The organism is Lactobacillus sp. XV13L (assembly GCF_059900875.1).
In genome coordinates this window covers 1-56,830 of sequence record NZ_JBWXGD010000003.1, presented here as the reverse complement: position 1 = coordinate 56,830, position 56,830 = coordinate 1, and the positions used below count along the sequence as shown (strand labels likewise).

At 46.7% G+C, this 56,830-nt stretch carries 57 protein-coding genes and 1 tRNA gene (1 of these 58 cut by a window edge); 18 read left to right on the top strand and 40 right to left on the bottom strand.

From position 1 onward, the window contains the following. The 3 genes in view from AC2JF6_RS03055 to yjbM are tightly spaced (each overlapping or abutting the next) and all read right to left on the bottom strand, a layout consistent with a single transcriptional unit that may run on beyond the window. On the bottom strand, positions 1 to 284 hold the 5' portion of the coding sequence (locus tag AC2JF6_RS03055; protein ID WP_500729293.1) for an RluA family pseudouridine synthase. It extends 607 nt beyond the left edge of the window; the window shows 284 of its 891 coding nt (coding positions 1-284); its start codon is at positions 282 to 284; the stop codon falls past the left edge of the window. Further along, on the bottom strand, positions 271 to 1,077 hold the full coding sequence (locus AC2JF6_RS03050) for an NAD kinase (RefSeq protein ID WP_500729292.1): 807 nt from the start codon (positions 1,075 to 1,077) through the stop codon (positions 271 to 273). Before AC2JF6_RS03050 ends, AC2JF6_RS03055 begins: the two co-directional genes overlap by 14 nt. After that, entirely contained in the window at positions 1,077 to 1,706 is a 630-nt protein-coding gene (yjbM, locus tag AC2JF6_RS03045; RefSeq protein WP_500729291.1) for a GTP diphosphokinase, read from the bottom strand. Before yjbM ends, AC2JF6_RS03050 begins: the two co-directional genes overlap by 1 nt. 476 nt (positions 1,707 to 2,182) lie before the next feature. Between yjbM and AC2JF6_RS03040 the strand changes: the two genes are divergently transcribed. Together AC2JF6_RS03040 and AC2JF6_RS03035 are read left to right on the top strand one after the other, a co-directional pair. After that, on the top strand, positions 2,183 to 2,806 hold the full coding sequence (locus tag AC2JF6_RS03040; protein WP_500729290.1) for a CYTH domain-containing protein: 624 nt from the start codon (positions 2,183 to 2,185) through the stop codon (positions 2,804 to 2,806). Positions 2,807 to 2,887: 81 nt separating this feature from the next. Continuing rightward, positions 2,888 to 3,505 (top strand): DsbA family protein, encoded by a 618-nt coding sequence (locus AC2JF6_RS03035; protein WP_500729289.1) that lies wholly within the window; start codon positions 2,888 to 2,890, stop codon positions 3,503 to 3,505. Here AC2JF6_RS03035 and AC2JF6_RS03030 read toward each other — a convergent pair. The 6 genes from AC2JF6_RS03030 to ykzS form a co-directional block, all read right to left on the bottom strand. Then, the gene (locus AC2JF6_RS03030; protein WP_500729288.1) at positions 3,480 to 4,340 is read right to left on the bottom strand and encodes a competence protein CoiA family protein; all 861 of its coding nucleotides are present in this window, start codon (positions 4,338 to 4,340) and stop codon (positions 3,480 to 3,482) included. The genes AC2JF6_RS03035 and AC2JF6_RS03030 overlap by 26 nt on opposite strands. Positions 4,341 to 4,403: 63 nt before the next feature. Beyond that, positions 4,404 to 5,138: an adaptor protein MecA gene (locus tag AC2JF6_RS03025; RefSeq protein WP_500729287.1), complete on the bottom strand. Its 735-nt coding sequence runs from the start codon at positions 5,136 to 5,138 to the stop codon at positions 4,404 to 4,406. Positions 5,139 to 5,241: 103 nt separating this feature from the next. Next, positions 5,242 to 5,640: a transcriptional regulator Spx gene (gene spx, locus AC2JF6_RS03020; RefSeq protein ID WP_500729286.1), complete on the bottom strand. Its 399-nt coding sequence runs from the start codon at positions 5,638 to 5,640 to the stop codon at positions 5,242 to 5,244. Between the two features lie 134 nt (positions 5,641 to 5,774). Next, positions 5,775 to 7,508: a phosphoenolpyruvate--protein phosphotransferase gene (gene ptsP / locus AC2JF6_RS03015; RefSeq protein WP_500729285.1), complete on the bottom strand. Its 1,734-nt coding sequence runs from the start codon at positions 7,506 to 7,508 to the stop codon at positions 5,775 to 5,777. Further along, the gene (locus tag AC2JF6_RS03010) at positions 7,508 to 7,774 is read right to left on the bottom strand and encodes a phosphocarrier protein HPr (protein ID WP_500729284.1); all 267 of its coding nucleotides are present in this window, start codon (positions 7,772 to 7,774) and stop codon (positions 7,508 to 7,510) included. Before AC2JF6_RS03010 ends, ptsP begins: the two co-directional genes overlap by 1 nt. A 111-nt stretch (positions 7,775 to 7,885) precedes the next feature. After that, positions 7,886 to 8,068: a protein YkzS gene (gene ykzS / locus AC2JF6_RS03005; RefSeq protein ID WP_500729361.1), complete on the bottom strand. Its 183-nt coding sequence runs from the start codon at positions 8,066 to 8,068 to the stop codon at positions 7,886 to 7,888. Positions 8,069 to 8,258: 190 nt separating this feature from the next. Here ykzS and AC2JF6_RS03000 point away from each other — a divergent pair, with 190 nt between their 5' ends. Continuing rightward, the gene (locus tag AC2JF6_RS03000) at positions 8,259 to 10,463 is read left to right on the top strand and encodes an ATP-dependent Clp protease ATP-binding subunit (RefSeq protein WP_500729283.1); all 2,205 of its coding nucleotides are present in this window, start codon (positions 8,259 to 8,261) and stop codon (positions 10,461 to 10,463) included. A 127-nt stretch (positions 10,464 to 10,590) separates the two neighbouring features. After that, on the top strand, positions 10,591 to 10,872 hold the full coding sequence (locus tag AC2JF6_RS02995; protein ID WP_500729282.1) for a DUF1827 family protein: 282 nt from the start codon (positions 10,591 to 10,593) through the stop codon (positions 10,870 to 10,872). Between the two features lie 38 nt (positions 10,873 to 10,910). Here AC2JF6_RS02995 and AC2JF6_RS02990 read toward each other — a convergent pair whose 3' ends face one another. Continuing rightward, positions 10,911 to 12,482: a peptide chain release factor 3 gene (locus AC2JF6_RS02990; RefSeq protein WP_500729281.1), complete on the bottom strand. Its 1,572-nt coding sequence runs from the start codon at positions 12,480 to 12,482 to the stop codon at positions 10,911 to 10,913. Beyond that, positions 12,482 to 13,357 carry a hemolysin family protein gene (locus tag AC2JF6_RS02985; RefSeq protein WP_500729280.1) on the bottom strand — a complete coding sequence of 292 codons (876 nt, stop codon included), beginning with the start codon at positions 13,355 to 13,357 and terminating at the stop codon, positions 12,482 to 12,484. Before AC2JF6_RS02985 ends, AC2JF6_RS02990 begins: the two co-directional genes overlap by 1 nt. A gap of 100 nt (positions 13,358 to 13,457) precedes the next feature. On the opposite strand from AC2JF6_RS02985, the gene AC2JF6_RS02980 reads away from it, so the two are divergent. Then, positions 13,458 to 13,919 (top strand): hypothetical protein, encoded by a 462-nt coding sequence (locus tag AC2JF6_RS02980; protein WP_500729279.1) that lies wholly within the window; start codon positions 13,458 to 13,460, stop codon positions 13,917 to 13,919. A gap of 12 nt (positions 13,920 to 13,931) precedes the next feature. Here the strand turns inward: AC2JF6_RS02980 and AC2JF6_RS02975 are convergent, their stop codons facing one another. Beyond that, positions 13,932 to 14,411, bottom strand: coding sequence for a hypothetical protein (locus tag AC2JF6_RS02975; protein WP_500729278.1), 480 nt, complete (start codon positions 14,409 to 14,411; stop codon positions 13,932 to 13,934). A 10-nt stretch (positions 14,412 to 14,421) separates the two neighbouring features. Next, positions 14,422 to 15,237, bottom strand: a complete 816-nt coding sequence (gene recX, locus AC2JF6_RS02970; protein WP_500729277.1) for a recombination regulator RecX — start codon at positions 15,235 to 15,237, stop codon at positions 14,422 to 14,424. 141 nt (positions 15,238 to 15,378) lie between these two features. On the opposite strand from recX, the gene rlmD reads away from it, so the two are divergent. Next, positions 15,379 to 16,755: a 23S rRNA (uracil(1939)-C(5))-methyltransferase RlmD gene (gene rlmD, locus AC2JF6_RS02965; protein ID WP_500729276.1), complete on the top strand. Its 1,377-nt coding sequence runs from the start codon at positions 15,379 to 15,381 to the stop codon at positions 16,753 to 16,755. Between the two features lie 94 nt (positions 16,756 to 16,849). Here the strand turns inward: rlmD and AC2JF6_RS02960 are convergent, their stop codons facing one another. After that, positions 16,850 to 17,794 carry an alpha/beta hydrolase gene (locus tag AC2JF6_RS02960; RefSeq protein WP_500729275.1) on the bottom strand — a complete coding sequence of 315 codons (945 nt, stop codon included), beginning with the start codon at positions 17,792 to 17,794 and terminating at the stop codon, positions 16,850 to 16,852. 68 nt (positions 17,795 to 17,862) lie between these two features. On the opposite strand from AC2JF6_RS02960, the gene AC2JF6_RS02955 reads away from it, so the two are divergent. The 3 genes from AC2JF6_RS02955 to AC2JF6_RS02945 all read left to right on the top strand — a co-directional run bounded on the left by AC2JF6_RS02955 (position 17,863) and on the right by AC2JF6_RS02945 (position 19,047). Continuing rightward, positions 17,863 to 18,147, top strand: coding sequence for a hypothetical protein (locus AC2JF6_RS02955; RefSeq protein ID WP_500729274.1), 285 nt, complete (start codon positions 17,863 to 17,865; stop codon positions 18,145 to 18,147). 148 nt (positions 18,148 to 18,295) lie between these two features. Next, positions 18,296 to 18,772 (top strand): MerR family transcriptional regulator, encoded by a 477-nt coding sequence (locus AC2JF6_RS02950; RefSeq protein ID WP_500729273.1) that lies wholly within the window; start codon positions 18,296 to 18,298, stop codon positions 18,770 to 18,772. After that, on the top strand, positions 18,697 to 19,047 hold the full coding sequence (locus AC2JF6_RS02945; RefSeq protein WP_500729360.1) for a TipAS antibiotic-recognition domain-containing protein: 351 nt from the start codon (positions 18,697 to 18,699) through the stop codon (positions 19,045 to 19,047). Before AC2JF6_RS02950 ends, AC2JF6_RS02945 begins: the two co-directional genes overlap by 76 nt. Positions 19,048 to 19,187: 140 nt before the next feature. On the opposite strand, the gene AC2JF6_RS02940 is transcribed toward AC2JF6_RS02945, so the two are convergent. The 6 genes from AC2JF6_RS02940 to map all read right to left on the bottom strand — a co-directional run bounded on the left by AC2JF6_RS02940 (position 19,188) and on the right by map (position 25,583). Beyond that, positions 19,188 to 20,351: a hydroxymethylglutaryl-CoA synthase gene (locus tag AC2JF6_RS02940; protein WP_500729272.1), complete on the bottom strand. Its 1,164-nt coding sequence runs from the start codon at positions 20,349 to 20,351 to the stop codon at positions 19,188 to 19,190. Beyond that, a complete protein-coding gene (locus AC2JF6_RS02935; RefSeq protein WP_500729271.1) occupies positions 20,351 to 21,559 on the bottom strand; it encodes a hydroxymethylglutaryl-coenzyme A reductase family protein in 1,209 nt (402 codons plus the stop codon). Before AC2JF6_RS02935 ends, AC2JF6_RS02940 begins: the two co-directional genes overlap by 1 nt. Beyond that, a complete protein-coding gene (locus tag AC2JF6_RS02930; protein ID WP_500729270.1) occupies positions 21,560 to 22,711 on the bottom strand; it encodes a thiolase family protein in 1,152 nt (383 codons plus the stop codon). A 146-nt stretch (positions 22,712 to 22,857) separates the two neighbouring features. After that, positions 22,858 to 23,766 carry a UTP--glucose-1-phosphate uridylyltransferase GalU gene (galU, locus tag AC2JF6_RS02925; RefSeq protein WP_500729269.1) on the bottom strand — a complete coding sequence of 303 codons (909 nt, stop codon included), beginning with the start codon at positions 23,764 to 23,766 and terminating at the stop codon, positions 22,858 to 22,860. A gap of 66 nt (positions 23,767 to 23,832) precedes the next feature. Continuing rightward, a complete protein-coding gene (locus AC2JF6_RS02920) occupies positions 23,833 to 24,750 on the bottom strand; it encodes a YihY/virulence factor BrkB family protein (RefSeq protein WP_500729268.1) in 918 nt (305 codons plus the stop codon). 5 nt (positions 24,751 to 24,755) lie between these two features. Beyond that, positions 24,756 to 25,583 (bottom strand): type I methionyl aminopeptidase, encoded by an 828-nt coding sequence (gene map, locus AC2JF6_RS02915; RefSeq protein WP_500729267.1) that lies wholly within the window; start codon positions 25,581 to 25,583, stop codon positions 24,756 to 24,758. Between the two features lie 134 nt (positions 25,584 to 25,717). Here map and AC2JF6_RS02910 point away from each other — a divergent pair, with 134 nt between their 5' ends. Both AC2JF6_RS02910 and AC2JF6_RS02905 read left to right on the top strand, forming a co-directional pair. Further along, on the top strand, positions 25,718 to 26,164 hold the full coding sequence (locus tag AC2JF6_RS02910) for a flavodoxin (RefSeq protein WP_500729266.1): 447 nt from the start codon (positions 25,718 to 25,720) through the stop codon (positions 26,162 to 26,164). Then, positions 26,157 to 26,690: a GtrA family protein gene (locus AC2JF6_RS02905; RefSeq protein WP_500729265.1), complete on the top strand. Its 534-nt coding sequence runs from the start codon at positions 26,157 to 26,159 to the stop codon at positions 26,688 to 26,690. The genes AC2JF6_RS02910 and AC2JF6_RS02905 overlap by 8 nt, the downstream gene beginning before the upstream one ends. A 63-nt stretch (positions 26,691 to 26,753) precedes the next feature. On the opposite strand, the gene wecB is transcribed toward AC2JF6_RS02905, so the two are convergent. Beyond that, positions 26,754 to 27,896, bottom strand: a complete 1,143-nt coding sequence (wecB, locus tag AC2JF6_RS02900; protein ID WP_500729264.1) for a non-hydrolyzing UDP-N-acetylglucosamine 2-epimerase — start codon at positions 27,894 to 27,896, stop codon at positions 26,754 to 26,756. Between the two features lie 87 nt (positions 27,897 to 27,983). Between wecB and AC2JF6_RS02895 the strand changes: the two genes are divergently transcribed. The 6 genes from AC2JF6_RS02895 (at position 27,984) to AC2JF6_RS02870 (ending at position 33,142) form a co-directional block, all read left to right on the top strand. Then, positions 27,984 to 28,172 (top strand): hypothetical protein, encoded by a 189-nt coding sequence (locus tag AC2JF6_RS02895; protein ID WP_500729263.1) that lies wholly within the window; start codon positions 27,984 to 27,986, stop codon positions 28,170 to 28,172. Positions 28,173 to 28,368: 196 nt separating this feature from the next. Next, entirely contained in the window at positions 28,369 to 28,623 is a 255-nt protein-coding gene (locus AC2JF6_RS02890; protein ID WP_500729261.1) for a hypothetical protein, read from the top strand. A 302-nt stretch (positions 28,624 to 28,925) separates the two neighbouring features. Then, on the top strand, positions 28,926 to 29,774 hold the full coding sequence (locus AC2JF6_RS02885; RefSeq protein WP_500729260.1) for a PRD domain-containing protein: 849 nt from the start codon (positions 28,926 to 28,928) through the stop codon (positions 29,772 to 29,774). 102 nt (positions 29,775 to 29,876) lie between these two features. Then, complete coding sequence (malX, locus tag AC2JF6_RS02880) at positions 29,877 to 31,445, top strand: maltose/glucose-specific PTS transporter subunit IIBC (protein WP_500729259.1); 1,569 nt, start codon at positions 29,877 to 29,879, stop codon at positions 31,443 to 31,445. A gap of 12 nt (positions 31,446 to 31,457) precedes the next feature. After that, complete coding sequence (locus AC2JF6_RS02875; protein WP_500729257.1) at positions 31,458 to 32,660, top strand: MalY/PatB family protein; 1,203 nt, start codon at positions 31,458 to 31,460, stop codon at positions 32,658 to 32,660. After that, positions 32,657 to 33,142 (top strand): PTS sugar transporter subunit IIA, encoded by a 486-nt coding sequence (locus tag AC2JF6_RS02870; protein WP_500729256.1) that lies wholly within the window; start codon positions 32,657 to 32,659, stop codon positions 33,140 to 33,142. Before AC2JF6_RS02875 ends, AC2JF6_RS02870 begins: the two co-directional genes overlap by 4 nt. 199 nt (positions 33,143 to 33,341) lie before the next feature. Here the strand turns inward: AC2JF6_RS02870 and AC2JF6_RS02865 are convergent. From AC2JF6_RS02865 to AC2JF6_RS02825, 9 genes are all read right to left on the bottom strand, one after another. Further along, a tRNA-Arg gene (locus tag AC2JF6_RS02865) sits at positions 33,342 to 33,414 on the bottom strand. A gap of 53 nt (positions 33,415 to 33,467) precedes the next feature. Further along, entirely contained in the window at positions 33,468 to 34,796 is a 1,329-nt protein-coding gene (locus AC2JF6_RS02860; RefSeq protein WP_500729255.1) for a PTS sugar transporter subunit IIC, read from the bottom strand. A gap of 2 nt (positions 34,797 to 34,798) precedes the next feature. Continuing rightward, positions 34,799 to 36,031, bottom strand: a complete 1,233-nt coding sequence (locus AC2JF6_RS02855) for a DEAD/DEAH box helicase (protein ID WP_500729359.1) — start codon at positions 36,029 to 36,031, stop codon at positions 34,799 to 34,801. Then, on the bottom strand, positions 36,028 to 36,735 hold the full coding sequence (locus AC2JF6_RS02850) for a GH25 family lysozyme (RefSeq protein WP_500729254.1): 708 nt from the start codon (positions 36,733 to 36,735) through the stop codon (positions 36,028 to 36,030). Before AC2JF6_RS02850 ends, AC2JF6_RS02855 begins: the two co-directional genes overlap by 4 nt. Before the next feature lie 132 nt (positions 36,736 to 36,867). Next, complete coding sequence (locus AC2JF6_RS02845) at positions 36,868 to 37,869, bottom strand: D-2-hydroxyacid dehydrogenase (protein ID WP_500729253.1); 1,002 nt, start codon at positions 37,867 to 37,869, stop codon at positions 36,868 to 36,870. Positions 37,870 to 38,064: 195 nt separating this feature from the next. Next, entirely contained in the window at positions 38,065 to 38,436 is a 372-nt protein-coding gene (locus tag AC2JF6_RS02840) for a pyridoxamine 5'-phosphate oxidase family protein (RefSeq protein ID WP_500729252.1), read from the bottom strand. 133 nt (positions 38,437 to 38,569) lie between these two features. Then, entirely contained in the window at positions 38,570 to 39,754 is a 1,185-nt protein-coding gene (locus tag AC2JF6_RS02835; RefSeq protein WP_500729251.1) for a metal-dependent hydrolase family protein, read from the bottom strand. 346 nt (positions 39,755 to 40,100) lie between these two features. Then, positions 40,101 to 42,176: a glucose PTS transporter subunit IIA gene (locus tag AC2JF6_RS02830; RefSeq protein WP_500729250.1), complete on the bottom strand. Its 2,076-nt coding sequence runs from the start codon at positions 42,174 to 42,176 to the stop codon at positions 40,101 to 40,103. 12 nt (positions 42,177 to 42,188) lie between these two features. Then, complete coding sequence (locus tag AC2JF6_RS02825) at positions 42,189 to 42,884, bottom strand: N-acetylmannosamine-6-phosphate 2-epimerase (RefSeq protein ID WP_500729249.1); 696 nt, start codon at positions 42,882 to 42,884, stop codon at positions 42,189 to 42,191. Between the two features lie 141 nt (positions 42,885 to 43,025). Between AC2JF6_RS02825 and AC2JF6_RS02820 the strand changes: the two genes are divergently transcribed. After that, complete coding sequence (locus tag AC2JF6_RS02820; RefSeq protein ID WP_500729248.1) at positions 43,026 to 43,847, top strand: MurR/RpiR family transcriptional regulator; 822 nt, start codon at positions 43,026 to 43,028, stop codon at positions 43,845 to 43,847. A 74-nt stretch (positions 43,848 to 43,921) separates the two neighbouring features. Here the strand turns inward: AC2JF6_RS02820 and AC2JF6_RS02815 are convergent, their stop codons facing one another. From AC2JF6_RS02815 to AC2JF6_RS02770, 10 genes are all read right to left on the bottom strand, one after another. After that, complete coding sequence (locus AC2JF6_RS02815; RefSeq protein WP_500729247.1) at positions 43,922 to 45,337, bottom strand: glycoside hydrolase family 1 protein; 1,416 nt, start codon at positions 45,335 to 45,337, stop codon at positions 43,922 to 43,924. Positions 45,338 to 45,342: 5 nt separating this feature from the next. Continuing rightward, a complete protein-coding gene (locus AC2JF6_RS02810; protein WP_500729246.1) occupies positions 45,343 to 45,852 on the bottom strand; it encodes a PTS sugar transporter subunit IIA in 510 nt (169 codons plus the stop codon). Further along, positions 45,849 to 47,240 (bottom strand): PTS transporter subunit EIIC, encoded by a 1,392-nt coding sequence (locus tag AC2JF6_RS02805; protein WP_500729245.1) that lies wholly within the window; start codon positions 47,238 to 47,240, stop codon positions 45,849 to 45,851. The genes AC2JF6_RS02810 and AC2JF6_RS02805 overlap by 4 nt, the downstream gene beginning before the upstream one ends. Continuing rightward, entirely contained in the window at positions 47,224 to 48,117 is an 894-nt protein-coding gene (locus tag AC2JF6_RS02800) for a PRD domain-containing protein (protein WP_500729244.1), read from the bottom strand. Before AC2JF6_RS02800 ends, AC2JF6_RS02805 begins: the two co-directional genes overlap by 17 nt. Positions 48,118 to 48,260: 143 nt before the next feature. Further along, positions 48,261 to 49,154 (bottom strand): restriction endonuclease, encoded by an 894-nt coding sequence (locus AC2JF6_RS02795; RefSeq protein WP_500729243.1) that lies wholly within the window; start codon positions 49,152 to 49,154, stop codon positions 48,261 to 48,263. 155 nt (positions 49,155 to 49,309) lie between these two features. Beyond that, a complete protein-coding gene (locus AC2JF6_RS02790) occupies positions 49,310 to 49,645 on the bottom strand; it encodes a type II toxin-antitoxin system mRNA interferase toxin, RelE/StbE family (RefSeq protein WP_500729242.1) in 336 nt (111 codons plus the stop codon). Beyond that, complete coding sequence (locus AC2JF6_RS02785) at positions 49,645 to 49,947, bottom strand: hypothetical protein (RefSeq protein WP_500729241.1); 303 nt, start codon at positions 49,945 to 49,947, stop codon at positions 49,645 to 49,647. Before AC2JF6_RS02785 ends, AC2JF6_RS02790 begins: the two co-directional genes overlap by 1 nt. A 146-nt stretch (positions 49,948 to 50,093) precedes the next feature. Then, positions 50,094 to 50,804, bottom strand: coding sequence for an N-6 DNA methylase (locus AC2JF6_RS02780; protein WP_500729240.1), 711 nt, complete (start codon positions 50,802 to 50,804; stop codon positions 50,094 to 50,096). Continuing rightward, entirely contained in the window at positions 50,804 to 55,195 is a 4,392-nt protein-coding gene (locus AC2JF6_RS02775) for an Eco57I restriction-modification methylase domain-containing protein (RefSeq protein WP_500729239.1), read from the bottom strand. Before AC2JF6_RS02775 ends, AC2JF6_RS02780 begins: the two co-directional genes overlap by 1 nt. A 172-nt stretch (positions 55,196 to 55,367) precedes the next feature. Next, the coding region (locus tag AC2JF6_RS02770) for an ATP-binding protein (RefSeq protein ID WP_500729238.1) at positions 55,368 to 56,830 on the bottom strand (1,463 nt) is incomplete at its 5' end.

Genomic DNA, 56,830 nt, shown 5'->3' with positions numbered 1-56,830 from the left:
GCCTCTTTATTGACCAACAGGTAGTTGGGCGTCTCCTTGACAATAGCAAGCGGCTTCGTCGACGGTCGCAGCCACGGGTTGTCTTTTTCCTTGCCGGCCACGAAGATTACCTCGTCGCCCGCATGCAGAAGATAGTTGGTGTAGCGGCGGTGGTGGTTGACCAGCAGCAGGCCGCCACGGTTCTTGGCGTCGTTAATCGCCTGCTTGGAGAAACCGTTTTTCATTAAAAAAGCCCCCAGGCGCAGCGAACCCTGCCCGCGGACGGTAAGTTTAAACCACGTCATTGTCGTCTCCGATGAAGGCACTGTGAACGCGAGTCCAGAAGTGCGTGTGCCCGAAGCGGTCAAAGCGGATTGCCTTGCTGGAAATGCGGTAGTTGATTTTCCGCGCGTTGCGCACGTTGATGCGGCTGCCATCAACGGTCATCACGAAGTGGTCGGCGTTGGGCACAATTGTGATCTGCTGCTGGGGGGCAATTACGATGGGCGACGACAGCGTCCTGAAGACCCGGTTGTTGATGGACGCAATCTCGGCCATCTGCAGGGCCTTGAGCTGGGGGTGAATCACGGCGCCTCCGAGCGACTTGTTGTAGCCCGTCGACCCGGTTGGCGTTGACACGCAGAGTCCGTCGCCGCGGAAGTTTTCAAAGAATTGGTCGTCAATGAAGACGTTGGCCTCCAGGGTGTGCGAAACCCGCTTGACCGCCGACTCATTCAGCGCAAGGTAGTGCCGCTTTTCGCCTGCCTCCGTCACCAGCTCGGCTTCCAGCAGCGGGTAGCGCGCCGTTTCTGGCTCCCGCAAAAAGAGTGCGTCAACCATTTTGTCCACCCCCGTGCTGCGCCAGTCAGTGTAAAATCCGAGGTGCCCCGTATGAATGCCGATGAACCGAATGGAACTAATCTGGCTTTCATAGCGGTGGAAGGCGTTGATCAGCGTCCCATCTCCACCGACCGTGATGACCACGTCGGGGTACTTGGCGTCAAAGACCACGCCGTTTTTTGCTTCAAGCACTTTGCGCAGGTGCGCCACCACCTTCAGCGTCTCTTGATTCGTATTATGGGCGATTGCTATCCTCATTATTTTTCCTTACCCTTGTTTTTGGTGAAGACTCTCTGTGCTTCCTGCACCTCGTCCTTGATCAGCGACATCTCCTCGTCAAGCTTGTACGCGGATTCCGCAGTCGACTTCAGCCGCTTTGAAATGTCATCGGGATACGAGCCCTGGTACTTATAGTTCAGCGTATGCTCGACCGTCGCCCAGAAGTTCATCGCCAAGGTGCGGATTTGAATTTCAGCCAGTAATTTCTTGGGACCGGCGGGCAGATAGACGGTGTAGGAAATCACCATGTGGTATGAGCGGTAGCCGGACGGCTTAGCGTTCTGCACATAGTCACGCTCTTCAACCACCTCCATGTCCGCACGCGCGTGAATCAGGTCGACAACCTTATAGATGTCATCGACGAACTGACTAACAATTCTGATGCCCGCAATATCCTGCATATCGGTTTCAATCACGTCCGGGCTGATTACCCGGCGCTCCATTTTTTCTTTAATTGAATCGATCGACTTTACCCGGCCGACCACAAATTCGATCGGTGAAAGCTCCCCTTTAGTCAAAAAGCTCTGCCTAAGGGAGCGGAACTTAACCTTTAATTCTCGAACGGCCTCATCGTAAGGCCATAAAAAATTATCCCAATCCATTTTCATAGAAATAGTTCCTTTCTCAAACAGCATACACATTTTAACACAAAAAACGTGCGAGCAATTTTGCGGAGCAACCGTTTGCAAGAAGCGGAACGCTTTTTTGCCAATGCTGGCTAATTGACTGGCGCCAAGGGCCTTTTAGCACCGCAAGCAATTTTGCGCACCCATCCTTAATCACTACCTTAAGATTATGATAAACTAGTTGACACGCTCGGCGCATGCCGTGGCGTGAATGCGCCATCTTGCTTTCAATAAGCCCCTGTATAGGACTTCTTTTGCGCGTTATTTTTATGCTTTCATAAGCTAAAATTTTGACTATTTTACTAATCTTGACCGAAAATGATAGATACTATGCTTGAAGGCTAAATTGCTAGCGCTAGCGCACAAGGGCGGACCGCTAAAATCTTTCATGTAGTACTTAAATGAAACTGGGTCTGTTTTTTGAATTTTTGCGCAAGTTGGAAAGGAATGATTGCTTTATGTCTGAAAACACCGAAATTGAGGCCAAGGTTGTCTTGCCTCAGGATATCTACCGCAAAGTGCTTGCGGGCTTTGCGTCCAAGAGCAGCTTTGACCAGGTCAACTACTACTTTGATACGGACAGCGGCCTCCTTAAAGAGGCCAACGTGAGCTGCCGCATTCGGCTCTTCGCCGACCACGGCGAACAGACGCTGAAGGTGCCAAATACCAGTCCCGTCCAGGCCAACTACCACGAGGCGATCGAGATCAATGACGCCCTGACGCTTGCCGCGGCCCGGCACTTGGTCGACCAAGCCCAAACGCACCCTGATTTTAATTTTCACGGCACCGTCGGCAGCTACCTCAACGCGCATTTTGGTCCTGCTATAAGTCTGCGCTTGCAAACCTATTCCAAGACCCACCGCAGCCTTCTCAGGGGGCCGCACGGCTGCGAGCTGACGCTTGATGATACCGTTTACCCCGATGGCTACGAAGACTTTGAACTCGAGATTGAGAATTCGCAACTAGCCTTAATCAAGGGTGTTTTAAGCCAGTTAAAGCAGGACTACGGTTTTACCCAAAACGCCGCCAACACCAACCAGGCAAAAATTGCGCGCGCTTTCAATCACCGTGCTAAAATGTGAATACGTTAAGTGTATTTCCCCTAGTTCAACCGGCCATTCAAAAAATACACAGCCACTTAATCAGTACGGAGGAGTCTGACTATGTTTGAGATTTTTCTCTTTGTTAATCCCATTGGCACATATTGCTACGATGCAGAAGTTTTAGTTAAAGAAGCAATCGATGAACTCAATATCAATACCTGTTTCCACTTCGTTCCCATTACCAATGCGAAGGTTATCAAGGATGACATCATGCGGCGCAAGCGGGCCAGACAGCACATCAGCAGCGTCTCGGAATACACGTTGGCATCTTACCAGGCCCTGCGCAATTACCACGCCATCAAGTTCGAATACGGCAACAAAAAAGCCCGCGCATTCCTAGTGAACATGCAGCGGGCACTCAACCAGAATTTCAACCGGTATTCCGCAGACCTGCCGAAGAAAATCGCAAACAAGCTCAACCTCGACTACGACCGGATCACCAGCCCCGCCATTAGCGGCTACATCGAGGATTCGATCCAGCTGGACAAGAACCTGGCACAAAAATTCAGCGTCCACAACTTCCCCACCACCATCATCTTCAACGAAAGCGGCAACTACAACGGCATCCTTCTGGAGGGCATCGTGGCACACGACAAATTGATCACGCTGCTACAAAACGGGAGTTGCCTGGAGGAGCAAGAGGAGTACTACCCTAGCACCCACCTGCGCCTGATTTAAGGTAAAAAGAAGCATTGTCGCATGAATGAACCCGGCGCAGCCGGCTAAACACCCACGCGGGCAGGTCGGCGATTGTCATCTGGTTCTCGTATAATTTAGCCGCGATGCACATTCCCTTAATACTCTTTTGCACCACTTGCTGCTGCAGGTAACGCCTCTGCACGCCGGGATCCACGCGGTAGTCTTTAAGCACCGGGCGAAAGTGCCACAGACGCGCTAATCCAGCCGCGTTCAACGCAAAAATCGCCGCTTGGCAATGGACGGTCTCCGACAGCGGTGCAAGCTTGACGTTATACTTGAGGGTCAGCACTTCTCTATAGGGATTGATTTCTAAATAATAATCACGCCACAACCTGTTTTCGCGAAAGAAAATGAGTTGTGTTTTTTTGATGCTGCGCTGCAGGTAGTGCCGGCGCCCTACTACCCAGATGTCCCTGACGCCAATCTTATGATACAGGGCATGACGGTGGCTGAACTCAGCGCTGCCAAGCGGCGCACACTGCACCTCAAAGGCCAGCTGCGGGCTTGCCAGGACATCGGCACGCAGTCGCCCGCCTGCTAGTGAAACCTCAAGACAGGCATCAAAATGTGCCCCACGCAGCGCAGACTGCAGGAATTTTTTGCTGCGGGCATGTTCTTCTTTTTCGCTAACCGAGTTATTAACCCGTGCTGCGTGTTTAAAGTAGGCCGTAGCGGCCTTAATCACGAGTTGCACCTTTTGCCCGCAGCGGGGACAATAGAACAGCTGCTCCTGCACCCGGATGGTCCCTTTTTCCAGCAATTTGGCCGCTACTTTCGCCGCTACCAGCTTATTGTTCAACAGTGCCGCGTACATAATCGCCACCCCTTAATTAAGTACGCAAAAAGGACAAGTTTTACCTTGTCCTTTATTAGAGCATCAGTGCTTCGTTTTAGTAAAATAGTTGCGCAACTGTTCCAAGGCGTCATGCGCAATCAGGCACTTGCCGGTCGTTTTGACCCGCGCCATCTCGCTTCTTTTAACCTTAAGGCCATATTCGGTGGCAATTGCCCATGCGTCATCGGGCTTGAGTTCCACGTAGTTTTCATCCTGAAAGTCCAAATCCAGGTAGAATTTTCCCCGCTCGAAGTAAAGGCTTGAAGAAAGGTCGCTTACCCGCAAGCTGTCGGCCAGTTCTGTCACACGGTCAATATCATCAAAGCAGTACGCCTGCTCCTTCTGGAACTTCTTGAGCGACTTTTCCATCTTGGCCTTGATCGCATCGTCTTCATCCGCCCCAGCCGATTCTTCTTGCGCGTCGTCATCATCGGCCTCCAAGTCCAGAAACGACCTGCGCAGGTCATTTTTGCCCGGGCCCATCTGGGGCTCACCCGTGGCGCTATCAATCAGCTGGGACAGGTCATCGCGGTCCTTTTTTGGCACCTTGGTAATGAGCAGGTCCAACCCGCCATTATTGGGCATCACCTGGAAAGTAACGGGCGCATCCTGACTAAATGAGTGGTCAGTGTCAACTTCATCCAAAATTGAATAGAAAAAATGCTGAATCTTATCCCTGTCGCCCAGCAGGTCTAAGACCTTCAAGCCACGCCTTGCCAGTTCATTTTTATCTATTCGTACCCGAATAGTATTTTCATTAATGTGATCTACTTGCACGAGTTCTCACCTCCATTGGATCCTTTCAACTATTGTAGCCTATTTTGCCCATAAAATAAAAGCGTTAGTCTAAAAACCAACGCTTTTTCCGCAAAATTCTTAATTACAGGTCTGCAGTTTTCTGCATTTCTTCAAGCTCAAGCCGGCGAACCTTACGCGGCAAGAACCGCCTGATTTCGTCTTCATTATAACCAACCTGGAGGCGTCGATCGTCCATAATAATTGGTCGTCTTAAAAGACTTGGATTTTTCTCAACCAAGCCAAGCAGTTGATCGATTGATAGATCATCAAGGTTAATTTTTAGTTGTTGAAATGCTCTCGAACGCGTTGAAATAATTTCTTCCGTGCCATTCTCAGTCATCCGCAGAATTTGGATAAGTTCCGCCTTGGTAAGTGGCTCTGAAAAAATATTCCTTTCCCGAAAAGAAATATCGTGCTTCTTCAGCCACGCCTTGGCCTTGCGGCATGAGGTACAACTCGGAGATACATATAAATTTACCATATATTCACGCTCCTTTGAACGATACTATTCCTTACCAGAAACATTATAGCACATTACTTCTTTTTTGTAAGTAGTATTTTAAAATAAACATTAAAAAAGGCACATCAATTTTCATTAATGTGTCTTTTTCTTGGTTACTTGTTTACTTTTGCCATTAAGTCCTTAACGAGCTGCTCATTTTCCTCTGCCGTTTCGGAAATAAAACAAGCCTGGTTGGCTAATTCCTTAATGTCAGCGGTGTTAAGACTCTTCATCAAGCTTCTAATGCGCAAAATTGAGGTTGCACTCATTGAGTACTCGTCGAGTCCCATTGACAGCAGAATCGGGAACATGGTGCTATCGCCAGCAGCCTCCCCACACATGCCACACCAAATGCCATTTTCGTGGGCTGCATCAATCGTGTGCTTGATTAAGCGCAAAATTGCGGGGTTAGCCGGTTGATAAAGGTAAGAAACATTATCATTGCCACGGTCAGCCGCCATTGTGTACTGAATCAAATCATTGGTGCCGATTGAGAAAAAGTCAACTTCCTTGGCAAATTGATCGGCTAAAACCGCCGCCGCTGGAACTTCAATCATCATGCCCACTTGCAGGTCTTGACCAACCTTTGTGCCCTTTGCAGTCAATTTGTCTTTTTCTTCGCTCAAAATGGCCTTGGCCTTGCGCAATTCGGCCAGCGTGCCAATCATCGGGAACATAATCCCGAGGCTACCATATGCCGAAGCCCGCAAAAGTGCACGCAGCTGCGTCCGGAAAATCTGTTCATTTTGCAATGACAATCTGATTGCCCGCACACCCAAGAATGGGTTCATTTCTTCCGGCAGGTCCCAGTAATCCAGGTGCTTGTCGCCACCAATGTCCATTGTTCTGATGATTACCTGCTTGCCATGCATGCCCTCAATGACTTCTTTATAAGCATTGAATTGATCATCTTCACTCGGAAAGTCCTTGGAGTCCATATACAGGAATTCGGTTCTGTACAGACCAACGGCCTCGGCACCGTTTGCATGTACGCCTTCCATATCATTGGGCGTACCAATGTTTGCCGCAATCGTGAACTTCTTGCCGTCAGCGGTCACTGATGGTTCATTCTTCAGTTTTTCCCATTCAGCCTTCTGCTTTAAGAAAGCCGCACTCTTTTGCTTGTATGCAGCGATCTGGTCGGCGCTTGGTTCAACAACCGCATCACCGTTCAGCCCGTCAACAACCAGCGTCTGGCCGTTTTCAACGTCCGTGGTGATCGAATCGGTCCCCACAACGGCTGGCAATTCGAGCGAACGGGCCATAATGGCCGAGTGGGCTGTCCGGCCGCCGATATCGGTGACAAAGCCCCTAACAAACTTTTTGTTTAACTGCGCGGTATCACTCGGGGTTAAGTCGTGGGCAACGACGATAACCTCATGGTCAATAGCAGCTGGATTAGGCAATTCCTTGCCTAAGAGGTGGGCCATAATCCGCTTTGAGACATCGCGCACGTCGGCCGCACGCTGCTGCATGTACGCATTATCGGTCATGCCCTCAAAAATGCTGATGAATTTCTGCGCCGTCTCGTCAAGCGCCGCTTCACTGTTGACCTTTTGATCCTTAATTGCGGTTTCAATCGCCCCGGTAAATTCAGGGTCATTCAAAATCATCAAATGGGCTTCAAAGACCTGGGCTTCGTCTTCACCTAAACTCTTTTTCGCATCATCACGAATTTTTTCAACTTCAGTTGTTGAAACTGCAACTGCGTCTTTGTAACGAGCTAGTTCGCCATCAACGTCGCTGACAGTAGTCTTTGAGAACGAAAGATCCGGTTCAACCAAGAGATAGGCTGGTGCTACAGCAATACCATCGCTTGCAGCAATTCCTTTTAATGTCTTGGTCATTATTCTGCCAAACCCTCTTTTTTCATTGTGTCAGAAATAGTTGCGATTGCATCTTTTTCGTCGTCGCCTTCGGCACTGATTGTCACATCGGCATTCTTGCCCACGCCAAGCGACATCACGCCCATGATTGACTTCAAGTTAACAGACTTGCCGTTGTATTCCAGGTTGATATCTGAACCAAACTTTGAAGCGGCCTGTACTAACAATGTAGCCGGACGAGCATGAATACCTGTTTCTGCAATAACATGAAAATCGCGTTTTTCCATTATAATATCTCCTTTGAATTGAAAAAATCAAACCGGTAAAATCTACCTATTCGTGTATTAGATTATCATTTTTTTGTGAATTAAACAACAAAAATGTAACAGTTTACATCACTAAAGTTCACTCTTTGACTTAGTATAAACTATTTTTCCGCCACGCAGGGCTTTACCGGTTATGTTCTGTCTTTTGCCAAAAGATCTCAAGGCTGCTTGGAATGCAAAAGCTTTCCCCGGTTCCACTTCATAATGATCAAGCGCACCACTTGCCAACTGCTCAAGAATTATTTGGTAATCCAAATATACCACCATTTCTTTTAAACTAAAACACACTAAATCTTCCTTCAGCAAATTTTCTGGTTTTGCTCAGGTCATTTTACCATATTTTATACTTACTAAAAATAAGTTTTCCAGTACTTAGCACTTGATTATCTAGAGTGCTAATTATATAATTTAGTGGACATAACTTGAAATGAAAGGCGGTATTTACATGCTTTGTCAAAATTGTCAAAAACGGCCAGCTTCCATTCACCTTTTCGCTAAGGTCAATGGCCAAAGCCGTGAAATTAATTTATGTGGACAGTGTTATCAACAACTAAAACAACAGGGAAATATTAACATGAGCAGTGACAATGGTGGATTCTTTGGCGACTTTAATGACCTCTTCAACAGCTTTAACGGCAGCGCAAGTGGCAACTCCGGTGAACCGCAAATGAGTAGCGGTCAGGGTACCACGCCCCCGAACGGTGCCAATGGCGGTGGTCGTTCGCTGCTTAGCCAGTACGGTACAGACCTGACCGCACTTGCCAAAAAGGGCAAAATCGACCCGGTCATTGGGCGCGATAAGGAAATTGCGCGCGTGATCGAAATTTTAAATAGAAGAACGAAAAACAACCCCGTGCTGATCGGTGAAGCCGGCGTGGGCAAAACCGCCGTCGTTGAGGGGTTGGCCCAGCAGATAGTTGACGGTTCCGTGCCCGCAAAGCTGCAGGACAAGCGAATCATCTCGCTTAACGTGGTTTCACTGGTACAGGGCACCGGCATTCGCGGTCAGTTTGAACAACGGATGCAGCAGCTGATTCAGGAGTTGCAGAACCACAAGGAGATTATTCTCTTTATCGATGAAATTCACGAGATTGTTGGTGCGGGCAATGCCGAGGGCGGCATGGACGCCGGCAACATTATCAAGCCCGCACTCGCCCGCGGCGACCTGCAATTAGTTGGTGCAACGACGCTCAAGGAGTACCGTGAGATTGAAAAAGATTCGGCACTCGCCCGTCGCTTCCAGCCCGTTGACGTTAAGGAACCATCGGTTAACGAAACGATCCGGATTCTCCAAGGGATCCAAAAGCGCTACGAGAGCTACCACCACGTGCACTACACGGATGACGCAATCAAGGCAGCCGCAGAGCTGTCTGAGCGCTACATTCAGGACCGCTTTTTGCCAGATAAGGCGATCGACCTGCTCGATGAAGCCGGCTCGCGCATGAACCTGACGATTCCCTTCGTCGATAAGGAAAAAATGAAGGAACGGATTGACGCGGCCCAACAGCTTAAACAGGAATCACTCAAAAATGAGGACTATGAAAAGGCCGCTTATTACCGTGACCAGATTGAAAAGTACAATAAGATGAAGGACCAGAAGGTTGATCCCGATAAGTCACCCGTGATTAGCGCCAAGATTATGAACAAGATTGTTGAAGAAAAAACGGGAATTCCGGTGGGCGATTTGCAAAAGCAGGAAGAAAACCAGCTGCAAAATCTCGCCCCCAACCTTAAGGCGCACGTCATTGGCCAGGACAAGGCCGTTGACAAGGTGGCCCGGGCCATTCGGCGCAACCGCATCGGCTTCAACAAGACCGGTCGGCCTATTGGCTCCTTCCTCTTCGTTGGTCCCACCGGCGTGGGCAAGACCGAACTCGCCAAGCAGCTGGCCAAGCAAATGTTTGGTTCGGAAAATGCGCTGATTCGCTTCGATATGTCTGAGTACATGGAATCGTATTCGGTCTCCAAGCTGATTGGGTCGGCTCCGGGCTACGTCGGCTACGAAGAAGCCGGCCAGCTCACCGAACGCGTTCGGCGCAACCCGTACAGCCTGATTCTGCTTGACGAGATTGAAAAAGCCGATCCATCGGTTATGAACCTCTTCCTGCAGATTCTGGATGACGGGCGCTTGACCGATTCGCAGGGGCGCACGGTTTCCTTCAAGGATACCATCATTATCATGACGTCAAATGCCGGTCAGGGAATGAAGAACACCAGCGTCGGCTTCAACGTCGAGAATGCAGAGGACAAACCCGACTCCGCTAGAAATTCGATGAGCCAATTCTTTAAGCCCGAATTTTTGAACCGGCTAGACGACGTCATTGAGTTCAATGAATTGTCTAAGGACGACCTGCTTAAGATCGTCAACCTAATGCTGGACGAAGTCAACGACATGGTCAAGACGCAGGGACTGCAAATCACGGTTACCAGCCAAGCCAAGAAAAAGTTGGTCGAAGAAGGCTTTAATCCGGATATGGGTGCGCGTCCGCTGCGGCGAACGATTCAAGAAGAGGTTGAAGACAAGGTGGCCGACTTTAAGCTGGATCACCTGGATGCAAAGAACCTCCTGGTCAGTGTGAACGCTAACCAGATAGTCATCACTGAAGCAGAGGAAGCTGCGACACCTGCTGGTGGAGAAAGTTCAAACTAGTTCAAGCTCAGCGAAAACTTCTACATCTTACCAATATTTTCAGTTAAGACTGTTTTTGCTAAAGAAAATATTTAAAAATAGCGGTATACTAATTATAAAGAACTACTAGAAGAAACGGGTGAAATCCATGCATTTGATAGATGTAACCAACAGTTATAGGGATCTAGTTCACAATCAGCTAAATTCCACCAGAGTCAATTACGTCAAGGTTTATTCCCTGGGCAACACCTCCGTGATCTACACCGAAAGCGATGAGGCCATTGGCATTGTCTTGGAAAACCACAACCGGCGCGTCCGCAAGGAAGAGACTGATTTCGTCATTGAGCGCTTAATTAAAGAAAAGAATCCGTCGTATACGCTAACCGTTGACAAGAGTCAACACGTCATCGAGATTCATATTGACAAGTAGCAAAAATGCTGGCAGCGATTGCCAGCATTTTTTGTAGATTATAATTTTTCGGTTAGCTTGACGTCGGGGTACTTGTCCTGGAAAAAGCGTTCAGCAAATTGATTCTCAAACAAGAACAGCGGCTGATCGTAACGATCCTTGACTAGCAAGTTGCGACTGTTGGACATGGCCAAATCGAGCTGTGCGGGATCAATCCAGCGGGCAACCCGGTGACCGATACTGGTCATTTCCACATCGGAATTGTATTCGTTCTGCATGCGGAACTTGAACACCTCAAATTGCAGCTGCCCCACGGCTCCCAAGATATATTCATCAGTTTGGTAGTTGCGGTAAAGCTGAATTGCGCCCTCCTGCACCAGCTGGGTCATCCCCTTGTGGAAGGACTTCTGCTTCATTACGTTCTTAGCGCTGACCCGGACAAACAATTCCGGCGTAAATTCCGGCAGCGGCGGATAGACAATCTTGCGCTTGCCGGCATAAATACTGTCGCCAATCTGAAAGTTGCCGGTGTCATACAGGCCAACAATGTCACCGGCAACCGCATCGGTCACCTGGACACGCTCACTCGACATAAATTCGGTAGCATTATTCAGCCGGATCGGCTTGCCGGTCCGGGCCAGGGTAACATCCAAGCCCCTCTTAAACTCGCCGCTGCCGACCCGCACAAAGGCAATGCGGTCACGGTGGTGGGGGTTCATGTTAGCCTGAATTTTAAAAACAAAGCCTGAGAAGTCTGCGTCATCGGGGGCGAGCACTTCCGCATCATTAACCGTGTGTGCTGCAGGTGCGGGCGCCAATTTGACAAAGCTCTGCAAAAAAGTCTCAACGCCAAAGTTGGTCAGCGCCGACCCGAAGAAGACCGGCGTCTGCTCGCCCTGGGCAATCTTTTCCTCGTCAAAGGCGTTGCCCGCTTCCTTAATCAGTTCAATTTCACCCAAAGTATCCTTAAACTGGGGATCCTGACTGAACGGTTCACTGGCATCCAGTTGGCCCGCCTTGTCCAAGGGCAAGAAGCGCTCAGCGCCGTCCTTGTGGTAGAGCTCGACGCGGTTATGCGCGAGGTCATACAGCCCCTTGAGGGTTTGCCCCGAACCGATGGGCCAGTTCATGGCCACGCCCTCGATGCCGAGCAGGTCCTCCAGTTCGGCAATGAGGTCCAGCGGCGGGCGGCCATCACGGTCAAGCTTGTTCATAAAAGTAAAAATGGGGATGCCACGCTGCTTGACTACCTTAAATAATTTTTTGGTTTGCGGCTCAATCCCCTTAGCCGAATCGATCACCATGACCGCTGAATCGACGGCCATCAGCGTCCGGTACGTGTCTTCCGAAAAATCTTCGTGCCCCGGGGTATCGAGGATATTGATCCGCTTGCCCTGATATTCAAACTGCATCACGGAACTGGTAACCGAGATGCCCCGCTGTTTTTCGATTTCCATCCAGTCACTGGTCGCATAGTGACCCGTCTTGCGCGCCTTCACCGTGCCCGCACTGCGGATGACGCCCCCAAAAAGCAGCATTTGCTCCGTGATCGTGGTTTTACCTGCGTCAGGGTGCGAAATAATTGCAAATGTTCTTCTCTTTTTTACCTTGTCTAAAAGTCCTTCACCCATTAATTACTGTGTTCCTCTTCCTTTTCCTTGTTTGTTTCTTTAGGGATTGTCAACAAGAGCGTGAGCAGCCGTGAGCGCTGCATCCTGCGCGTTGTCAGCACCATGCCGTTGTCCAGCTTGACCGCTAGTTTTTCGCCCTTGGCCGGGATAATGCCCAGCTTGGTAATCACGTAGCCGGCAACCGTATCGACATCCTCCATTTCGAGGTCGGTACCGAACTGCTCGTTGAAATCATCGAGCGGCATTTTGCCGTAAATAACATACTTGTCCGGCGCAAGCTGCTTGACCAAAACCTCCGCCCGGTCAACTTCGTCATCAATGTTGCCGACAATTTCCTCGATTAAATCTTCAATTGTGGCGATGCCCACCACGCCGCCGTATTCATCCGTCAGGATGGCCAGCTGCTGCTGCGTTTGCTGCATTTCAACCAAGAGTTCGCCCAGGTCTGTTGTTTCGGGCGCAAATAAGGGCGGATTCATCACGTCATCGTAATCAATCTGTGCAAATCCCTTTTCATGGGCCTTGCGCAGGACGGTGCGAATGTGAATTACGCCCACGATTTTATCCTTATCCCGCTGGTAAACCGGAATCCGTGAATACGGCTCACGCAGAATTTCATCCAGATTATCCTGCAGGCTATCATTGCAATCAACCATAAAGGCATCGATCCGTGGCACCATAACCTCACGAACCATCCGTCCCTGGAAATCCAAAACGGCATTTAACATCGAAAATTCGGCGTCACTGATTTTTTTATGATCGTGCAAAACTTCTATTTCAGTGGTTAAGTGCTCTTTTGTTTCTTCATCGCTTGAAGGGGAAAATTTATTTTTGAAACGTTGAAATAAACTCCCCTCAGCAGGGTCGCTAGCCATATCTTTTGCTCTCTTTCTTAAAAAACCAACTAAAGTAATCACATTATATCATGTACGGGGTTGATATGTTAGAATAGCACGTAAGAAATGAGGTTCAGCCATGAAAAAAAGTCACGTTTTACTCGTATTTACCTTCCTGCTGCTGGTGCCCTACCTGTGCAGCCTTGCCATTATCGGCATTGGCTACGATGCGCTCGTTTTGCACTCAGCCGATTTGTTCAGAACCACTATCGGTGCACTCGTGGGCGCCATGGTCATGTTTGCAATCAAGGCCACAATCCAGCGTCCCGTTGACTTGCTCGCAGTTGACGTTAACGATGGACTGCTAAAGCAGCTGCTGCGCTTCTTTAGCATCCGGCGGCGGCCCCTATTGCAAGTTGCCAACGTGGTGCTGGACTTCATCCTGTGCTTTGCGGCGACCTTTGTCGTCCGCGACTTCCTCACTTTAGACCAGATCGTCGGTCAATCGGTGGGAATCGTCATGCTCGTCATGCTCCTGTCCACGTGTCTTGGCGCCTACGTTGAGTACGACAACCTGTCCGTCGACCCCAAGCAGCACTAACCGCTATTAACCTTATTTACTGGCCTTTAGATATAGCATCTGGGTCAGTTTTTTGGTCTCCAGATCAAGGTCCTGCACGTAGTAAGGCGTGGCGCTGTCGCCCGGATTTTCGTAAACCGCTATGCCGCTGGCGGTTACTTCTTCCAAAAACTGCGGCAAAATCAAGTTGACCGGCAGGTTAAAAAAGGACCGCTCCTGCTGCGTGCTTTCCTTAAACGCCACTTGCGCCGCGGGCAGGACAAAGCGCAGCAGACCCTGAGGAACCTCGACTACACGAGCGGCGAGCACGCCGTACCAGTACATGAAATTTTCCTGACCAAACACCAGCATGCTGCTGCGCCTGGCCGATAATTGGTTGTCCGCCAAAAAGCGCTGGAAAACCGGATCCCGTTCAATTTCCAGGTTGCTCTTGCTAAAAGTTCTCTGTTCATCCATGAGCTGGTCCGCAAAGGGACGGCCGACAAAGATTGTTTCTTGCTGTAATTTTTTCATTATAATTCCCCTAATATTCAGCCAATTCGTCCAGCGGGATTATCTCCCCCGCCATGAAGGAGTCAATCTCGCTGCTCGTAAAACCGTGCGCGTACAGGTAGTTGCGCATTTTCGTTTGCCGCGCGCTGGCGCTTAAGCGCCGAAAACGCTTGTAGGCTTTGACGCCCTGCTTTTTCAAGGCTTCCAGCTGTTCATCCGTACCGGTTTGCAAATTAACCTCAGCAATAATCATCTCCACAAGCGCACCGGAAAAGCCGTGACTCATTAGCTTGCTGCGCATCTTCCGTTCTAACTCACGCTCAGACAGTTTGCCCACCTTGCTTTTCATTGACTTGAGCACGCGCAGCCCGGCATCCAGCCAGTCTTCATCAGCAATTGCCGCGAGTTCGCTTTCCACCAGTTCAGCAGCCACGCCCTTTTGGGTCATCTTCCGGCTCAAGCTGAGCGGGCCCTCCGTACCGGTGCGCAAGCTCTGTCTGACCGCCACTTCAACGTACTTGCGGTCGTCCAAAAAGCCCATCTCGCTCAGTTGGGCAACTGCGCTCTGAGCCGACTGCTCGTCAACATCATGCTTGTTTAAATACTGCAAAACCTCGAAGACGGTTCTCGGTTCGTAACTCAGAAAATTTGACGCCAGGTTAGTTGCCTTGGCACCAGCATCGAATTGCTTAACGCGACTCACCTGCTCCGCGGATAATTCCTGACCCTTTAGCAGGATAAACTCCGCGATCGTCTGCTCACTCGCCGAGAACGCGTACTGGCCGTCTAAAAAAACATTATAGCGACCGGGCCGCTTCTGTGCACTAACTTTTGTAATAATGGGCATCTTAATCCACCTTTCTAATTGTTTAACTCCATGCTAGCAAATTTCCGTCATTCTTGCTAAAAAGTTTTCCTAGGGAGTACAATTAATTACTAAGCGAGAAAATTGTTTATTTAATTTTGTTTATCGTAGAAAGAAAAAATCATGAATAGAAAACAGCAGCGGCAAGAAACACGTGAAAAAGACGTGATCATCACAATCAAGCGGATTGGCATTAACGGGGAGGGCATCGGTTACTACCGGAAAAAAATCATTTTTATCCCGGGTGCCCTGCCAAACGAGGTGGTCGTAGCAAAAATCAAGGAAGAATTCCCGCACTACATCCAGGGCGAACTGATCCGCATCAAGGACAAGAGCCCGGACCGGGTAGCCTTCCCCCGGGGCGTTGACCCCACTGTCGGCGGACTTGAACTGGCCCACCTGGCGTATGACAAGCAGCTCGAATTCAAGCGGGACAACGTCCTCGAAGCTCTCAAGAAGTACCACCCGCGGGGCTACAGCAAGTACAAGGTGAAAAACACCATCCCTGCGCCCGCTGAGTGGCACTACCGCAATAAGGCCCAGTACCAAATCGAGCAGGACAACGGCCAGGTCAAGCTGGGGTTATTTGCGCCTAATTCGCATGAGCTGCACGACCTGCCTTTAATGCCGACACAGTCCTCAGCAACGCAGAAAACCGAGCGCAAAATCAAGGAACTGGTTGAGCAGCTGCACGTGCCTGTTGCTGATCCTTACCGCCACCGTGATGGTCTAAAAACAATTGTGGTGCGGCAGGCAGAAGCCACCAAGGAAATACAGGTTACACTGATCACGGTGGGCCGCGTCTTGAAAAACCTCCCTGCTTTGAGCCGGGAAATCATGAAGCTGCCGGACGTTGTCAGTGTTTTCCAAAACGAAACGGATTGGCGCAACCCGCAAGTGTGGGGCAACCGCACGGAAAAACTAGCCGGTAAGAACCAGATCACCGACGAAATTCTGGGCAAAAAATTTGCCCTCTCACCGCGGGCCTTTTTCCAGCTAAATCCGGTCCAAACCGCCACCCTTTATTCACGCGCACTCAAGTTTCTGGACCTGACGCCCGCGGACACGCTTATTGATGCCTATAGCGGGGTGGGTACCCTCGGCATCTTGGCCGCGGACCAGGTCAAGCAGGTGTTTGGAATTGAAACGATCCCCGAAGCAGTGGAAGACGCCAAGCACAACGTCAACCTCAACCACATCAGAAATGCCGACTACATCCAGGGCAGTGTCGAAAAGGTGCTGCCCGAGCTTGAACAAAGCGGCGTGCCCATTGATGCGCTGATTGTGGATCCGCCCCGCACGGGCCTGGCCAAGAGCTTAATCAAAACGCTGCTCAAGGTCAAGCCCAAGACCTTTGTTTACATTTCGTGCAACCCGTCGACTTTGGCTCAAGACCTCGTTTTGCTCAGCGAGGCCTACAACGTTCGCCTGATCGAAAACGTCGACATGCTGCCACAGACGCCGCGGTGCGAATGCGTTGTCAAACTGACGCTGCGCTAATCAAAAACAGCCGTCTTGCTTTTAATCCTAAAAGCAAGACGGCTATTTTTATGTGTACGGTTAGTTTGGGCCTGCCAGCGGACAATTTTTTAGCTCACTTAACGTACCTGTGCAAAAAGGTCGCAACGTGCTGCCGGTACGCATTGGGGTGATCGGCAAATGAATGGGCGTGCGTGGACCCGCGTGCAACCCAGATTTCCTTGGGTCCACGGGTCGCGCGGTAGTTCTCGTAGACCATTTCGGTCGGCACAAACGTATCCCGGCCGCCGTGAATAAACAGCATTGGGCGGTGATTTTGCCGTAGTTGGTCAACGCTCGAGCCATCATGCAAAAAGTAGCCCACCTTTATGCGGTTGATCCCGCTCAGAATTTCGACGAGCGGAAAGCGCGGGATTGCCGGCAAATTATAGAGTGCCTTGGCCTCATGCTCAATCTCGTCCTTGACGTTGGTGTAGCCGCAGTCTTCCACAAAGGCCTTAACCTGCCGGGGCAGCTTGAGCCCACTGACCATCATTGCAGTGGCGCCACCCATGCTCAAGCCGTAGACGACAATTTGCTGCGGTTTTTTCCGGGCAATCAGGTAGTCGATCCACTTTTTAACATCATCCTTTTCAACCCAGCCGTAGCCGATGTACTTGCCCTGGCTGTTCCCTTGCGCCCGTGGATCAGGCGTCAACGTGTTGTAGCCCAGGCGGTGGAAAAGTGCATCGTACTTGCCCATGTCCTCCTTCGTGTCCATGTATCCCGGCAAAATAACCGCGGTCTTTTGGGCGCCGCGACGCGGAATATAGTTGGCATCCAGCTTGTAGCGCTGGTCGGCTGACTTAATGTGCCACTTTTGCTTGGCTGTCTCCTTGAACCACCTTTTTTCCCGGTAGAGCGGGTCTGATTTCTTCAGCACGGTGCTGGACGAGCTCAAGAAGCTCTTGGGTCCCGGCACGCAGGCAACCTTAAAGAAGTACAGCCCGGCGCCGAGCAGTGCCAGGCATAACAACAGAATAACAGCAAGTAATGAAAGCCGGAGCTTTTTGTGTTTCAATTGGTAAAACCACCTGTTCAAAAGTAATATTAATAGTATAACATTTTTAAAACATATAGGATATTATTATGAGATTGACCGACCTTTTGCAATTAACCAATGACCTGAGCGGACAGACCGCTCTTTATGCGGCAATGAACAATCACCTTCAGCCACTGGCCAAGTTAAAAATTTCAAGCAGTTCTTGTCTGCTCTACCCGGGAAAAGAGCCCCTGACCAAGGCAAAGATATTTCGGATGGTGCAAAATTTGCACGGGCGCAGCATCCCCCTGTATGTCAAAAGCAAAACGAAAAAAATCCCCCTGTACGGGATTCAGATACATCCTGAGCTTAACGCAATTATTCTAATGTAAGGCGCGTGGACAATCATCAGCCACCACCTTTTTAGCGCCAAAAAAGAGGGGCCCAGCTTTGCCGCCGCCTGAACAATTTTTGGCCTTGGGCTTGACCTTGACGCTGCGTCAAAGTCTATAATCTGCTGTGCAAGTGAGGAACTTAATCATGTCATATTCAATCACAGAATTAGCCCGTCTGGCGGGCACTTCAACCAGGACGCTGCGGTTCTACGATAAAAAGGGGCTCCTGCAGGCGCGCAGGAATCCCCAAAATAATTACCGGTATTACGATGAGGCAGAGGTCAACCGGCTCCAAAAAATTTTGTTTCTGCGGCTGTTTGATATCCCCCTGGACCAAATAAAGAAAATTTTGGATGATTCCGAAGAGGTGCAGTACCAAATCTTGTCCGCCCAGCGTGCGAAAATGCGGGCTGAACAAGAACGACTCGGCGACTTGATTATCAGTTTAGACAAGACACTTGCAACAATGAAGGGAGCATCAGAAATGAGCGATAAGGAAAAGTTTGCCGCTTTGAAGGCTAAAACAATCGAAGACAATGAAGACCAATACGCGCTAAATACGGCAGCCAGACCATTGATGCCAGCAACCGCAAATTTAACGCACTGGAGGAAAACGAAGTGAGGCGTCTTAAAGAAGTTGCCCTACAAATCTTAGACGAGCTCGCGCTGCTGCCAGATACGCCCGATCTAAAACAACCAGCGGCGCAGCACCTCTTTGACCTGCACAAGGAATACCTGCAACTAGCCTGGCCCCAGGGTCTGTACTCGCCCGCGGCACACAGGGGCCTTGCCGCCATGTACGTAAGCGACGACCGCTTCAAAAAGTACTACGCAAAGGGCACGGGCAAAGAGCACGCCGCGGAAACGTTGAAAGCGGTCATTGATTACTACGCCTAGCAGGTATTCTTAATTCTTGACGGCAAGTAGCCAAAAACCACAATTACCTTGCGCTGTGATCCCCAGTTCGGAGATTCACCGCAGTAATTGTGGTTTTTTGTTTGCTAAAATTGTGGTCGGACCCAGCCATTGGGCGCTTCTTATTTTTGCTTGTACTGCCGCACGCGACTTTGGGTGCCGGCAAAGTACCAGTAGCCTGCTTCCTCATCGCTTGCAAGTTCACGGTTGTCTTCCGGCAGGCGCAGGGCTTCAGTAAAAATTTGCTCGTAGTCCGCAATGCTTACTTTTTGCCGCCGTGCAATCATCTTTTGATCTTTTTTGACTTCCAAAAAATCGCCGTAGTGCGCAGCAAGCTGACCCGCATAAAATTCGCCCATTGCGCCGGAACCATATGAGAACAGGCCAATCCGCGCCGCCGGGGCCAGACTCCCATTCTCCAACAGACTAAGCAGACTCAAATAGAGCGAGGCGGTGTAAATATTGCCGACGTCGCGGCTGAAGTGTGCGGCCGCCGTGAAGTTCTGCTGCAGGCGCTGCGCAGTTTCTTCATCCTGATTTTCGCTGGCTAGCTTATTGGCCTTAAAACCCATCTTAACGAAGGGCAAATGATAAATGAGCGCGGCAAAATCCGCGGTGGCCGTGTCGGTTTTCCTGCGGTAGTCCGCAAACGTCCGCGCAAAAAAGTCCAGGTAGACCTCGGTCGAGTACTTGCCGTCCACCAGCGCAACCGGTGAATCGTTCGGCCGCCAGAAGTCATTAATATCGGCACTATAGGCACTATGGGCGGCCTTTAGTGCAAGAATATTGGGCTCGGCCTTGATCAAAACGCTGACGCTGCCTGCGCCTTGGGTGACCTCGCCGCTGGTGCCGATTCCGTAGCGTGCGATGTCGCTGCCAATCACAATTGCACTGCGTTCCGGATGAAGCCGAACGTAGTCGGTCGCAATCATGACCCCAGCCGTCATACCAAAGCAGGCCTCCTTGATTTCAAAGGTGCGCACGTCGGGGAGCAGCTGCAGCGCGCTTTTAACAAACAAAGAAGCCGACTTCGACTGGTCTACCCCGCTCTCTGTGCCCATGATCAGCAAGCCAACCTGCTTGCGGTCAATCTGGTCAATATAATTCTGCGTCGCATTGATGCCCATTGACACGGCATCCTGGGTTTGGTCGGCCACGCTTATCCGCCGCTGGCCAATCCCAATGAGGTACTTATTGGGATCAACTCCCCGCGCATGGGCCAAATCCACCATATCGACGTATTTATTAGGCGTGTAAAAACCAATCCGGTCAATTCCAACTTCCATTACTTTTTCTCCCTTACCTGTTGCAATAATTTCCGTGCTGCCGTCTGCGAGTATGCCCTTTGGGCAATCATCAATTCTAAAACACGGCTCTTCTCCTGCGGCGTTGCGTTCAGTGCAGCCACAATGTTTCTGGCCTGCAGCTTCATGTGTCCGTCCTGGATGCCCGTTGTTGCAATCGCTAAAAGCGCCGCCAGGTTGTTGGCCAGACCCGTCGCTGCAACCACGTTTGCCAATTCTGCGCTTGTTATTTTTGAGCCCAAAATACGGTAGTTCTGCTGGACGTCGCGGCGGGCGCTAATCGAACCGCCCACCGTGCCCAGAGCCAGTGGCAGCGTGAGCTGACCAACCAGTTCCGCTCCGTCAATCCGCCACGAACTGAGGCTGCGGTAGCGACCGTCGCGGCTGGCCCAAACGCCGCAGGCCGCCTCGACCGCCCGCGTATCGTTGCCGGTAGCAAGCAGCACGCTGTCAACGCCGTTCATGATGCCCTTGTTGTTGGTTGCGGCGCGGTAGGGGTCAGTCTGTCCGATCTGACTTAATAAGGCGATGCGCCGGGCGGTTGCCTGACCGCCTACCGCTTGGGTCCTGAGCCTGACCTGCGCTTTCGTAAGCTGACTCGGATAGTTCGATAAAATGGCAAAGAGCTTCGCTCTAATCAGCGGCGACTGCGCCAGCCTGTCCGCCATGAACTCCAAGATTGCGTTAGCCCGGTTGGCCCCCATCGCCTCCGCCGGATCAATCAAAACCCTGAGAAAGACCAAATCATCTTGACGGTCCATTTCAATCCTTCGAACGCCCCCGCCGTGCCTAACCAGACTGGCAAACGCGGCGTTGGCCTGGTCAATCAACGGCGGAAACTCCTTCTTAAACGCCCCTGCATCGAAGCCGCTGCCCGCCTGCAAAACAATCTGACCGTAAATGCCGGCGCGCTTGCTGACCGCGCTCACGCCGCCACGCGCAAAGAGGCTGGCGCCGTGGTTAGCGGCCGCCACGACTGACGGCTCCTCCGTTGCCATCGGTACCACGTAAGGGCGGCCGTTAACAATCAGACTCTTGATAATGCCAACAGGGAGCTGCAGTTCTCCCACTACGTTTTCGCTCAGGCGATTGAGCCGAAGCAAGTCGGCTTCATCTGTCTCATCTAGTTCAACCCCTTGTGCCCTGAGCCAGGCACGACGGCCCGCAGGCGGCAATTCATAAAACTTCATTTAAAAATCCCGCAGTATTTCACACGCAATTGACAACCCGCCGCCGATGCAAAGGGTGACCAGTGCCCTCTGCCCGTCAACGTGGTTCAGCGCATTGATCGACGTGGCAACCAGGCGCGTGCCCGTAGCCGCAAGCGGGTGCCCCAGTGCGATGGCGCCGCCAAACATATTCAGCTTGGCGGCCGGAATTTCCAGTGCCTGCATTACGGCCACGCTCGGTGCCGCAAACGCCTCATTAACCTCAATCACGTCGTAATCACTGATCTTTCTGCCGGTCCGGTCCAGCAGCTTTTGGACGGCAAAATACGGGGCAAAGCCCATGTAGGCCGGGTCGGTCCCGGATTCGGCAAACGCGCCGAGGCGTGCCAGTGGCGTCAGGCCCAATTCGTCGACCTTTTCCCTGGTTACCAGGATTACCATGCTGGCCCCGTCGCTCAACGGCGACGAGTTGCCCGCCGTGACCAAGCCGTTGTCCTTGAAGGCCGGCTTGAGCTGGCTAAGGGCTGCCATATTGGTGTCCGGACGAATATTTTCATCCCGGTTGACGGTTGCGCCATCAACCTTTAGCGGAATAATCTCGCCATCGAAATAGCCCTGCCGCGCGGCCGCGGCCGCCTTTTGGTGCGACTGCAGACTGTATTCGTCCATTTCCCGGCGCGAAACATGGTATTTAGCCGCAACGTTTTCGGCGGTCAGCCCCATGTGCATGCCCGAAAAGGCGTCAATGAGCCCGTTGTCCAGCATCTCGCTGTGCAGGTCAGCGTCTTTTTTAGTTTGCGCATAATAAACGGCGTTAGTCATGCTCTCGGCACCGCCCACGGCAACCATGTCAAAGTCGCCCATTTCCATCTGCCCCTGTGCAAGGCGCAGTGCCTTCAGGCTTGAACCACAGACCTCATTAATGGTGACCGCACTGCTGGTATCACGCATTCCCGCACCTAGAGCAACCTGCCGGGCCATGTTTTGGCCCAAACCGGCACTCAGAACGTTGCCCATGAACAGGGCCTCGAGCGCGGAGGCATCCAGGTCAATGCTTTTCAGCGTTTCTTCCAGCGTAAATTCACCTAGGCTTACGGCGTCCTGGTCCCGCCAGAGTCCGCGGTAACGGCCAAAGGGCGTCCGCTTGGCTGCAACAACAAAAATATCCTTCATAAAATCTTCTCCTTGGCAAAAGAGTCTTCTTACGCACTACATCTTACCCAACTTTTTCATTCAGCAATAGCAATTAATCCGACATTAAGAAAAATTTTACCCTAAAAAAGGCCACGCGTTCGTGGCCTCATTTGCTTTGGTTAATACTAGTTGGTTTTCTTGTGTTTGTTGTCACCGGCCTGCAGGCGCTGGCCCAGGTCAATTATGTAGCGGCGCAAGGCGTCCTTGGTCTCCGGGTGGTTCAGACCGTATTCAATCGACGTCTCCAGGTAGCTCTCCTTGTTGCCAACGTCGTGGCGGCTACCCTTGAAGACGTGTGCAAAGACCCGCTGCGTCTTGTTCATCGTGTCGATTGCGTCGGTCAGCTGGATCTCGCCGCCCTTGTCTGGCTTCTGTTCGGCCAGGATGCCAAAAATCTCCGGCGTTAAGAGGTAACGGCCAATGATGGCGTAGTCGCTTGGTGCCTGGTCAACGCTCGGCTTTTCGACAAAGGACTTGACGTTGATCAACCCCGGCATAATCTCGCTTTCGGGCTCAATCACGCCGTACTTGGAAACTTCCTCGTGCGGCACCGGCATAACGGCAATGGTCGACGCGTGGGTCTCGTTATAGCGGTTGATCAGCTGCTTGGTCAGCGGCACCCGGTCCATCATCAGGTCGTCGCCCAGCATCACGATGAAGGGCTCGTCACCGACAAAGCTGCGCCCGCGCGCAATCGCATCGCCCAGGCCGGCCGGGTACGGCTGCCTGGTGTAATAAATGTTGATGCCCAAATGCGTAATGTCCTGCGACATCTTGAGCAGACCGGTCTTGCCCTTTTCCTGCAGGTTCTGCTCCAGTTCGGGGTTGGAGTCAAAGTGGTCTTCAATCGGCCGCTTATTCTTGCCCGTAACAATCAGGATATCCTCGATCCCCGAATTTTTGGCCTCTTCCACAATAAACTGAATCGTCGGCTTGTCGACAATCGGCAGCATTTCCTTGGGCATCGCCTTGGTAACCGGCATAAACCGCGTACCAAGTCCCGCTGCGGGGATAATGGCTTTCCTTACTTTCATACCACACACACTTTCTGTCAATCTTTTATAACTTAATATACCAAAATTACCGGCATAGTTCCACTATTACCGGTGGCGCTTACTTTGAATGTATTCGGCCAGGCGCCCAATGGAGTACTGCACCTTACCGTAGTTGAGCGCCACAATGGCCGCGTTGACGCAGGTGCCCAATAGAAAAAGGATGGACGCAATGTTGAGCCAGAGCATGAAGATGATGAAGGTGCCGATGATGCCGTAATTTTCCCAGCTAATATGGAAATGGCGCAAGTAGAAGCCAAACAGCCACGACAAAAGCAGCCAGCTGGCTAGTGTTGTAATGACGCCCGGCCAGATGACCTTCTTCTTGAGCCTGATATTCGGCAGAAAATAATTCAGGTAGTACAGGGCACTGGTCAGTGTGATAACAACAACCGGGTAGCGGTAGCTGAAGATGTGCTCGATTTCACCCACGGAAAAGGAGAAAATCGGCCGCAAAAATCCCAGTACCTGCTGGCCAAAAATAAAGGTCAGGCTGAGCAGCGCAAAAATCACAATCATCAGGTTGGTCAGCATGATCGTGATTGACCTCGTCCACACGGTTACCTGCCACTTCTGCTGCAGTTCAATCTTGCGGACGCCGTAGACCCGGTTCATCCCGATACGGATTGCGTTGACCAGCGATGAAACCGACCATATTGCCAGCAGGATACCAAACGAAATGTAGCCCGTTGAGTTGCTTTTCAGGAGCGAATTGATAATGGGCATGATGAACGCGGCGATGCGCTCGGGGAAAATCAGCTTCAGGTAGCTGGCGATGGGCTCCGTATTGATGTGAAACAGCGGCAAAATATTTCCGATAATAATAATTAGCGGAAATATTGAGAACAAAACGTAATAGGCGATTGCAATCGCACTGGTCAAGACTTCCCCCTGCGTAAACCTGAGGGACAGTTCCTTATAAAACCTGGCAATGCGTCGTCTTCCTGCCCCCGCTTTTATACCCATACACCCTACTCATCCATTTCGTCAAAGTGCGGCAGGTACTTCTCATAGCCATCGTACGGCTTCTGCAGGGTTAGGATCTTGGGGCCGTCCTTGGTGATGGCAAAGGTATGTTCAAACTGGGCCGATTTAGAGCCGTCCGGCGTTGCGTAAAAGACCCAATCATCGCTTGAATCCGCCACCGACTTCTGCACAATGCGCCAGTCGCCGCCGGCTTCAACCATGGGCTCACAGGTAATCGTCATGCCCGCGCGCAGGCGCAAGCCGTGACCCGCCTTGCCCCAGTGCGGAACTTCGGGATCTTCGTGGATCGTCGGCTGGATGCCGTGACCAACCAGTTCCTTGACGTCGCCGTAATGGTGCTCGTCTTCAACAAAGTGCTGGATGGCAGCGCCGATGTCGCCGATACGGTTGCCTAAGACCGCCTGGTCAATGCCCAGGTACATGGCCTTCTTGGTCACTTCCATCAGGTCGCGATCCTCTTCTGAAATTGTGCCAACCGGGTAGGTCGTGCACGAGTCCGTCTCGAAGCCGTTGAGGTTGCACGTTACGTCAACTTTAACCAGGTCGCCCTCCTTTAAAACCGTGTCCTTGCGTGGCGTTGCGTGGGCAATCTGGTCGTTGACGGAGATGCAGGTGCCGTACTTGTAGCCCTCAAAGCCCTGCTCGGAAAGACGTCCGCCCCGGCTCTTGACAAAATCCTGGCAGAATTCTTCGATCACCCAAGTGGTGATGCCGGGCTTAATTACGTCCCGCAGCCCTTCAAACATTGATGCCAAAAGGCGGCCCGAAGCCTGCATGCCCTTAAGTTCCCGTATGGATTTAATTGTAATCAAAGTTAAACTTCTCCTCTATAAAATGATGTTTATTTACATTATAGCGTTTTTTAAAAGTTTACTAAAGGGTTTCATCTAACAGGCAAAATTAGGTATAATACTATGATAATGTATATGTGAAAGGTATGAGGACTATGAAGGCAAAAATTGTCTATGCTAGCATGACTGGCAACGATGCGGATATGGCGGAAATTTTGGAAGAGGACCTGCAGGACCTGGGCTTTGACGTCGATTCCAGCGAGGCCGAATTCACCGATGCCAGTGACTATTTAGATAGCGACCTGTGCATCTTCGTCACTTATACCTACGGTGAGGGCACGATGACCGATGAGGTTGCGGACTTTTACGACCAGCTTAAGGAATTGGACCTCAGCAACAAGTATTTTGCGGTAATGGGCAGCGGCGACATGGTCTACGCCGACCACTTTTGTGAAAACGTCTTCGACTTCGAAAAAATGTTCAAGCAAGTTGGTGCTAAAGAGCTGGCCAAGCCGGTTACAATTGAAAATGCGCCCGGTGACGAAGCAATTGACCTGATTGACAACGCCGCCAAGGAAATGGCTAACCAGTTAAATGGCTAAAGACAAAATAAGCAATACGAGCAGCTTTAACTCAACCGAGGACCCCAACATCCGCACCCTCGCCCAGAAGGTGGTCAAACGGCACCGCAACCTGTTTGTCTACATGGTCTTCGGCTTTGTTGCGGCACTCATCAACACGGTCGTCTTCATGGCCCTGCACAAGTGGGGTCGCAGTCCGCTTTTAATTGCCAACACGATTGCCTTCGTGGTTTCCAACCTCGCGTCTTTTTTCTTTAACCAAAAGGCCGTCTTCACCAACAACGTTGACCAGGAACACTCCACGTGGCAAAAGCTGCTGGCCTTCTTCGCCTACCGCATCATCAGCATCATCCCCGACAGCCTGATCATGCTGGTGGGCCTGTCCTGGCTGCACCTTAACGCATTGTCAGTAAAGATTATCGACCAGCTCCTGGTTGGCATCTTCAACTACCTGACCACACGCTCGGTCTTCCAGGCCCAGGAAAAGACGATGATTGAACGCGCCAAGGAACGTATCAAGTCACGCACTGATGGCAAACAAAAATAAGCAAAAAAGCCCAAAATAAGTTGATTTGGGCTTTTTTGCTCTAGTTATTTGATTAGTTCGTTTTTATTCAAAATCTTGCGGCCGCTCGCCCTTGTGAGCAGAGAAGTAGTAGGCGATTGCTTCCATGATCCGCTCCGATGCGTGCCCGTCGCCGTAAGGGTTCTTGGCATGCGCCATCTGGTTGTACACGTCCTTGTTGTCCAGCAGTTCAAGCATCGCTGCACGCACCTGAGTCGTCTGCGTGCCGACCAATTTCAGCGTCCCGGCCTCAACCCCTTCGGGCCGCTCGGTTGTATCGCGCAGCACCAGAACCGGTTTGTTCAGCGCCGGTGCCTCTTCCTGGACGCCGCCGGAATCGGTCATGATGAAGTAGCTCAGCTTGGCTAAATTATGGAAATCCACCACGTCTAGCGGGGCAATCAAATGAATGCGCGGATCGTCGCCCAATATTTCACGCGCCACTTCCTGCACCCGGGGCGATAAGTGCACCGGATAAATAATCTCAACCTCATCGTGGCTGTCCACCACCTGCTTCATCACCTTGAAGACGCGCCGCATCGGTTCACCCTGGTTCTCGCGCCGGTGCATCGTAACCAAAATAATCTTGTGGCCCGGCTTAATCAGGTCAAGCACCTCGTGGTGGTAATCCTTTTGCACGGTCTGCTGCAACGCATCGATTGCCGTGTTGCCCGTCACAAAAATATTGGCCGCCTTATGATTCTCCTTGAGCAGATTGCTTTTGCTCATTTTGGTCGGTGCAAAGTACAAGTCCGTCAGGTCATCCGTCATCTGCCGGTTCATCTCTTCCGGGTAGGGCGAATACTTATTCCACGTGCGCAGTCCCGCTTCCACGTGGCCCAAAGGCCTCTCTTGGTAGAAGCTGGCCAAGCCGGCCGCGAAACTGGTCGTCGTGTCGCCGTGGACCAACACAATGTCCGGCTGTTCCTTCTTGATTACTTCAACCATGTCCAGCATGACCTTGGACGTTATTGCCTCAAGCGACTGGTTTTTCTTCATGATGTTAAAGTCATAGTCCGGGGTGATTTTAAAAATTTCCAGTACCTGGTCCAGCATCTCGCGGTGCTGGGCAGTGACCACGGTAACCTCATCAAAACGCTCATCTACCTGCAGCTGCAGCACCAGTGGGGCCATCTTGATTGCTTCGGGCCGTGTACCAAAAACCATCATTACCTTAATTTTTTTCATAACTGCCTCCACGTTAATATTAAAGATTTAATGGCCAAAAAACAAGTCAATATGGTTTAATTATTGGTAAAACAACGAGGAGAAAAAATGCATTATCAGTTTAACCTATTGCTGTTATCGGGCTTGTTGATCGTTATTGCGAGCTTCAGCCTGGTCTTCAGCTTTGACTATAAAAAGGCCCGCACAACTCGCCGCCTTTTGCTTTTGACCGGAATTATTCTCTTTATCGTGATTGGCTTCTTAGTTGCGCTCCAGATGCGCTGGCCACTGGTGTGAAACAATGCATATTAGTTGGCATAACGGTTGCTCACAAGTAAATTATCAATTATAATCTAGGCAAGTTCATATTAATAAGAACTTCATATTTAAACAAAAGCATGAAAATATTATTGGGTTGAAATTCAGTAAAAGCTATAATATATCCGCCCAACATTTCTTAAACTGAGGTAGTATAATTCAAAGGGAGGTCAACATGACACCATTTAAATCAACGGGTGAAAAAGAAGAAGAAATGGCGACCTGGCTAGATAAACGAGGACTTAATGACGTTGAAGAAAACGACTTTGAGCAAATAAAGCGAATTGGCAGTCAGTTATGGGGAATAAGTCCCAAAGATAAATCAGCGCCCCATGACATACTTCAAGCTCAGCTATGTATAGTTGAGCAAAACTGGCTTTTAATTAAGCAAAACGATGAAATTATTAAGCTCTTGAAAAAAGATAAGTAATTATTTCAAACCATACAAAAAGCAGCACTACTTTAAACAGCAGTGTTGCTTTTTTTTAGTACGATTAGCTAACATTTTGTCGTCCAGTTCACTCCAAACTTTGGAACAACAAAAATATTACTTACCCATTACCAAAAAATATGTACTTTTGGTGCATGAACCATGCGGCTTTTTCCTTACTTGTAATAATTAACTTGACAAATCATAATTTTCTCTTTAAGATTTTTGTTGTAAACGTTTACGAATTTAAAATCAATTAGCAAGATTGACGAATTTTGCTACGTATAAATCAGGAGATTGCTTTGCTAATTTCACAAGTGTTGAATAACAACGTGATACTCGTGGAAGATGGAAAAAAGCAAGAAAAAATAATTTGGGGTCGTGGTATCGGCTTTAAAACTCATGCGGGGCAAAATTACAGTTTGCAGCCTACAGATAAAGTGTTTTCTGCTATACCACAAGACAATAAGTGGATTTCTTCATTCAAAAAATTGTCTGAAGAAGTACCACGTGAATACTTTGAGCTAACTGAAAAAATAATTCAGCTTGCTAAGGATCAAATAGATGCAGGTTTTGATAAACACCTGTTAGTTCCCTTAACAGATCACATCTTCTTCGCAGTAAAGCGATACAATATGGGGATGGAACTCTCTAATCCTATGTTGTTCGATATTAAGCGCTTTTTTTCACAAGAATATAAAGTTGGTAAACAAGCTGTACATTTAATCGAGCAAATGTCCGGAGTCCCCTTATCTGATGATGAAGCAGGATTTATTGCTATTCACCTAGTTGAATATAAAATTCAGCATTCTGACAGTTCCATCAAGAATTTTTCTAACATCATGGAAATTTCGAACGGTGTGAATAATATTATCGAAGCAAAGTTTGTTCGTAAGTTCTCTGAAAACAGTATTGCTGTCAGCCGGTTAATGAATCACTTACATTATTTAATTCTTCGTAGCAATTCAAAAACGCACGAAAAATCTAAACCGGTTGATTCTGAATTACTAAAGTCCTTCTGCTATCATAATAGAAAAGCAGGAAGTTGCCTCAAAGAGGTAGTGGCTTACTTACAAGATAAACTAAATTATCGGTTTTCGGATTCTGACCAATTGTATTTACTAGTTCATATTATTCATATCACGTCTTAATTAAATAAGGGCTTGTTACTTTAAATAGGCAATACCCAATAACCAGTGCTTTTTGTACTTAGTTGTTGGGTTTTTTTATTGAAATTTAGGAAGGAAAAATCAATGGAAGAAACTACTAATAGAGAAAGTATAAAAACTAGACTCTATGCTTTTCTACAAAATTTAGGTAAATCTTTTATGTTTCCTATTGCTACGCTTTCTGCAATGGGTATTTTGGTAGGTATTGGTAGTGCCTTTACAGCACCACCAATGATGGCACGTTTTCCTTTTTTGCAAAACCACGCTGTCAATATTATTTTCACATTCATTAATACTGTCGGAAGCTTTGGCTTTACATACTTGCCCGTAATGTTCGCAATGGCACTACCTTTTGGTCTCGCCAAGCGAAATAAAGGAGTTGGTGCAATCGCCGCCTTGGCCGGCTATATCTCCATGAACATGGGTATCAATTTTATGCTTGGTCAACAAGGCAAGTTGGTAGCTAGCAGCAAGATGCAGTCTGCTGGACAAGCAAATGTCTTGGGTGTCCAAAGTCTTGAAATGGGAGTTTTAGGGGGCATACTTGTTGGTTTAATTACCTACTTCCTTCTAGAAAAATATCAGGAAATCAAACTTCCCGATGCATTCTCATTCTTTGGCGGTATCAGGTTTGTACCAATTATTTCAGTCATTGTTGAGTCTTTCGTTGGACTAATCATCCCCTTCATCTGGCCTACCTTTCAGAATGGAATTGTTGCGCTTGGACACATGATTCAAAATGCTGGCATCTTTGGTCCTTTCCTCTACGGAATTGCATTGTCAGTTTTAAAATTAATGGGACTACACCATATATTACTGGCCATGATTCGTTTTACTGATGCTGGTGGAACCGCAATTGTTCATGGTAAGACAGTTACAGGTGCCTTAAATATCTTTTATGCCCAATTAAATGCGGGTGTACCCATTTCACATAAGGCTACAGCCTTTCTTTCCCAAGGATTTATGCCAACCTTTATGTTTGGCTTACCAGCAATCTGTTTAGCAATTTACTTGACTGCTAAACCAGAAAACCGTAGTCGAATAAAAGGATTGCTTCTTTCAGCAGCCTTGATTGCATTTGTCTCTGGCATCTCAGAACCAACCGAATATCTATTCCTGTTTATTGCACCAATGTTGTATGTTTTCCATACGATTTTACAGGGATTATCACTCTCAGTCATGATGATAGTTGGTGCTTGCATGGGTAACACTGATGGCGGCGTCTTAGACTGGATTCTCTTTGGTTGGCTACAGCCCAATTCTAAATGGTGGGTGTTAATACCTGTAGGTCTGCTTTGGTTTGCAATCTACTTCTTCCTCTTTCGGTGGTATATTTTAAAGTACAATGTTAAAACACCCGGCCGTGAGGGCGAAGGTGACGTAGTAATGACCAAAAACAATGGCATTTATGATCCCCAAACTATCCTTGATGCTTTGGGTGGTCAAGGCAATATTGTATCCCTAGATAACTGCGTGACTCGTTTGCGTCTTGAGGTTAATGATCCAGGCAAAATTGATGAAGACAGACTTAAACAATCTGGTGCACTTGCAGTGATGAAAGCTGAAAAATCTGTTCAGGTCGTGTATGGGGCCCAGGTCCAAAGCGTTAAAGACGGTGTTGAGAAGCTCATGAGTGGTGCAGGCGTAGGATAAGGAGAATATAGCATGGTAAAATACGATTTTGATACATTAGCAGACAGATCGGTCGATAATGCTAGAAAATGGGACAAAAGGATTGTTTATCAAAAGTTTCCCAAGATCAGAAATGACTTTATTCCCCTCTGGATTGCAGATATGGATTTCATGGCAGCACCAGAAATAAGAAATGCCTTAGCAAAAATGGCAAACAATGGTGCATACGGCTATACCTATTCCACTGAGAGATGGTATCAGAGCGTTATTAACTGGCAGCAAAGAAGGCACAATAATTACGTAGAACATGATTGGATAACTCTTGGCTACGGCACTGTTCCTAACATGCACATTATCATTCAAGCGCTTTTAAAGCCAACAGATTCTATTCTTTTAAATACACCTGTTTACGGGCCATTTGCCTATGCCGCACAGCACAATAACCGTCAAGTGATTTGTGTCCCCTTAATTAACCATGAAAATCGATACTATCTTGATTGGAATAAAATTGAAGATGTAATGAAAACTCAGCACCCAAAGTTGACTTTTTTCTGCAATCCGCACAATCCATCTGGCAGAGTTTGGACTTTAGAAGAAATCACTCGGATGGCCGAGCTATGCAAAAAATATCAAGTGCTACTTGTTTCAGATGAGGTACACTCAGAACAAATTATGCACGGAACTTTTGTAAGCGCATTGCAACTAGATAAAGAATATCTTGACAATTTGGTAATGTTTACTTCACCCAACAAGGCTTTTAATCTTGGGGGCTTAAAACTATCCTATTCAATTATACCTAATCAAAAAATTCGCCAGGAGTTTCGCCAACAATATGTACGAAATTCTGTTACTTCACCTAATGTTCCTGGCCAAGTGGCAATGACCGTGGGCTATGAAAAATGTGCTGAATGGCTGGATCAGTGTACAGATTATATTCGTACCAATCTCAAAATAACGCAAAATGCAATCGAAAATAACTTTCCAGGATGGAAAATGATGGATATGGAATCATCCTACTTGCCTTGGGTTGACATTTCTGAAAGCAAAATAAACATGCACACAATCGCTAGCGAAATGGCGGAAAAAGCAGGCGTAGTTGTTGGCATTGGCGATGATTATGTTGCCAACGCTGATAACTTCCTAAGATTAAATCTGGGAACGTCGCATGCTTTAATTGAAGAATCTATGAGTCGGATGGCTCAAGTTTGGAAAAAGTTATATCAGGAGAAAAAATGAATCTATTTAAAAATTTCTTGTCAAAAAAAGTCAACATTTCATCCCCCGCTACGGGGAAATTGATACCATTAACGTCAGTCCCTGACGAAGTATTTTCCCAAAAAATTATGGGTGACGGTTTTGCCGTTAAGCCGACAGCAAATGAATTGTATTCACCAGTCAATGGTACAATTATTTCCATCTTTCCAACTAAACATGCTATTACCCTCCATTCTGATGATGGCCTAGAAATACTCATGCACTTGGGAATTGATACAGTTGAACTCAAGGGTGCACCGTTTAATATCCAAGTAAAAGAAGGACAAAAAATTAAGGCGGGAGATTTACTTGGTACTATGAATATCGATGACGTTATTAAAGCAGGAAAATCAGAAGAAATAATAATTGTTTTTACCAATAAAGACAAAGTCAAGAATCTGACTAGCAATGCATCCACTAACGTTAACCACGGAAATGTAATTGGTACCGTCACTTTAGCGTAGAGATTATTAAATCTATTTACATTTTGAAACTGCGCATTAAACAATTCTTTAGAGTCGAGTTACAGTTTTTCAATAGCAGATATTAAATAAAAAGCATTATTCTGTATGAATAATGCTTTTTGTTGTCTTACCCGCTAACATTTGGCTAACAATTCAAACAAGGGGTGCCGCTATAGCAATGATTTGAGTTGCTTATTAATGACCCCGGTGAGATTCGAACTCACCTCTACGGTTTAGGAGACCATTGTTCTATCCAGATGAACTACAGGGTCGTACGAAATTAACTTTACCAAAAGTAGGGGGCAAAAGTCAATTTTTTTTACAATTAATATTGCCGCGTGAAGTAGGCCTGCGGATTATTGGCGTCAGCGATCTTGTCCGCCGCAAAGACAAACGGCGTCCAGATGGCCAGCGCAATCAGCATGTTGATAACACACAAGACGATGGCCCGCCAGTCATAGTTGCAGGCCAGAAACGGCCCGATGAGCGGTGGCACCACGCTGGGAATCGCCGCCTGCACCGGATTGACCAGCCCCATCATGGTGACCCAATAGGAGAAAGCAACATTGACCAGCGGCGCCAGGACAAACGGAATGAAGTAGACCGGGTTAAGCACAACCGGCAGCCCCAAGATGATGGGCTCGTTAATGTTGAAGATGCCGGGTGCCAGGGCCACCTTGGCAATTGTGCGGTAGTCGCTGCGCTTGGAAAAAAGCAGGATGGCCGCAATCAGCATCAGTGTCCCACCTGTACCACCGAACCAGACGAAGATATCGAACGAGCCGCGCACCCATAAAAAGGGCGCCGCGTGGCCGCCACGCACGGCCGTGACGTTGACGTTCTGGGCAGTCAGCCAGATTGAATCAAGAATGGGTGCCCATACGCTCAGGCCGTTGATGCCAAAAAAGCCAAACACTTGGACCAATAGCGTGACCAGCAGCACCATGCCGAAGCCCTGCCCTAGTTTGATCAGCGGGGTCTGAATCGAGTGCAGCAGCCAGTTGCCAAAGAAGGTGCCGGTGACGGTCTGAAAAATCAGGTTGATCATTCCCACGCTGAAGATTGCGATAATTCCCGGCAGTAACGAGTCAAAGGCCATTTGTTCGGCGTGCGGCAGACTCGCCGACATGTGCAGCGTCAGCCGGGCCCTGATGCACAGGGCAAAGATAGTCACGCCAATGGTGCCAAACAGGATTGCGGTAAAGATGCCGGTTGTTGAGAACTGCGAGATGTCAAATGCGTTGCGCACGGCAACGTCCTTGCCGTTCACCTTCAGCTTGGTCAGGTTGGCAATGCTCATCGCCAGCGATGACAAGGAAACGATTGCCCCCGCAACGGGGTCGACCTCCATGCTTTTAGCCAGGTGGTAGCCCAGTGCCATCGACAAAAACAGCGCAAACAGTGCAAACGTTCCCCGCCAGACGATGTCGCCGGCCAACGCAAGGGGCTGCAGTAGCCAGGCGAAGGCCCGCAGGCCGAAGTGGGTCTTGGCGGCTGCAAGCAGGCTCTTAATCAGAACGGCAGCTGAACCCGCAATCGTAATCGGCATCACGGAAATAAACGCGTCCCGCAGGGCCACGAGCCAGCGGGTCTGCGCCAGTTTATTGGCCAGTGGCAAAACGTAATCTTCCAGCCATGCAACTAAACGACTCATCTCTACTCCTTCTTCTTTAGGTAATGCGGGTGATAGCCCTTATTTTTAAGGTGCCGCTTCTTATGCTTCTTCTTGTTGTCCTTAACCGCGGGTGCAGCAGCCGCCTGCTTCTTCTCCTGCTTTTTATCCTTGTCATGTAACTGGTGCGTCAGCCTGTTGCCGGCAAAATACATCCGCTCAAGCGCGGTGAAATCGCCCAGCAGTTTTTTGAGGTCACGAAAGTCATGGTCGTCGCCCAGCGTGACCACGTAGCCCGTGGCACCCATGCGTCCGGTACGCCCCGCCCGGTGCAGGTAGGTGTTGACCTCGCTTGGAATATCAAAGTTGACGACGTAGGTAACCCCCGTGATGTCGAGGCCACGCGCGGCCAGGTCGGTCGCTAGCAGCAGCTTGGTCCTACCCGCCTTGAAGTCCCGGAGCGCCTCTTCGCGCTTCTGCTTGCCGAATTCATTGGCCAGGAGACCAAACTTGGTCTTGGTGTGGGCCAATATGCCGGCAAAGCGCATCATCGTCCGGTTCGAATCAAAAAAGAGGATGCCCTTGAAGCGGTTAAGCCGCAGCATGCGCTGCACAAAGTCAACCTTGTGGTTGTTGTCAACCTGCAGGAAGTAATTATTGACCGTCGTTTCCTGGTCGGCGCGCACGTCAATCAGCAGAAACTGCCGGGCAAAAAGTTCGTCGGCCTTGCGGGTAACCTCCGACTCGGTCGCGCCAAAGAGCAGAATCTGAGAATCGGGCCCCATATTCTGTCCCAGGGAACCGAGGAGTTCCATCTTGCTGAACTCAAGAATATCGTCGGCCTCATCGATTACCAGTGTCTTAATCTGGTCGACCCTAATCTGCCCGGCCGAGAAGAAGTCAAAGAACCGTCCGGGCGTCGCCACGACCACTTCCGGGTACTTCTTTTTCAAATTGTCTTCCTGGCGCTTGCGGTTGCCTGCACCCACCAAACTAACGCCGCTAAGTCCCAACGCGCTAATGAAGGGGTTGACCGCATGCCGAATCTGCACCGCCAATTCCGTGGTCGGCGCCATGATTACCAGGCTGCAGGCCGCACCCGGCTCAATTCGCTCGAGCGCCGGCAGCGCGTATGCCAAAGTCTTCCCCGTGCCCGTCTTGGCCAGTGCAATGCAGCTGGCTCCCTGACGGATTGCGTCACTGGTTTTTTGCTGAATTAAGGTTGGGTGGTCAAAGCCCATTTTGGTTAAAACCGCTTGAATTTCTTTTCTCATTATTGTGTTAATTGCCCATATTTCTGTTTATACTGCATAACGGTACCGTTATACGCCAGCATGGCCACGCCGTCCTCCAGGCCCCTCACACCCTTCACGCGCCCGTCATTGGTGTACCGCCAAAATGAATACTGGATCCGGTTGGGTGCTTTTTTGCCGTAAGTTGCGAACATTACCCCGCGCGGAAAGTACTTCTTGTACTTGATGGCCGTTTCCACCATCACCCGCTTGCCCTGCGCCGCAAGCATCCGGCTAAAAGCCGCCATCTGCTTGATGTAGTGCAGGCTGTGATCGTCAACGGCGGGCTCAATCAAGACGGGCAGGGTGCCCGTGTCCGTCCCCACCTTTTTAATAAAATAGCGGTAATGCTCCAGCGGGGTTGACTCGTTGCTATATGCAATGCTGGTGCCAAAGGCCAGCTTGGTGCCCAGAATCTGATCGCGGTAGGACAGGTAGTCATCATCAAAATACGACCGGCCCTGCGTGCTCTTCAGGTACACAAACGAGATGCCGTTGGCCTGCAGCTCGTGCAGGTCAATGTAGCCGTAGTTCTGGTTCAGCTCCACCCCGATTGCGCTCGAATTCGCATCGGGGGGCAGCGTTGTCTGGCTGTGCAGGTTAAAAAGGCCCGTTATCAGCAGCCCCACCGCAACAGCTAGCAAGAACAAGATCGCCGGCAGCGTGTATTTATGGTGAAACCTCTTCATCCCTTGCCTCCGCCTATTTTTCCACCACGTCATTATACCAACATTTCAATTATAAATGATAACCGGGCAATTTGATAATTTTGCGCAAAAAAATGACCAATTTTTAAAATGGTCATTCTGTTCAAGCACAAACTATTCGTTAACCAGGTACACCGGCGGCTGGCCGTTCAATACCCGCTTGACGTCCGTCATGCTCTGTTCAATCATGTTCTTCACCGCAGTCTGGGTGTAGTAGGCCGAGTGCGGAGTGAAAACGACGTTCGGCATCTGGGCCAGTTCCAGGTAGTCCGCCGGCAATTCGCTGCGCGAAGAGAACTTCTTCATCAGGAACGTCTCTTCACCCGGCAACACGTCTAATGCAGCCCCGGCAATCTCCTTGTTTTTGAGTGCCGCTATCAAATCAGCGGTGTTGACCAGCGGACCGCGGGCATCGTTGATGATGATCGCCGTGTTTTTCATTTGCTTAAACTGTCTGGCGCTAATCATGTCCTCCATGCCGGCTTCAAGCGGCGTGTGCAGCGTCAGGATGTCGGATTCTTTGACCACCGTATCAAAGTCCGTATACTCCAAGAAGGCCTCGTTGGCCGGATTCTCAACCACATCGTAGCCAATTACCCGCGCACCCAGGGCGTGAAAGATTTCGGCCACCGCCGAGCCGATGCGGCCGACGCCAATGATGCCGACCGTCTGCTGGTAGATTTCGGCGCTCATCAGATCCGAGCTGCGGACAAAGTTGAGGTCTTCCTTTTCATTCTTGAAAATCTGCCCCCACTTCCGCAGCAAAAACATGGCGGACGTTAACGTGTTCTCGGCCACCGCACGGGGCGAATAGGCCGGCGTGTTGGTGACCAGCATGTGGTACTTGTGGACAAAGTCCCAGTTGATGATGTTGTAGCCAACCGACCGCAAAGCAATCTGCTTGATGCCGTAAGCGGACAGCTTCTGGTAGACCTCTTCTTCACTAATGTCGGCGACCTGCAGGACGCTGACTACGTCAAAGCCCTCAGCCTGACCGACCGTGGCCGCGGTCAGGTCGTCCTGAGTCGTCACCAGCTCGTCCTCCGGGTGACCCTTGCTCCACTTATCGACGTAGACCTGTTGTTCCGGCGTCATGTTGTATAACAAAACTTTCATTGATTGTTCCTCCCTTGCGGATAAAATATGCTACCCATATTTTAAACCAACATTAGCAAGTAATTAAAGCTTTATTTGAATTATTATGATCCTGCACGTTGATAGGAAGACACCCTGAGCTTGTAGTAAAAAAACAAGCACCGACTCAGAATTTGGTCAGTGCTTGTCAGGGGTGCAGTCGTCAGACTTATCAGCCTAGATTTTTTGCATGATTTGCTCGACGTCAACCCGCAGCACCTTGCGCACCCACGGGAACTTCTCTCTCATCTCGTCGAACGCGGGACCATCTTCGATGAACTCGCCGCGTCCCCGCACGTGGAACCCGGCTCCCGGTCCAGCCGTGCCCTCCACGTTCTTGGACCCCATGGTGAGCAGGACCGTCCTATCGCTTTGAAAGTCTCCTTCGATTGAATGCATCCCGGCCGCCGGAATGTAGAGGCAGTTGTTTTGCTCATCAATCTTGACGTATGACATCCACGTGTTGACGACGCTGGCTGGATGCGCATTGACCGTCACGATCGTCACGGGACCCTCGTTTTTCATCACGTCTAAAAATTTTTGTTCCATCATAAGCTCCTCCTAAACGTCTTTTAAAAAATAAAAAAGTTACTGCGCGCGGTAACTTCTTTAAATTATAAAACATCTGTTCGAGCATTCAAAAGATTATGCTTATTATAAGCAACAACTAAAACTAATATGACTAATACGCACGTCTGCCCTTCTTGTAGACCTGCTTGTCTTCTTGCACGACCGCGGAAATTTTTTCCAGGGGATTTTCATCCAGCACCAGGAAGTCCGCATACTTGCCCTCTTCCAGCGTGCCGTACTCATCCGCAATCTTCATCAGCCGGGCCGAGTTCAAGCTGGTCTGAAGCGCCTCGAAGTTGGTGAAGCCCTGTTCCACCAAAAGCGGCAGTTCCTGCGGCGTCATCGTGAAGTCGTTGAAGGGCGTGCCGGCGTCAGTGCCCAGCGTGATCGGAACGCCCGCGTTCTTGGCGTGCGTGATGTTGCCCCGCAGGTCCTTCCAGGCGGACGCAATCTTGGCCATCTCCCAGTCCGGAATCTTGCCCGGCGCGTACTCGATGAAGGCCCACGCACCGACAAGCGTCGGCGTCAGGTACGTGCCCTGCTTGAGCATCAGTGCAATCTCCTCGTCGTTGACGTAAAAGCCGTGTTCGATGCTGTCAACGCCCGCCTTGATGGCGTTCAGGATGCCAGGGTTGCCCTCGGCGTGGGCGGCAACAATCAGGCCCTTGTGGTGGGCCTCCTCAACGGCCGCGTGAATCTCCGCCGTGCTCAATTGCGGGTCATCCATGAAGTCGTTCTCCGTCATCACGCCGCCGGTGGCCATGACCTTGATGTTTTTGGCACCCTTCTTAATGCCCCGGCGGACCGCCTTGCGCACCTCGTCGGGCGAATCAACAAGGTGAGCAAAGTTCGGCATGTCGCCGTGGCCGCCGGTCATTGAGTACGGCCGCCCCGCGGGCATGATTTCCGGCACTTGGGTCAATTTGCCCTGCTTGATTAGGTCGTTCAGCGCGATGTCGATGTCAAAGCTGCTGCCGCACTCGCGGATGTAGGTCACGCCGGACTTGAGCAGGTCGTGCAGGTGGTCCACAGCGCGCACCGTTGCTTCGACCACGCCCGCGCCGGTAGCGCCGTCCGGGGTGTTTGAATCCATCATGATGTGCGTGTGGCAGTTGATCAGCCCCGGCATCACATACTTGCCGCCCAGGTCAACCGTGTGGTCGGCTGCCGGCGCCGGACCGCTGGCCACCTTAATAATCTTGCCCGTCGCGTCATCGACCAGCAAACAGCAATTTTCTAGCACCTTCTCGTCCTTGCCGTTAAAGACATTCGCATTTGTAAAAACCGTCTTCGTCATTTTTTGCCTCCTAAAACAAAAAAAGCACCCGGTCCCTGTATCAAGGACGAGTGCTTCGTGTTACCACCTTTAATTCGCCTACCGCTTGCGCAGTAAGCCTCACTGGCTGCCAACCAGCAGCCTGCACTGATAACGGGTGCAGCCCCGCCGCCTGCTAACTGTCACCGGCGGTCACCACTTCCGAGCCCATGTTCGCTGGCCCGGCGCCTGCCGGCTTCCACCATTTTGCCGGCTCTCTTTCAAGGCGCCTGTTGGCAGCTACTCTGCTCTTCAAGATGAGATTATTAATTTAGTTTTCATTTAAGCACGCCAAGGCGGGTTTGTCAACTAGAAGCGGGGAAGTGGGCTATTTGGTTTGCACTTCGAAAACTTCGTCTTGCGCTTTAACCTCAGTTCCTGTTTGTACCTTGTCTTCAACCTTAGCAAGATTATTACCTGAATTGGTAATCACTGTTATGGTCGTTGGCTGTTTACCAGCTGCAAAAATTTCAGCTATGTCCATTTTAGCCAGCTTAGTACCGGCAACGACCTCATCGCCTTCTTTAACAGAGATTGTAAAGGGCTTACCACCTAAGTCAACTGTATCAATTCCCATGTGAATCAAAACTTCTAACCCCTGAGCAGTCTTTAGCCCGATAGCATGCTTGGTATTAAAAATTGATACGACTGTGCCAGCAACCGGACTATAAATTTCGCCATCACGCGGCTCAATAGCAAAACCTTCTCCCATCAGTTTCTTAGAAAAGACCTCATCGCTAACTGCCGTTATAGCCTTATATTTCCCGTTAACGGGAGCTTGAAAAGCAACATTAACATTCTTTGTGATGACCGATTCACTAGTCTTTTCATTTCGAGCAATATCTCTATCTTCAATAACTGGTTTGCTTCCCGGGTTAGCAATAATATCATTGATTTCCTGGCTGTATAGATCTGCCTTTCCACCAAAAATTGCTTGAACACCACCAGCTACTTTTAATACGCCCTGTGAGCCCAGCTGCTTAAAGACAGCTTCATTGACCTTGTTATTATCTTTTAATGCGATTCGTAATCTAGTTGCACAAGCAGAAATAGTTTTAATATTATCCATCCCTCCTAAGGCGGCAATTATCTGGCTTGATTCGTTAAACAGCTTATCACCAGTTTGGGGTGCACTGGCAACAATGGCATCAGTACCACTGTCAGTTTCGACTTGCATGCCCGGAATATTGACGTGAAATTCTTTAATGCAAAAAGTAAAAACGAAAAAATACAGGAAAAACCAGATAACTCCAAGTAATAGCACATTAGGCCAATTGGTCTTGTCCTTACCTTGCAAAACACCAAACAACAAGTAATCAATCAAACCACCAGAAAATGAATTACCGATACGAATGTTCATAATGTCAGCAAAGTAGAATGAACAGCCATCAAGAAATGAGTGGATTAGATAAAGCCAGGGCGCAACGAACAAGAAAGAATATTCGAGTGGTTCCGTGATTCCCGTCAGAAATGACGTCAAACCGCCTGACAAATACAGCCCGCCGTCTTTTTTACGATTTGCCTTCGGTAAGCATAGGTACATTGCCAAAGCAGCACCAGGTAGCCCAAAAATCATTGTTGCAAACCGACCCGCAAAAAAGCGGGTTCCGTAAGTGAACAAACCGTGAAAATTCGGATCTGCCAATTGTGCAAAGAAGATATTTTGTGCACCGACAACCGTCTTACCAGCAACGTCCGCAGTTCCGCCCAAAGCCGTGTACCAAAACATTGGATAAATCGTGTGATGCAGTCCGACTGCACCCGTCAGCCTCAGTAAAAATCCATACAAGAAACTGCCAAAGCTGCCCATCGCAGCAATGGCCTGTCCTGCTGAAGTCAGCCAGCCTTGAATAGGCGGCCAAATCAAATAAAAGATAGCACCGATAATAATTGCCGCAATAGCAGAAATAATCGGTATAAATCTTGATCCCCCAAAAAAGCCTAAAAACTGAGGCAATTGTGTCTTGCGGTAATGGTTATGTAAATAAGCAACTACCGAGCCAATAACAAGCGCACCTAAGACACCTGTATCAATAGTATTTTTTGGGTTGAACAATTGCAAAAGCCCAGAAATAGTAGCTGTGTAAACAAGGTAAGCAACACCACCACCAAGACCAGCAGTCCCCTTATCTCCCTTGGCCAGACCTACGGCCAAGCCAATTGAAAAGATCAACGCTAAGTTGCTGAAAACCGCATTACCAGCAAAATTCATAATTTTGAGGATATTTTGCAGCCAAATTTGATTTAGAACCGGGAAGGCTGAAACCGCTGCATCATTAGTCAGGGCACCACCAAGTCCTAGAAGTAAACCAGCGACTGGTAAAATAGCAATTGGGAGCATAAAGGCCTGTCCCAGTTGAGTGAACCACTGGCCAATCGCAGAAAACTTTTTATTATTTGTCATTTTAATTCTCCTTTACTTATCCTTAAACACCGCTGTGAACGTTTGGGCAATTTGAAGAGGTCGCGTGATTGCACCACCAACAACAATTCCTAGGGGATTCAAAGCTATAACCCGTTTCAATTCATCCGGAGTATGAATCTTGCCCTCAGCGATGAGCGGCAAGCCTGCAGAAATAATTTTCTGAATCAGGTCGTAGTCAGGACCGGCCTTTTCCACGCTTTCTTCCGTATAGCCGGCTAAAGTAGTACCGACAAAGTCCATTCCAGCTTTATAGGCATTCTGGGCTTCCTCAAAGTTGGAAACGTCGGCCATGAGCAATTGGTCGGGATATTTCTCTTTAACGTCCCTAATGAATTCGTTGATTGTCTTACCATCATGCCTTGGACGCAACGTGCAATCAAAGGCAATTACCTCAACACCCGTTGCTACCAGTTCATCAACTTCTCTCATTGTTGGCGTAATATACGGCTTTTCGGGCGGGTAATCACGCTTGATAATTCCGATAACGGGCAAATTGACTGATTCCTGAATTTCCCTAATATCACGAACCGAATTAGCTCTAATACCGACGGCACCGGCTTCCTGGGCAGCCTTTGCCATCAGCGGCATCACTCCACCTTTTTCGGTATATAATGGTTCTCCTGGCAGCGCTTGACATGAAACAATCAATCCGCCATGAATCCGTTTAACAAATTCTTCTTTATCCATTGGCATTTTTCTCCTAAATAAATTATTTTTGGAGTTTTTCTCCTAAAAACATAATATTATCTTACTGCAAAAATTGCAACCGTTTCCTCAGATAAAACTGTTATAATTTAATATTGAGAAAGCGAAAGGCAATTTATCACTATGAATTTCATTCAATTGTTGAATCAAAATAAAAACAACTTAACCAAGTCCGAACTTAAACTGGGAGACTACATTGCAACGCATTCAGAACGCGTAATTTACGATACAATCAAGTCCCTGGGAAAGGACACGAATACTAGTGATGCAACAATCATTCGCCTCTGTAAAAAACTTGGCTTTTCTGGATTCTCCAACCTCAAGATTTATCTAGCTCAGGAATCGATGCTGCCTGAAGCCTCAATAAATGATTCGCAAAAAAACAAGTATTACGCTGATAGTGCAAAATTGTTAATTGACTCAATTACAAAAACCAAAAATTTAATCGACACAGTGAACCTGCAAGCCGCCATCAAACTCTTGGCCCATGCAAATCAAGTTTATCTTTTTGGTGTTGGCCACTCGGGCGAATCCGCCAAGGACTTTGCCAAAACTTGGCTACGAATTGGTCTGATTGCAAACGCCGAGGTTGATCCCCACATCCAGGTGCAGATCAGTTCTTTACTGGGCAAGGATGACGTCGTGGTTGGTCTCTCACTTTCGGGACACACGAAAGATACGTACGATTCTCTGGAATTAGCCAAGAAGAACGGCGCAAAGATTATCACTATTACAAATGAACTGAGTTCGCCAATTGCCGAGTTAGCTGACGTGCAATTGCAAACCGCGGTCAGCGAATTCATCAATATCGGATCAGTTGCTGGTCAGGTTTCACAGCTCTACCTGTGTGAGATTTTGGCAAGGGGTTACGAAATCTACACTAAGATTGACAGCCGTGAGATAAAGGAAAAGGTATTAAAGGAAATTATGCGCAAGGAAATATAAGCACGGAATTTTCAGCGCAAACAAATAGCACAGGTGCGCGACCACCTGTGCTATTTGCATGTTTAACTATAAAATCAATCCAGATCTTTGCCGTTTAAACTGATAACGTGACGATACCAGTTAAAGCTGTCTTTTTTTATTCTTTTTAATGTTCCATTCCCCTTATCATCACGGTCAACATAAATAATGCCATAACGCTTAGACATTTGTCCTGTACCATTGCTTACGATATCAATCGGTCCCCACATCGTGTACCCACGCAAATCGACACCATCTGCAATTGCTTCTTTCATGGCCTGAATGTGCTTCTTCATGTAATCAATTCTGTATGAATCATGAATCTTTCCATTTGGAGTAACCTTATCTTTTGCTCCTAAACCATTTTCTACCACAAATAATGGCTTTTGGTACCGATCCCATAAGTCATTCAAAGCTAATCTTAAGCCTGTAGGATCAATCGACCAGCCCCAATCTGTTTTTGGAAGATAAGGATTAACCAACCCTTCAAGTGAATCAGTCGTTTTTTCTGCTGGTTCTTCATAGTTTGCAGAAATAACACGCGAACGATAATAGCTAAATGTAACAAAGTCAACCGTATATTGTTTGATTAATTGTTCATCATCTTTTTCCATCTTAACGTTAATATTATTTTCTTCAAAATACTTCCAGATATAGTTAGGATACTCTCCCCTAACTTGAACGTCTGAGAAGAAATATTCTTTGCGATTATCCATCTTCGATGCAAGCACATCTTCTGGTTTACAAGTATATGGATAAACAGTTTTGTAGGCAATCATGGCACCTACTTGGCACTGTGGTGCATGCTCGTGAATATACTTTACAGCTAGCGCGCTAGCAACAAATTGATGGTGTGCTGCTTGGTACATTCTTTGTAGTAAGTTAGGACTTTCGGGATCAATACATGCTGCATCCCAGCAAATCGGCGTTACTGCAGCGTTGCCAATTTCATTAAAAGTCAGCCAAAATTTAACCTTGTCCTTATAACGATCAATAATTGTCTCAACAAATTTTATGTAGAAATCTATAAACTTACGATTATCCCAACCGCCATATTGATCTACTAAATATAACGGTGTTTCATAATGCGAAATTGTGACCATTATTTCCATACCATTTTGACGAATTGAATCAAAGAAACCATCATAAAATTTAAGGCCGGCTTCATTAGGCTTTTCTTCAATTCCCTTCGGAAAAATTCTCGTCCAATTAATTGATGTCCTAAAGATATTAAAATTAGCTTCTTTAAATAATTTAAAATCTTGGGGATATCTATGATACATATCAATTGCTTCGTGCGTAGGATAAAATTCTGCATTTCTGTTTAAACCACCAAAGAATCCTCCTGTCTTGATATCTGCAGTAGACTTTCCCTTACCATCCAAATTCCATGCACCTTCAGCTTGATTGGCAGCGATTGCGCCGCCCCAATAAAAGCCTTTTGGAAACTCATGTCTAACTTTTTTAATCATTGCTTTTACTCCTTTTTATCTAAAATTTTTCCAATCACGCTATGTCCGGCTATAACTTCATTCTTATTTACTAATTTCTTTAAATACTTATCTTTTAACTCAGGAAAAAGCAGCATTGTTGTTAAATCAACTTCAGAAGTAAATAAGTTTTGATCAAGCTTTATTAATAGATCACCTCGATCAATTTTTTGACCTTCTATAACCTTTTTACTAAAGCCTTCACCCTTTAATTCGACTGTATCTATTCCAATATGAATGATTACATCAATCCCGCTATCCAAACTGAGATTAATTGCATGTCCGGTGGGATATACTGACGTCACTACTCCTGGAGCCGGCGCAACAATTTCGCTGTCTTGGGGGATAATCGCTAATCCATCGCCCATCATTTTCTGACTAAAAACTTCGTCATCAACGTTTTCAATATCTATCTGCTTGCCAGATACGAAGGCAGTGATTTCATTCACGGCTAAGTTATCATTTTTTGCTTTTCTAAATTTATTAAAAAACATCATTTATTCGACTCACCCATCCATGAATCATCAAAGCCGAAGATTGCGGTTGTTAACATTGATAAAATAATGGTAACTGCAATCGCTATTGAAACTGCTATAATAGTTTTTCCAAAAATAGGAATAGCTAAAATACTGGAATAACCCATTGCAAAAGCTTTTGCACCTAAAAATCCAGCCAATATACCTCCAACAGCAGCACTTCCAATTACATACTTTAACGTGCCACATTTTAAAGTTACGCCATACAAAGCTGGCTCGGTAACGCCTGAAACAATTGCACTAATGGCACAACTGATCGCATTAGTTTTCAATTCTTTATTTTTGGTTCTTAAGGCAACTCCAAGACATGCCCCACCTTCTGCCATGTTATGCATGATGAAAGCTGGTCGAAAGATTGCATCATAGCCAAGTGAAGAAAGGTTTTGGACCATAAATGGTGCAAACATCATATTCATTCCACCAATAATAATAAATGGTAACGAACCTGCTAATAAACCAAGGGTAATTCCACCCAAATGCGCATAAAGCCAGACAAAGAACTGTACAACGTAGTTGCCAAGAATTGATCCTAGAGGGGCTAACACTAGAAACGCGATTGGCATTGCTACCGCCAGCGTTAACATTGGCGCAAAGACTGCCCGCAAAACTCCAGGAACCACTTTATTAAAAAATCGTTCTAAATAAACAACTAAAATCGTTACTAGAAGAGCGGGCAAAAGTGAACTAGCATAGCTATTAGCCATAACATGTATACCGAAAAGGGTTAATGTCTTGCTCGAACCAACATATTTCATGAATTCAGGATAAAGTAAAGCCGCAGTCACGGTCATAGCAAATACCGGATTGCCCTTCATATACTTGGCCGTGCCGTAGGCAATCAAAATTGGCATGAAGTAAAATGCAGTCTGTGCAAGCCAGTAAAACATCATGTACGTGTCGTTAGTTTTTAACTGTGGCCAGATAGATGATGCAAGCGACAAGAACACCTGTAACATACCCGCACCATAGATGACTGTCACAAAAGGCGTAACAGAACTAGAAATAAACTCAATTATGCGTTGAAAAATATTCTGAGTTTTTTTCCTGTCTTCTTTAGCTACAGCCTCTTGGTCTACACCCTGTAGTTCCTCACTTCTAATGCCATAGTTTTTGCCTATGTAGTCAAAAACTACTCCAACATTCTCTCCCAATACAATTTGGTACTGTCCCATTTTATAAAGAGAGCCTAAAACTCCCGGAATTTTTTTAATTTCCTCCGTCTTTGCCTTAGCTGGATCCTTTAAATAGAATCTCAGTCTAGTCAAACAGTGTGTAAAAGAAGTTATATTATCAACTCCTCCAACAAGATCTACTATTTTATCTGATGTCTGCTTAACATTTATTTTCATTATTCGTCTCCTTCAATCTTTGGCGGGTCAAGTGAATGCCTAAAAACAATTTATCTTCTTCTGATAATGCATAATTCAATTTTTTATTCAAATATTTCCCAATTTCACTAGTTATTTTTTTAATTAATGGATCACTAAATGACTGTAATAGCTCCTCTATTTTCTGCCAACCAATTGAATAATCATTTACTGGATTTTTTTGTAAAATACTCGTTACCAAATATCGAATATGAACTATCATCCTTGAATAGCTAATAGATTTTCGATCAATCTCATAACCATAATTACTTTCAATAATTTGCATAATATCTGCTGTAACATTAAAAATCTGTTTAGTGTCTAAAATACTTTTTTGTTTAGTATTAGAGTCCACGATCAGTGAATTAACAAAGTGAAAGGTAATAGCAACAGCCTCACTTTCTTTAAGCTTCACATCAAAGCGCTTATTGATTAACTTGACTGTTTTCAAGCTGAATTTATAAATTTCAGGAAAAAATTGTTTTATTTCTTCATTATCAAAATAGTCAAAATATTCTTTATTGTGAAACCTTTCTACCGCAAAACTAATGTGGTCCGCCAAGGTAAAAATCAATCCATCTGAAAAATTTAAATTTAGCTTTTTCTTGGCTAATCCGACAGTATCAATGGTAAATTGTGTAAATTCAAAAGGAATTTCCTTAATGAACTGTTCAAAATGCTTTTTTTCAACTTCTGTTTCTGGAGAAAAAACTTGCATATCGGAAGTGGCTACAATTATTTCCCTTTTTCGACTAAAACCTATTCCTTGTTTAACCAATATCACTTCTTCTCTTTTCCAATTTATTGCAAAGACAGCATTATTATTCAGTACATGCGTAATCTGATAAATTTTCTCCATTCTTCACCTCCTTGAGAACAAAAAAGGCAACATCGAACAAAGTATCGTTCGATGTTGCCTGAAAGTTCAGTTACAACTTTTTAACTGAATTAAGTATATTATAACCAGCAGATTTATGCAAGCGCTTTTTATATCCTGTTGTTTTAATCCTTGTCCATATAAAACTTGCCCAGCTGAAAGGTGGTTACGGGCGTTACGTAAAAATTATACTTGGCCACCAGGTTGCAGATTTCGTCGCCGTTAATCAACGTGATGATGCGGGTGCCTTGACGAGCCGTCTTGATTGCGCCGCGGGAAAAATCAGAGGACGTGATGAAAATGCCAAACTCGGCGTTGTACTTATCCATGGCCCCGCGAAACTTGTCGATTTCGGGTGACGGGACGTTGCCCTGCCAGCGCTTGGCCTGCAAGGCGACGCGCGTGGTGCGGTAATCTTCGGAGCGCACGTAGCCAAAGCCATCAAGACCACCATCTGCGGTATAGCTCACACCAATTGTGTCATCGACGTCAATCCCCATCTTGACCAGCAGACCACGACAGAACAATTCAAACTTGCGGGGATCCATCCGCTGCAACGCAGCAAGGAGATCCTGGCGCCATTGATCTACACCATCTTCTTCGTCCTCCGATACGGACTCGGTCTCACCATTATTCATCGCCTGGCCCCTGTTTAATTCCGTAGACTTGACTTGCGTATCCAAAACCGCACGCACGTCCCTCTGCGCATCAAAAGTAGTCAGATTGGCCTTGCGGCCCTTCTCAGATAATTCAAGGTTGCGATTGTCACTACTCTCGATGAAGCCCGCCAAAATCAAGTATTTAATGGCAAAATTCATTTGGAAACGGAATGGATGGTACGTTCTGCCACTCTTCTTCGAAACGCGGGTGCGGTCCACATCATCTTCAGAAAATACCTGCGAATCAGCCCGAATTTCCTGTTGAATTTCGTTTCTGGTGACCTGACCGCCCAACTTGTGCATCGCAATGAGTACTTCCTTCATCGCTAAATTTTCCTTCGTAATCTCTTTGCTTGCCACTGTACTCGTCCTCTAAATCTGTTAAGGCACTCTTGGCCTAATTTTCTTTATTATTGATAATTCCATTCTAGCAATTTTTCACGTAAAGGAAAAATTATTTCTCAATTAAACAAAACAAGATTCACTACCTGCCCAGCGGCGATAGTGAATCTTGTTTAATAATTGTTTTTACTATGTGGTAATTTCCCCGTTGTCAATTCCTCGTGGTTAGTTACCGTAATCATCCGTAGACGCTTCTTGGCATCAACCTGGTAATAAATAACCAACAGATCATTGGGCACATGAAATTCACGGTAACCGTTACAAGGCTGTCTGTTAAGTTCATGATCGGCAAATTCATCACTCAACTTTGCGCCAGAGGAAAGTATAGATACTGCATCCAAGAAAGTTTCACGAGCATCCCTAACATCACCCGCAGAGAGTCCAAACAACTTTCCCAAATTATCCATTCGTTTGATAAAAGATTTTTCAAAACGGATTTGATACTTCATTATTCAGCCCAACGTTTTTTCCAGGCAGACAAATCGTTGACTTTCTCGCTGGTGTCCTTAATGAGACCGAGCTCCTCGGCCCTGGCCAAAACCAGCGCCTTCTCCACTTCTTTAGGCAGCGGGACATTTTTCTGTGTGCTTTCTTTGCGATTAACCGGATAGCTGAAGCCCTTATCATGGTTAAATTGCGTAATCAACATTTTAACCGCGGCTGCCGCGGTTAGGCCGATGGCCTGTGCATTCTTCTCCAGTTCCTGTTTTTCTTTTTGGTCCAACCGGATACCAAATTGTACTGTCGACATGATTATCAAACTCCAAACGTTTGCTAGCAATAGTTATTACTCGTTATCTTATATGGTAAAGTCTCGACTGTATAAGAGTAAAACAAAAGAGCAGTGCAATAACGCTCTTTATTCTTGTACCCTATCTCTCACTAATAGATAAATACTTATTCCAATTCTTCTTTATAAATATCTGTCCATCTGACAATTGCGTACTTCTTCTTTGGCGTCTCTTCCTGATCATCTTGTTCAATTTCAGAATAATCAGCAAACAGATCTAGCTCTTCAAACTCCTGCTTGTGTGCACTCTCCGGTTCACCACCGTTGAGAATTGATTCGAAGGTATATTCTAGGCGTTCAACCTTCTTGACCCTACCATTAATGAGCTTCCATTCTGAAAAGATAATGGGCGAGCCATCAGCTGCCGTGCCTTTCAACGTATCGCCCTGAGCAATATTAGCCTTAATAATGATTTGGGCGCTCTTTAAGACGTGGCTATCTGGCCTGATTGCCGAAAACTTGGTAACCACTACATGACTATACAGTTCGGTAAAAGTCATGATCATGTTCATAACCAGCATCTCCACGTTGTCTTCCATGATTTCAATACCATAGAGTGTGGACAGGGCAATGAGGCAATTTTCACCGTATTCCTTTGCTGTTTGACTTTGCTTCTCAGCCACATGCATCTTTCTTTTTAGCAGTTCAACCAAAAATGCTCCTTCACCTGCAGCAGGTTCTAAAAAAGTTGCAGTTAGGTCTTGAATCTTGGCTTTGATTTCCGGTTGATCCAGCATGAAATTCACGGTCTTCTTCGGTGTGAAAACCTCGCCCAAGTCTTTAACCCGTGCAACAGACTTGATTAAGTTTTCTTCCATCAGTCCATAGCCTGTACTTTCGTTTCGATGAAGTTAATCTCATCTTCAGATAAGTTATATTTTTTGTACAATTGCTGGTCGATTTCATCAACCGACTTGGTCCAATCAATATCTGAGTCAGGAGTAAAGTCTTGAAGAGGGACAAGTTTCCATTTTTCAGGAGTATTGTCTTGCGTAACTTTAAGAATACCCAACATTGTTCTCGCAAATTTACTTTTTATATATTTCAAAGTAGCTTCTGCTTCTTTTGAACTTTCAAAATCACCAATGCCAATAAATGTATAAGTATAACCAATCATTGGTTTACCAATCATTGGTGAACTAACTGTCTCCCCCAGCGTGCCGCTACCGTTAGATTTAGGTAATACAACCTTATAATGTTTTATATTTGTTTTTATAGAAGTATCAATATATTTTTGATTTATATATCTTATTACCCTTGATTTCTTTTCTATACCATATATCCCTAAATCATTTTCTTGCTTTATTTTATGGATAGCATCAAGATGAAATATATTACTTTGTAGCCGCCTCTCTCGCCCATTACTACTAATTTTATTCTTGTCTTCAGGAAAGTCTTTAAACAATTCCTCTAAATTCAATTTATTTGAAGTGTAAATTATTTCCGTTAAGTTACCACATAGATCAATATATGGCAGAACTTTTTTATAAATTGAATGTAATTCTTTAAAAGGAAAGAACAGTCCAATTGGATTAAATTTATTGTTTTTATCATAAAGAGAAATTGCAATTCCCCCTTTTATATCAGTCCTTGGAAAAATTTTTGAGCTATTTTGTTCATAATACACTACTTTAAAGTGATTATCGGACAAAATATCCTTATTAAAACTTACTGGTGTATCACCTGCATTAAAAAGAAATCTTGCAGGAGTTATTAAAATTGTTAGATCCGAAAGCTTATATGACAAAAGCATAAATTGATGATATATGGATTTATCGCTACTTCGCGTACCCTTTGTCTTTTCTTGATATGGCGGATTCCCGATTACAACATCAAATTTCATATTATTAAATAGCCCCTCAATCTTTTGTGCTTCTTGATCAACATCTTTTTTCGAGTCTTCAACAATATTGTCAACAAATTCAATGTTTACATCCATGTCATGATAACCAACCAAGGTCCTGCGGGCAATTGCTGCTGCCATCGGCGTCTTGGCAATCACGAAAATGTTCTCGCGCAGAACGCGCTGCCAGATCATTAGCTCATCTTCAAGGCTAAATTTGCCCGCAGTATCATCGTTCAGCTTCTGGTATTCACGCCAGTAGATTGACATCGCCGCATACAGCGGGTAAAGACCGGTCTTGGCATTGATTTCCAGGATATGGCTACTCTTAGAAAAGATTCTATTTGTATATTCAGTTTCAATCCAATGATTGGCCCGCTTACCCTCAAAAGTGGTGTACTGATATTTATCATCATAGAAGCAGTAGCCACCCAGAGTCATGCCTAACTGCATGTTAACCACGCGCCATGGCGTCAAAACCGTTTCTTTGTCGGGATTGCGGAAGGTGCCAAAGATTTCTGCCAGGTGCTCAACACGGTCAATCGGATCTTCCCTATCTAATTTTTTAACGCGCTGCCGGATAATCCTGCCGGCTTCAATAAAGACGTCTTGGTCATAGTACTTGCTGAACTCATGGAACAATTCCTTGGTCACGCCTTTTGGCATGAACTCTTGCCAAGACTTGTCATCAACCTGGTCAATGAACTTGCGAATATTCACATCTTCGTCCAGTTTGACGTCCATTCCATAAATCATCATCGGGATTCGAATTGAAATCGACCGCAGAATGGAGACCATCGTTTTTCGCTGCTTCTTCAATTCTTTCATCTTATCAATAGCAGCTTGTTCTGCCTCTGTCCGTTGTCGCTTTGGCTTCTTTTCGCCTCGAAGGGCACTATCATATTCTTCCTGGTCAAGTCCCTGACTATTAACGTTAATCTTCTCGGGCTTCTTTTCGGCTTTGGTTGTTCCCACGATGGCCTTTAAGTTGTTAAAGGCTTCGAGGTCCTTTTCCTGCAACATTAATAAGGAATCACTGTACAAGGAATCGTCATCAAAGCCGGTGCGCACAGCCTTTTCGGCGTATACGCGCTTAATCTTAGCCAGAAGCTTATCCACTTTATAGGGTTTCATCCCTTGACCGGATTCACCAATAATCGGCAAAAAGTTCAGCAATTCTCCCATCTTGGCCTTTTGGACACTTGACGTTAACTTGCCCACACCCGTGTTCAGCTTGGTTGAAGCCGCCATTATTTTTAGCGCGCGGTCGGGTGCAAAGTCAAAGATGTAGCAATTTGTCTTTTTGCCAAACGTTGGTGACGAATACGGCGTCTGCGCCCTGAAGGCGGCCTGCAGGTACTGCATCGCACTATTGGTGTTGGAAAGAAAGACAACGCCTGTCCACGGCTTAATGGTAACGCCCGTAGTCAGCTTCCGCACCGTTAAGGTGATTGTCTTAGTGGCCGCCGGATCGGGACCGATGGCATCATTGACTTGCTGGATATCACTTTCGGAAGTTATCCCGTTATCGTCCTCACCATTAACGTTGCGAACCACGTTGACGATTCGATAATCAATTCCAAAAACCGGGTGTCGCTTCAGCAATTGCTCTAACGCATTGGCCTCCTTCACGCCCGGCATAATCCACAACGTATGACGCAAACGCGCACGAAATTCCTTGGTGGAAAACGGGTAGTTAGTTTTCTTATCCGGCTGGGTGATATTGTCTAAGAAGTGCCGCACCTTATCTTCATAAACAAACTTCCCCTGGTCATCAACCCTGAAAAACTCCTTGAAGTTGAACGAGTGCGCTTCATCCAGGAACTGTGCTTCCTTGAGCTTCTGATTCATTTCGAAGGTATACATCGAAACCTTAGGCAGGCCGTCATACGGGTTAGGCTCATCCGGATGATCCTTATTCCAAGTATACTTGGCTTTCTGCTCCATGACATAATCCCAGGTATAGGTCGTATCTTCATCATACTGATCAAGAATGTTAAAGGGCGTGCCCGACAACTCTAAGAGCTTGGTGTGACCCTTCTTAACAACTAAATTAGTAACGTTTTGGGCCAGGTCGGTCTGCGTACCTTCGTGTGCCTCATCGACTATTACTAAGTCCCAGTCAGTCTCAAATAATTCTCTGTTTTTGTCGCCGGCAGTGCCACCCACAGCCTTTGATCCACGCAAATCCTGCAGACTGGCAAAGTAAATAAAAGGCTTGTCGCTCTTTAAAAGGTAGTCAAAACTCTCTCCTTCCTTCTTGGAGCCATATAAATACCCTTCTTCAGCCATGCCCAGCTTCTGAAAGTCATTAAACCAGCCCTCATCAACAACGGGTCGATGCGTCATAATCAAAACGTGCCGGTACTGTTCATCCTTTACTAGCTGCAGGGCCGACAAGGTCTTGCCAAAACGCATTTTGGCATTCCAGAGCATTTGATCATGTTTCTTAAACGCCTTTTTTGTCTTCTTAACCGCTTCTTCCTGCTCTGGGCGCAGAACTATCTCGATACTTGTGTTATTTGCAGCGGGCGCATCAATTGACTTGCGACCCTCTTTGACGGCCTTAATGGCAAGCTTGGCGGTATCAAGATCGGTCTCAAACCATTCTTGGCCCGTTCCCATCTCTTTTTTCTTGATGCCTGAACGCAATAAAACCTCATGCACATCATAATCACGGAACCAGCTTCGATCAAACTTGCGATAGGCCAATTCTGCCCACCCTAACTTATAAGGAACACCAGCTGTACCCATATATTGTTTGATTCTACGCTCAGCTACTCTTCTTAAATCGGAACTGTTGGGCTTGTTGTCCATCTCATAATCATCTATCGTCGCATCGCCAACTTTTTCTAAGCCAACATAAGCAGGCCATTGACCATCCGTATTGTCGCCCGTTTCAACATAGATTAGTTTGCGCTCTGCAGTCTGATACAATTTAGGATTTTGTGGTTCGACAAAATTAGCAACGTCCTCTTGGCCGTCAAAATAACTGTTAAAGAGCCATACTAAAATTTTATATAGTCCCTTTAATCCCTCTAACGCCTCAATCTTATCGTATTCCTCTAGGGTGTGGGCGGCTTTGTTACCGACAGCTTTTAATTTGTAAAGAGTATCGAGAATTTCCCTATCTGCCAGATTTTTGTACCTTAACGTACGCAAATTATCATTAAGGGTGGCACGTGCATCGACATCCACGTAGTTTAAATCCAAGACCATCGCAACAACATTTTCAATAATTTTGCGGATTGATTCAAATTCATTGCCAAATTTGCCAATAGCGTATAAGTCCTCGGCATCCTTAGCAGCATCATACAAAGTTTGCGTGTGCAGATCCTTAGTTAAAAATTCAAAGTTACTTTCCATACTCAATTACCCATTTCAAAGTTTGATTCCATTTTTATATATAATTATACAAAATTAAGCGGCTACAATGCAGCTTTAGCTCAATTAATTTTAATATTTAAGGCAAAATCAAAATAAATCAAGATTATAGTACCTTGATTTATTCTGATCAATACTAAATAAATAATATTGGCTAATTTAGCAAATATTTTCTTTCTCGAATTTTAAATGCCTCTAGTCCACCTTCTAAAATATCAGTAACATCATCTCTAATACCCTTAGATGCTAATTTCGTATCATTATCATCAAATCCAGTTGAATTTTCCAATGAACCAGTAATATACTCAAATCTGAACTCTTCATTTTCACTAATTTCTGGATCCTGATTAGCAACTATTACCTCGTCTGCATCAGCTAATACTACCAAATTAGCATTATGAGTTACAATAAACACTTGTCTATTAAGGCTAACTTTTCTTAATAAACCTACCAATTCTCTTGATATTGACCTATTATCTAAATTATCTTCTGGCTGATCTATTAATATAGGAGACTTATCATCGGGATCACCCTCTAGTAATAATTCCAAAACAACTATTGCCCTTTTACCCGGTGACATAATGCTTAAATCGTCATTTTCTTTATTCAAATTAATTGGCATATAAATTGGAATGTCTGTAAGGGAATTTAGTAATTCTGTAGGTTCAACACTCCCTTTAAGCTTTGAATCAAAGCCATGGTTTAAAGATCTTTTTATAAGTTCAATCCATTTTTTTGAAAATGATTCTATCGTTAAGTGTAATGGTAGCCCAAAGCTTTCGGAACTTCTTAATGTTCTTTTGTCAAATTTTTCTATTATTCTATTTTCATAATTTTCTTGATTAAATTCTAAATTCGTCTTTAAAGTTAACCCATCAGTAACTTCTTTCCCGGTTAGATTATTTGCAATTTTTATTGCATCTTCAATAAATGTATTGATTTTTTCTCGTATTACATCTAAATTTTTTTCTAGTTCATTCTGATATTTTTCTATTTTCTTATTTTCTTGCTTTAGAATAGAAATATTTTTTTCAAGTTGTTCAATTTCTTCTTTACATTGATTTAATTCATTTGCCCGATATTGTTTATCCAGAATTGGTTTGATTTTCTTTGATAAGTTTTCTAATTTGACATCATCATTTTTTATATAGTCTTCTCTTTTAGATATTTCTTTCTTTATCTTGTCTAATTCACGTATTAGAGCTTCGTCAAAACTTTTATATGCAGAATTTAGGTTCTTCTTTATTTCATCATTGATGTCAGCATTTTGATATGTTTTCCTAATTTCATTTATCAAATCCAATAAATTGGTTTTCTCTAATTCAAATTTAGCTCTTTCTTCCAAATAGTCTTGCTTCTCATTTTTTAAATTTTTGCTTTCTTCTTGATAACTTGAAAATTCAGTTTCTTCTTTTTTGGTTAGATTAAGTTCAGACTTTAAAGAACTATATTCTCCTTTCTTATTTCTTAAGTTATCATTCAAATAACTTATTTTTCCTATCTTAGATATTTTTTCTTTACTATCATCAAGATTGGTCAATAAATTTGTATAATTTTCAATTTCTAATTTTAGGTTAGTATTTAAATCATGCTTAAGACCTTCAAATTTATCTATAC

Excerpts from the sequence above, each read along its gene's own strand:
- AC2JF6_RS03000 (WP_500729283.1), top strand. The coding sequence starts at position 8,259 with ATGCTTTGTCAAAATTGTCAAAAACGGCCAGCTTCCATTCACCTTTTC.
- AC2JF6_RS02840 (WP_500729252.1), bottom strand. The coding sequence starts at position 38,436 with ATGGAACAAAAATTTTTAGACGTGATGAAAAACGAGGGTCCCGTGACG.
- AC2JF6_RS02820 (WP_500729248.1), top strand. The coding sequence starts at position 43,026 with ATGAATTTCATTCAATTGTTGAATCAAAATAAAAACAACTTAACCAAG.
- AC2JF6_RS02800 (WP_500729244.1), bottom strand. The coding sequence starts at position 48,117 with ATGGAGAAAATTTATCAGATTACGCATGTACTGAATAATAATGCTGTC.
- AC2JF6_RS03030 (WP_500729288.1), bottom strand. The coding sequence starts at position 4,340 with ATGTACGCGGCACTGTTGAACAATAAGCTGGTAGCGGCGAAAGTAGCG.
- AC2JF6_RS02890 (WP_500729261.1), top strand. The coding sequence starts at position 28,369 with ATGACACCATTTAAATCAACGGGTGAAAAAGAAGAAGAAATGGCGACC.
- ptsP (WP_500729285.1), bottom strand. The coding sequence starts at position 7,508 with ATGACCAAGACATTAAAAGGAATTGCTGCAAGCGATGGTATTGCTGTA.
- AC2JF6_RS02860 (WP_500729255.1), bottom strand. The coding sequence starts at position 34,796 with ATGAGTCGTTTAGTTGCATGGCTGGAAGATTACGTTTTGCCACTGGCC.
- AC2JF6_RS02850 (WP_500729254.1), bottom strand. The coding sequence starts at position 36,735 with ATGAAGAGGTTTCACCATAAATACACGCTGCCGGCGATCTTGTTCTTG.
- AC2JF6_RS02835 (WP_500729251.1), bottom strand. The coding sequence starts at position 39,754 with ATGACGAAGACGGTTTTTACAAATGCGAATGTCTTTAACGGCAAGGAC.
- AC2JF6_RS02995 (WP_500729282.1), top strand. The coding sequence starts at position 10,591 with ATGCATTTGATAGATGTAACCAACAGTTATAGGGATCTAGTTCACAAT.
- AC2JF6_RS02920 (WP_500729268.1), bottom strand. The coding sequence starts at position 24,750 with ATGGGTATAAAAGCGGGGGCAGGAAGACGACGCATTGCCAGGTTTTAT.
- recX (WP_500729277.1), bottom strand. The coding sequence starts at position 15,237 with ATGCCCATTATTACAAAAGTTAGTGCACAGAAGCGGCCCGGTCGCTAT.
- AC2JF6_RS02805 (WP_500729245.1), bottom strand. The coding sequence starts at position 47,240 with ATGAAAATAAATGTTAAGCAGACATCAGATAAAATAGTAGATCTTGTT.
- AC2JF6_RS02870 (WP_500729256.1), top strand. The coding sequence starts at position 32,657 with ATGAATCTATTTAAAAATTTCTTGTCAAAAAAAGTCAACATTTCATCC.
- AC2JF6_RS02905 (WP_500729265.1), top strand. The coding sequence starts at position 26,157 with ATGGCTAAAGACAAAATAAGCAATACGAGCAGCTTTAACTCAACCGAG.
- AC2JF6_RS02895 (WP_500729263.1), top strand. The coding sequence starts at position 27,984 with ATGCATTATCAGTTTAACCTATTGCTGTTATCGGGCTTGTTGATCGTT.
- AC2JF6_RS02930 (WP_500729270.1), bottom strand. The coding sequence starts at position 22,711 with ATGAAGGATATTTTTGTTGTTGCAGCCAAGCGGACGCCCTTTGGCCGT.
- AC2JF6_RS03050 (WP_500729292.1), bottom strand. The coding sequence starts at position 1,077 with ATGAGGATAGCAATCGCCCATAATACGAATCAAGAGACGCTGAAGGTG.
- AC2JF6_RS02940 (WP_500729272.1), bottom strand. The coding sequence starts at position 20,351 with ATGGAAGTTGGAATTGACCGGATTGGTTTTTACACGCCTAATAAATAC.
- AC2JF6_RS02990 (WP_500729281.1), bottom strand. The coding sequence starts at position 12,482 with ATGGGTGAAGGACTTTTAGACAAGGTAAAAAAGAGAAGAACATTTGCA.
- yjbM (WP_500729291.1), bottom strand. The coding sequence starts at position 1,706 with ATGAAAATGGATTGGGATAATTTTTTATGGCCTTACGATGAGGCCGTT.
- malX (WP_500729259.1), top strand. The coding sequence starts at position 29,877 with ATGGAAGAAACTACTAATAGAGAAAGTATAAAAACTAGACTCTATGCT.
- spx (WP_500729286.1), bottom strand. The coding sequence starts at position 5,640 with ATGGTAAATTTATATGTATCTCCGAGTTGTACCTCATGCCGCAAGGCC.
- AC2JF6_RS02985 (WP_500729280.1), bottom strand. The coding sequence starts at position 13,357 with ATGGCTAGCGACCCTGCTGAGGGGAGTTTATTTCAACGTTTCAAAAAT.
- AC2JF6_RS02975 (WP_500729278.1), bottom strand. The coding sequence starts at position 14,411 with ATGAAAAAATTACAGCAAGAAACAATCTTTGTCGGCCGTCCCTTTGCG.
- AC2JF6_RS02910 (WP_500729266.1), top strand. The coding sequence starts at position 25,718 with ATGAAGGCAAAAATTGTCTATGCTAGCATGACTGGCAACGATGCGGAT.
- galU (WP_500729269.1), bottom strand. The coding sequence starts at position 23,766 with ATGAAAGTAAGGAAAGCCATTATCCCCGCAGCGGGACTTGGTACGCGG.
- AC2JF6_RS02825 (WP_500729249.1), bottom strand. The coding sequence starts at position 42,884 with ATGGATAAAGAAGAATTTGTTAAACGGATTCATGGCGGATTGATTGTT.
- AC2JF6_RS03010 (WP_500729284.1), bottom strand. The coding sequence starts at position 7,774 with ATGGAAAAACGCGATTTTCATGTTATTGCAGAAACAGGTATTCATGCT.
- AC2JF6_RS02785 (WP_500729241.1), bottom strand. The coding sequence starts at position 49,947 with ATGTCGACAGTACAATTTGGTATCCGGTTGGACCAAAAAGAAAAACAG.
- rlmD (WP_500729276.1), top strand. The coding sequence starts at position 15,379 with ATGAATAGAAAACAGCAGCGGCAAGAAACACGTGAAAAAGACGTGATC.
- AC2JF6_RS02935 (WP_500729271.1), bottom strand. The coding sequence starts at position 21,559 with ATGAAGTTTTATGAATTGCCGCCTGCGGGCCGTCGTGCCTGGCTCAGG.
- AC2JF6_RS02775 (WP_500729239.1), bottom strand. The coding sequence starts at position 55,195 with ATGGAAAGTAACTTTGAATTTTTAACTAAGGATCTGCACACGCAAACT.
- AC2JF6_RS02845 (WP_500729253.1), bottom strand. The coding sequence starts at position 37,869 with ATGAAAGTTTTGTTATACAACATGACGCCGGAACAACAGGTCTACGTC.
- AC2JF6_RS03040 (WP_500729290.1), top strand. The coding sequence starts at position 2,183 with ATGTCTGAAAACACCGAAATTGAGGCCAAGGTTGTCTTGCCTCAGGAT.
- AC2JF6_RS02875 (WP_500729257.1), top strand. The coding sequence starts at position 31,458 with ATGGTAAAATACGATTTTGATACATTAGCAGACAGATCGGTCGATAAT.
- wecB (WP_500729264.1), bottom strand. The coding sequence starts at position 27,896 with ATGAAAAAAATTAAGGTAATGATGGTTTTTGGTACACGGCCCGAAGCA.
- AC2JF6_RS02790 (WP_500729242.1), bottom strand. The coding sequence starts at position 49,645 with ATGAAGTATCAAATCCGTTTTGAAAAATCTTTTATCAAACGAATGGAT.
- AC2JF6_RS02810 (WP_500729246.1), bottom strand. The coding sequence starts at position 45,852 with ATGATGTTTTTTAATAAATTTAGAAAAGCAAAAAATGATAACTTAGCC.
- AC2JF6_RS02980 (WP_500729279.1), top strand. The coding sequence starts at position 13,458 with ATGAAAAAAAGTCACGTTTTACTCGTATTTACCTTCCTGCTGCTGGTG.
- AC2JF6_RS02950 (WP_500729273.1), top strand. The coding sequence starts at position 18,296 with ATGTCATATTCAATCACAGAATTAGCCCGTCTGGCGGGCACTTCAACC.
- AC2JF6_RS02955 (WP_500729274.1), top strand. The coding sequence starts at position 17,863 with ATGAGATTGACCGACCTTTTGCAATTAACCAATGACCTGAGCGGACAG.
- AC2JF6_RS02780 (WP_500729240.1), bottom strand. The coding sequence starts at position 50,804 with ATGGAAGAAAACTTAATCAAGTCTGTTGCACGGGTTAAAGACTTGGGC.
- AC2JF6_RS03035 (WP_500729289.1), top strand. The coding sequence starts at position 2,888 with ATGTTTGAGATTTTTCTCTTTGTTAATCCCATTGGCACATATTGCTAC.
- AC2JF6_RS02830 (WP_500729250.1), bottom strand. The coding sequence starts at position 42,176 with ATGACAAATAATAAAAAGTTTTCTGCGATTGGCCAGTGGTTCACTCAA.
- AC2JF6_RS02815 (WP_500729247.1), bottom strand. The coding sequence starts at position 45,337 with ATGATTAAAAAAGTTAGACATGAGTTTCCAAAAGGCTTTTATTGGGGC.